We start from the raw sequence: 57,671 nt of genomic DNA, 5'->3' as shown, positions 1-57,671 counted from the left end.
CGGTATTCCGGGCCTCATCTATAGCGTCAGTGCCAAAAATTCGTCAGCAGTAATCAACCCCTTTTTCTCCAGCTGTATCGCCACCGCCCGTTCCGATCGTCCAAACTTCAGGCTCAGTTCATCCAGTGAAACATTTTCCTGAAATTCGGCTTCAAGCTGCATTTTTTCCTCTTCTGTCCATGGGAAGTTGGATTTCGCAGGCCGTCCTTCCGCAATGTTTCTCTGCTGACGCTCCTGTGCCGTGAGCTTGCCCCTTTTCAGCTTTTCAGGCTCTTCTGCCAGCTCGTCGGATAGCGAGAACAGCAGGCGAATCGCATCAGGCTGATTGGCAATGGAGCCTGATGCGATAAACTCACCGGTTTCTGGATTAACGCCGTTAGCCAGTGCTTTGAGTGCTGCGGAAATAGTCATCGTTATTTCTCCTTCAATATTCGATAAACGTGATAGTTTTTCTAATCCTTTTCAGCCTTCAAAAATCATTCAGTCCCCATGTTTTGCGAGTGTATGGATTAGTTAAACTAATAAAATTCACTTTGCCTTAAAAAATCTCAATCGTGATCTGTCGCACAAATCGCTACTCTCCCGCCATCAGTGACGGGGGCAAACATGCTGCTACATATTCTCTATTTAATTGGTATCACCGCCGAAGCGATGACCGGAGCACTTGCCGCCGGACGCCGCAGAATGGACACCTTCGGTGTCATCATCATTGCGACCGCCACCGCATTGGGCGGCGGCTCAGTGCGTGACATCCTGCTGGGCCACTATCCGCTCGGGTGGGTGAAGCATCCGGAGTATGTGGTGATCGTCGCCATCGCGGCCGTAGTCACGACCATTGTTGCGCCGGTAATGCCTCACCTGCGTCGCCTGTTTTTAGTGCTGGATGCCCTTGGCCTGGTGGTGTTCTCCATCATTGGCGCGCAGATTGCTCTGGATATGGGCGAAGGCCCGGTAATCGCCTCCATTGCTGCGGTTGTCACTGGCGTATTTGGGGGCGTCCTGCGCGATATGTTCTGTAAGCGTATCCCGCTGGTCTTCCAGAAAGAGCTGTATGCCGGTGTCTCATTTGCCTCGGCGGTGCTCTATATTGCTTTGCAGCACTACGTCAGCAGCCATGATGTTGTGGTTATTGCCACGCTGCTGTTTGGTTTCACGATGCGCATGCTGGCGTTGCGCCTGAAGCTGGGTCTGCCCGTCTTTCACTATAAACACAGCGCTCACTGAGATTTAAAAGCAGCCACATTTTCCTCAGCTAGCCACTGTGCGAGCGCAATAATCTGTGGCTCGGCCAGCCAGTGTAATACCTGGCTGGTTTTTTCTTTGCCCATGCCTGGCAACCGTTGCCACTCTCGCGTCGGTATTGCTGCCACCTGAGCCCAGTTCTGCACCTCCAGGGCTGCCAGTGTCTTCTGGCTCAGTGGGATAGCTAACGCCAGTAGCCACTGCTTCAAGGGTTGTTGTTTCACCAGATCAAACTTGTGCCAGAGCAAACTCGCCCTTTCTGTTGAAACTCCCGGTGTTTGCCGTAGCTGCGCCTCGCTTAGCGCCAGCCAGGAAAAGAGATGCTGAAATTCATGCGCCTTGCTCAATTGCCGCCAGAGTCCCTCCCCGACCCCTTTCAGTTGCAGCTTTCTACCCGCCCAGACCAGACGAGCAAGAAACTGTGGCTGACACTCTGAAGACGCCCAATAGCATCCTGAAGCATCTGATGAACGCTCGGGCGGCTGGGGTTTCGTTCGCGCGGTACTCCGCCAGGCCACGCTGTCAATTCTCGGAATACCTTGCCCCGCAAGGCTAATGTTCAGAGTGTCGCCGGGCGCGATATCCCACTCCTGCCAGCGCTTCAGCGAGCCAACGTTAACGCGCCGTACCCGCTTATCATCCAGCATGACAGGCTCCAGCACAGCCACGACGGCCACCTTCCCGGTTCGGCCGACGGTAAAATCAATCGACTTCACCTCAGCAATCTGCGTGGCAGGGGGATATTTCCAGGCCGCGACCCAGGAGCCTTCACCCGGCTGCCAGTACTTTCCCTCTGGCTCCTTTGCGGAACGCACGACCACGCCGTCACTGGTAAATGGCAACGGGGAGGTGAACCAGCGCTGTCGCTGTGCCTCCACCTCTGCAGAACTCTTCACCGGTAAGGAGTACTCCGCTACCAAAGGGAAACCTGCTTTCTGCAACAAGGTCAGTTTCTGAGCAAACTGCGCGGGGCCACCCGCCCAGGCCCATATAAAAATAGACAGCCTGGACAGCACCACTGAATTGGTTTTCCGTTGAAGGGCACCCGCGACTTTTGCGCGAGCGTTCATCCCGCCCATTTTCTCCTGAATATGTCCCTCTTGCCGGAGAAACAACTCACCCTGCAATACGCTGTCAGTGAGCAAACCATCGACTTTTTTTGGAACAGCAGGGATCTGCATGACCTTTGCCGTCCAGTCCTCTCCTGAAAGACCGTTTCCCCGGCTGATGGCCTGTGCCAGCTTTCCTGCCCGATAAACCAAAGTGACGGCTACGCCATCCACTTTTGGCTGCACCCACAGATCCGTTTTAGCGGCCATCCACTGTGCCAGAGACTGGCGGTCTTTGAGTTTGCGAACCCCCGTGTGCGCCACGGGATGCAGCATCGCACCTCCAGGCACTGGAATGGGCGACTCGTGAGCCGCTTTGCCAAAGCAGCGCTGCCAGGTTCTTAGCTGCTCGTTTAGCTGATCGAATTTTTCGTCGCTGACGCCACTGTTGCCGGATTGCCAGTACGCCGTATTCCAGGCCTCTATCTGTTTTTGCAACTGAGAAATTTCCTCAGCCGCTCTGGCTTCAGGCCAGGCAGGGCAAACGGCCTGGGCTGCAAACGTCATGCACGTCATCAGCGCACCAAAAATCCCTCTTATCCTTGTCATTTCGCACCTCTCGCTCAATTGCGAACGGTTTTAACGCGAACGCAATCGAGGCACGAGGCCGACTTTACGGGGTTGCGAGCAGCGTTCAGCGAAAAATCTGTTGTTGCTGCAACAGGAGGAAAAATCAGGAAAGCAGTACGCAAAAGGGAAGAAACTGACGCAAAAAGTGTGACAAAGGCTACGTCACACAGCGGCGACGTGTATAATAGGCTCGTATGTAAACATTCTTTCGACTCACATACACAAGACTCTCATGGCTCAAGGCACGCTTTATATTGTTTCTGCCCCTAGTGGCGCGGGTAAATCCAGCCTGATTCAGGCATTGCTGAAAACCCAACCGTTGTATGACACCCAGGTTTCTGTTTCACACACCACGCGCGCGCCGCGTCCGGGTGAGGTGCACGGTGAACACTATTTCTTTGTCGATCGCACTGAATTTAAAACAATGATTGGCCGGGATGCGTTTCTTGAACATGCAGAAGTCTTCGGAAATTATTACGGTACCTCGCGTGAAACTATCGAACAGGTTCTTAAAACTGGCGTAGATGTGTTTCTCGATATCGACTGGCAGGGCGCGCAGCAAATTCGCAAAGCCATGCCGGAATCGCGCAGTATTTTCATTCTGCCGCCGTCAAAAGACGAACTCGATCGCCGTCTGCGCGGCCGTGGGCAGGATAGCGAAGAGGTCATCGCCAAACGTATGGCGCAGGCCGTAGCGGAAATGAGCCACTACGCCGAGTATAATTACCTGATTGTGAACGATGATTTCGATACCGCCCTCGGCGATTTGAAAACCATCATTCGAGCTGAACGTCTGCGCATGAGCCGCCAAATGCAGCGCCATGACGCTTTAATCAGCAAACTATTGGCAGACTGAACCCACATTCAGTATCATGCCCAGTCATTTCGTCACCTGTGGAGCTTTTGAAATATGGCACGCGTAACTGTTCAGGACGCTGTAGAAAAAATTGGTAACCGTTTTGACCTGGTACTGGTCGCCGCGCGTCGCGCTCGTCAGATGCAGGTAGGCGGTAAAGATCCGCTGGTTGCGGAAGAAAACGACAAAACCACCGTTATCGCCCTGCGCGAAATCGAAGAAGGTCTGATCAACAACCAGATCCTCGACGTGCGCGAGCGCCAGGAGCAGCAAGAGCAGGAAGCCGCAGAACTGCAGGCCGTTACCGCTATTGCTGAAGGTCGTCGTTAATTAACCCTGCGGGTCGCCCTTGTATCTGTTTGAGAGCCTGAATCAGCTGATTCAAACTTACCTGCCAGAAGACCAGATCAAGCGTCTTCAGCAGGCCTATCTTGTTGCACGTGATGCTCACGAGGGACAGGCACGTTCAAGCGGTGAACCCTATATCACGCACCCGGTTGCTGTTGCCTGCATTCTGGCCGAGATGAAACTCGACTATGAAACGCTGATGGCAGCGCTTCTGCATGACGTGATTGAAGATACCCCCGCCACCTACCAGGATATGGAACAGCTGTTTGGCAAAAGCGTTGCCGAACTGGTGGAAGGGGTGTCAAAACTTGATAAGCTCAAGTTCCGCGACAAGAAAGAGGCTCAGGCCGAAAACTTCCGCAAGATGATTATGGCGATGGTGCAGGATATCCGTGTCATTCTTATCAAACTTGCTGACCGCACCCACAACATGCGTACGCTGGGCTCACTTCGCCCGGACAAACGCCGCCGCATCGCCCGCGAAACGTTGGAAATCTACAGCCCGCTGGCACACCGCTTAGGTATCCATCACATTAAAACCGAGCTTGAAGAGCTGGGTTTTGAAGCGTTGTATCCAAACCGCTATCGTGTGATTAAAGAAGTGGTGAAAGCGGCGCGTGGCAACCGTAAAGAGATGATTCAAAAAATCCTTTCGGAAATTGACGGGCGCCTGCAGGAAGCGGGAATTCCGTGCCGCGTCAGCGGACGTGAAAAGCATCTCTACTCTATCTATTGCAAAATGGTGCTCAAAGAGCAGCGTTTTCACTCAATCATGGATATTTACGCCTTCCGCGTGATCGTCCATGACTTTGACACCTGCTACCGCGTGCTTGGGCAGATGCACAGCCTGTATAAACCACGTCCTGGACGTGTGAAAGACTACATAGCCATCCCGAAAGCGAACGGCTATCAATCTTTGCACACTTCCATGATTGGCCCGCACGGCGTGCCTGTTGAGGTGCAGATTCGCACCGAAGACATGGACGTAATGGCGGAAATGGGTGTGGCCGCACACTGGGCCTATAAAGAGAACGGTGAGAGCAGCACGACGGCGCAAATCCGCGCCCAGCGCTGGATGCAGAGCCTGCTGGAACTGCAGCAGAGCGCCGGCAGCTCGTTTGAATTTATTGAGAGCGTAAAATCTGATCTCTTCCCGGATGAGATTTATGTTTTCACCCCGGAAGGCCGCATTGTCGAACTTCCTGCGGGCGCAACCCCTGTCGATTTTGCCTACGCCGTGCACACCGATATCGGTCACGCCTGCGTGGGCGCGCGCGTCGACAGACAGCCATATCCCCTGTCGCAGCCGCTCACCAGTGGGCAGACGGTGGAAATTATCACCGCGCCGGGCGCACGCCCGAACGCCGCGTGGCTGAACTTTGTCGTCAGCTCTAAAGCACGTGCCAGAATTCGCCAGCTGTTGAAAAACCTGAAGCGTGATGATTCCGTGAGCCTGGGCCGTCGACTGCTGAACCATGCCCTGGGCGGAAGCCGTAAACTGGCTGAAATTCCTCAGGAAAATATTCACCGCGAACTGGTGCGTATGAAGCTCGCAACGCTCGACGATCTGCTGGCAGAAATCGGTCTTGGCAATGCCATGAGCGTGGTCGTGGCGAAAAATCTTCAGCAGGGTGAGGCCGGGGCCGTACAACAACCTGCTCCGTCGGGTCATGGTCATCTGCCTATCAAAGGTGCGGACGGCGTGCTGATAACCTTTGCCAAGTGTTGCCGCCCAATCCCAGGCGATCCGATCATCGCTCACGTCAGCCCGGGCAAAGGGCTGGTTATCCACCATGAGTCATGCCGAAATATTCGCGGTTATCAGAAAGAGCCCGAAAAATTCATGGCCGTGGAGTGGGATAAAGAAACCGAACAGGAATTTATCACCGAAATTAAGGTGGACATGTTCAACCATCAGGGTGCGCTGGCGAACCTTACCGCTGCGATCAACACCGCCTCGTCCAATATTCAGAGCCTGAACACGGAAGAGAAAGATGGTCGCGTGTACAGCGCCTTTATTCGTCTGACGGCACGCGATCGCGTCCATCTGGCCAACATCATGCGCAAAATTCGTGTCATGCCGGATGTGATTAAAGTCACCCGTAACAGAAACTAGCCATGAATTCACAGCGTTACGCGCGTATCTGTGAGATGCTCGCCAGGCGTCAGCCTGACCTGACGGTCTGCATGGAAGAGGTCCACAAGCCTCACAACGTCTCGGCAATTGTCCGCACGGCTGATGCCGTAGGCGTCCATGAAGTCCACGCCGTCTGGCCAAAAACCCGCATGCGCACCATGGCTGGGGCGGCTGCGGGCAGCAACAGCTGGGTCCAGGTCAAAACTCACCCGACCATTGGCGAGGCGGTTGCGAACCTCAAAAGCCGCGGCATGCAAATTCTCGCTACGCATCTCTCTGATAAAGCAGTCGATTTTCGCGAAATTGATTACACGCGCCCGACCTGCATTCTGATGGGCCAGGAAAAAACCGGCATTACCCAGGAAGCGCTGGACCTGGCAGACCAGGACATCATCATTCCAATGACAGGCATGGTGCAGTCACTGAATGTCTCCGTTGCCTCGGCGCTTATCCTTTACGAAGCCCAGCGCCAGCGGCAGAACGCCGGGATGTACCAGCGTAAAGAGAGCACGCTGCCTGCCGATGAACAGCAGCGCCTGCTGTTTGAGGGGGGCTATCCTGTGCTGGCGCACGTTGCACGGCGTAAACAATTACCTTATCCACATGTCAATGAACGTGGTGAAATCGAAGCCGATGACGCCTGGTGGGCCACCATGCAGGCGGCGAAGTAAGCCATGAAAGGCCGTCTGCTGGATGCCGTACCGCTGAGCGCGCTCACGGGCGTTGGCGCGGCGCAGACCAGCAAACTGGCTAAAATTGGCCTGCATAACGTGCAGGATTTGCTGCTACACCTGCCGCTGCGTTATGAAGATCGCACCCATCTCTACCCTATCAACGACCTTCTGCCGGGCATCTATGCCACCGTGGAAGGGGAAGTCCTGAACAGCAATATCACCTTCGGTGGTCGCCGGATGATGACGTGCCAGATTAGCGATGGCACAGGCATCCTCACCATGCGCTTCTTTAACTTCAACGCGGCGATGAAAAACAGCCTCGCGACGGGCCGTCGTGTGCTGGCCTATGGTGAAGCTAAACGCGGAAAGTATGGCGCGGAGATGATCCACCCGGAATACAGGATTCAGGGCGATATGAGCGAGCCGGAGCTGCAGGAAACGCTGACGCCCGTCTACCCGACAACCGAAGGCGTGCGTCAGGCAACCCTACGCAAGCTGACCGATCAGGCGCTCGATTTGCTCGACACCTGCGCCATCGCCGAACTGCTGCCACCTGAACTGGCACAGGGGTTGATGAGCCTGCCAGAAGCCCTGCGTACCTTGCACCGCCCACCGCCAACGCTGCAACTCGCCGATTTGGACAGTGGTCAGCATCCGGCTCAGCGTCGCCTGATCATGGAAGAACTCCTGGCCCACAACCTCAGCATGCTTGCTCTGCGCGCGGGTGCTCAGCGCTATCATGCCGAGCCGCTTGCCGCGAAAGATGAACTGAAAAATGGCCTGCTGGCAGCGCTGCCGTTCAAACCGACGGGCGCGCAGGCCCGCGTGGTGGCTGAAATCGAAAAAGACATGGCGCAGGACGTCCCGATGATGCGCCTGGTTCAGGGCGACGTGGGTTCCGGGAAAACGCTGGTTGCAGCCCTTGCCGCATTGCGCGCCATTGCGCACGGTAAGCAGGTCGGGCTGATGGCTCCGACGGAGCTGCTGGCCGAACAGCACGCCAATAACTTCCGCAGCTGGTTTGCACCGCTTGGCATTGAAGTGGGCTGGCTTGCCGGGAAGCAGAAAGGAAAAGCGCGCCAGGCCCAGCAGGAAGCCATTGCCAGCGGTCAGGTGCAGATGGTGGTCGGTACGCATGCCATTTTCCAGGAACAGGTACAGTTTAACGGCCTGGCGCTGGTCATCATCGACGAACAGCACCGCTTTGGCGTCCATCAGCGCCTGGCGCTGTGGGAAAAAGGCCAGCAGCAGGGCTTCCACCCGCACCAGCTGATCATGACCGCTACGCCAATCCCCCGAACGCTGGCAATGACCGCGTATGCCGATCTCGACACCTCCGTTATTGATGAGCTGCCGCCGGGAAGAACGCCGGTGACGACAGTTGCTATTGGCGATACGCGGCGCCACGAAATTATCGATCGCGTACGTAACGCCTGCACGCATGAAGGCCGCCAGGCATACTGGGTATGTACGCTGATTGAAGAGTCGGAATTACTGGAAGCGCAGGCGGCAGAAGCCACCTGGGAAGAGCTGAAAATCGCCTTGCCGGAGCTGAATATCGGCCTCGTTCACGGTCGAATGAAGCCCGCTGAAAAGCAGGCGGTCATGCAGGCGTTTAAGCAGGGTGAACTGCATTTGCTTATCGCAACGACGGTGATTGAAGTGGGCGTGGACGTACCAAACGCCAGCCTGATGATCATCGAAAACCCGGAGCGCCTGGGTCTGGCACAGCTGCATCAGCTGCGCGGGCGCGTCGGGCGCGGGGCCGTTGCCTCGCACTGTGTACTACTCTATAAAGCGCCGCTGTCGAAAACGGCACAGAAGCGCCTGCAGGTGCTTCGCGACAGCAACGACGGCTTTGTGATTGCGCAAAAGGATCTGGAAATCCGTGGCCCCGGTGAACTTCTGGGCACCCGCCAGACGGGCGCGGCGGAATTTAAGGTTGCGGATTTGCTGCGCGATCAGGCGATGATCCCGGACGTTCAGCGCATCGCGCGCCATATTCACGACAAATACCCGCAGCAGGCACAGGCGCTTATCGAGCGCTGGATGCCGGAAACCGAACGTTATTCCAACGCGTAGCCCTGCGGCTGCGTGCAATTTTAGCCTCCACAATGAGTACGTTATGAGACGAGAACTTGCCATCGAATTTTCGCGCGTGACCGAGGCCGCAGCACTTGCGGGTTACAAATGGCTGGGCCGCGGTGACAAAAACACCGCCGACGGTGCCGCCGTCAACGCCATGCGCATCATGCTCAACAAGGTCAATATCGACGGCACCATCGTCATTGGCGAAGGCGAAATTGATGAGGCGCCGATGCTGTTTATCGGCGAGCAGGTTGGTACCGGCAACGGTGATGCGGTGGATATTGCCGTGGACCCGATTGAGGGCACCCGTATGACGGCCATGGGGCAGGCGAATGCACTGGCAGTGCTGGCGGTGGGTGACAAAGGTTGCTTCCTGAACGCGCCGGATATGTATATGGAAAAACTGATTGTCGGCCCGGGCGCGAAAGGCGCTATCGACCTCAGCCTGCCACTGGAAGAGAATCTGCGTAACGTGGCAAAGGTGCTGAACAAGCCGCTGGCTGAGCTCACCGTCACCATTCTCGCTAAGCCGCGCCACGACCAGGTCATTGCGGACATGCAAAAGCTTGGCGTGCGCGTGTTCGCCATCCCTGACGGCGACGTAGCGGCCTCTATTCTGACCTGTATGCCAGACAGCGAAGTGGACGTGCTTTACGGCATCGGCGGCGCACCGGAAGGCGTGGTTTCTGCTGCTGTGATCCGCGCGCTGGATGGCGATATGCAGGGCCGCCTGCTGGCTCGTCATGATGTGAAAGGCGACACGCCGGAAAACCGCCGCATTGGCGAAAGCGAGCTGGAACGCTGCGCGGCGATGGGTATCGAAGCCGGTAAAGTGCTGCGTCTGGAAGAGATGGCCAAAAGCGATAACGTGATTTTCTCCGCCACCGGAATCACCAAGGGTGACCTGCTGGACGGCATCACCCGCAAGGGCAATATCGCCACCACCGAAACGCTGATGATCCGCGGCAAGTCACGCACCATTCGCCGTATTCAGTCAATTCATTATCTGGATCGTAAAGACCAGGAAATTCAGCGACACATCCTGTAATTTATTTGTCCACAAGAGCTTTCCGGCCTGCTAAGGGCTGGAAATCTTTCTCTCTCCTGGCGAAGATAGTCATATCAACGCAGCGAGGAGAAGACCATGGCGGATTGGGTTACAGGTAAAGTTACCAAAATCGAGTACTGGACGGATGCCCTGTTCAGCCTCACCGTGCATGCCCCCGTTCATCCTTTTACGGCCGGTCAGTTTACCAAGCTTGGGCTGGAAATTGACGGCGAACGCGTTCAGCGCGCCTATTCTTACGTCAACGCACCCAATAATCCCGATCTTGAGTTCTACCTGGTGACTGTTCCCGAAGGCAAGCTGAGTCCACGCCTGGCAGCTCTGCAGCCTGGTGATGAGGTGCAGCTCGTCAGCGAAGCCGCCGGATTCTTTGTGCTGGATGAAGTGCCGGACTGCGACACGCTGTGGATGCTGGCGACCGGTACCGCACTTGGCCCCTATCTGTCGATTTTGCAGGAAGGCAAAGATCTGGCGCGTTTTAAAAACCTGGTGCTGGTTCACGCCGTGCGCTATACCGCCGATTTGAGCTATCTGCCGCTGATGCTTGAGCTACAGAGGCGTTATGAAGGCAAGCTGCGGGTACAGACCGTCGTCAGCCGCGAAAGCGTGCCGGGCTCATTGACGGGGCGCGTGCCAGCGCTAATTGAAAGCGGTGCGCTCGAGGAGGCCGTTGGCCTGACGATGACCACCGAAAACAGCCACGTGATGCTCTGCGGAAACCCGCAGATGGTGCGCGACACCCAGCAGTTACTGAAAGACTCCCGGCAAATGACCAAACATTTGCGCCGCCGGCCGGGTCACATGACTGCCGAGCACTACTGGTGATCAGCGATATTTGACGTCCAGCGTCTCTTTTCCGTACTTATTTTCGCCCTGGGTGCCAACGAAGGCGCCCAGGTCAATCAGCATCATCACCATGATTAGGGTCGGAATAAATCGCCCCACGCCCCACTGCCAGACACCCGCAAGCATTGACCAGTTTCCGGCCAGCAGCATCCAGGCCAGAATCATCAGCAGTGCCCAGATCCCCGATTTACCGCGGTCATGCAGGCGTTTGACGGTCACAGCCGCCGTGGGCCAGAGCAGGCATACCAACGCAAAGGCGGCGGTTTGCATACCCAGCCAGCCGCTTCCGGCGAGGGTGAACAGCACAATCATGGCCAGCACCCAGATGCCGATCCAAATCCAGAAGTCCCGGCGCCCGATACGCCCGTTAATCGAGAACAGCCATTGCTGCAGGTTCATGGAAAATTCCTTATTGTCTTCATGGCGCGTAGTTTACCCTGAAGTCGTCTCTTTTTGACAAGGGGGGCGATTTACCGTTTTAATCGTCTACAGGTAATGAACTTAGGTGATGGACATGGAAAAATGGTTGACGGTGTGTTTTCTTGGGCTGACCACGCTTGCGATCAGCCCAATTGCGCTGTCGGCTGAAACATCAGAGGCCACCACTGCGCCTTATTTACTGGCCGGTTCACCCACGTTTGATCTTTCCATCAGCCAGTTCCGTGAGAAGTTTAACGCCGATAACCCGACGCTGCCGCTCAACGAATTCCGCTCCATCACGACCAACCGCGACCAGCTGACGCTGACGCGGGCCGCCAGCAAAATCAATGAAAACCTGTACGCTTCCACCGCGCTTGAGCGGGGCACGTTGAAAATCAAATCAATGCAGATCACCTGGCTGCCTTTTCAGGGGCCGGAGCAGAAGGCGGCTAAAGCGAAGGCGCTGGAGTACATGAGTGCAGTGCTGCGCGTGTTCACCCCGGCTATCACCAAAACGCAAAGCCTGCAAAAAATACAGAAGCTGCTGGCGGCAGGCAAAAGTAAAAGCTACTACACAAGCCACGAGGGCGCACTGCGCTATGTGGTGGCAGATAACGGCGAAAAAGGGCTGACCTTCGCTGTTGAACCGATTAAGCTGGCGCTATCTGAGACGCTGGAAAACAACAATAAATGACAAAAAGCAAAGCCTTTCCAGCGCTGAATCTCTATACTGTTTCACAGACCATGCTGCCCTAAAGGGCGGCCATCTTCCTTTATTCGCTTTTCAAAGCGTGGAGAATTCAAATGCGACATCCTTTAGTGATGGGTAACTGGAAACTGAACGGCAGCCGCCACATGGTAAACGAGCTGGTTGCTAACCTGCGTAAAGAGCTGGCTGGCGTGACCGGTTGTGCGGTGTCCATCGCGCCACCAGACATGTACCTGGATCTGGCAAAACACGCCGCTGACGGTAGCCATATTGTCCTGGGTGCGCAGAACGTTGACGTTAACCTGTCCGGCGCATTTACCGGTGAAACCTCTGCAGAGATGCTGAAGGATATCGGCGCGAAGTACATCATCATTGGTCACTCTGAGCGTCGTACCTACCACAAAGAGTCTGACGAGTTCATCGCTAAAAAATTCGCCGTGCTGAAAGAGCAGGGTCTGACTCCGGTACTGTGCATCGGTGAAACCGAAGCTGAAAACGAAGCGGGCAAAACGGAAGAAGTTTGCGCACGTCAGATCGACGCAGTCCTGAAAACTCAGGGCGCAGCAGCCTTCCAGGGCGCGGTAATCGCATACGAGCCAGTATGGGCTATCGGTACCGGCAAATCTGCAACTCCTGCACAGGCACAGGCGGTTCACAAATTCATCCGTGATCACATTGCTAAAGCAGACGCGAAAGTGGCTGAGCAGGTCATCATTCAGTACGGCGGTTCCGTTAATGCGGCAAACGCGGCTGAACTGTTCACCCAGCCGGACATCGACGGCGCGCTGGTTGGTGGTGCATCCCTGAAAGCAGACGCTTTCGCGGTGATCGTTAAAGCTGCAGAAGCCGCTAAACAGGCTTAATTTCTGCTCTTAACGTTGAAGGCCCGGTTCATCGTGACCGGGCTTTTTTTATAGCTTTCCGAGCAGCTGATACCACGCATAGTCCAGCGGTAACAGCAGCAGATAGCTCGCCAGAGCCAGCGCCAGACAAAGTAGCATTCCGGCTCTTGCCGGTACTTTCCCTAACGCCATCGCCACCACAATCGGCGAAGCCTGATACGGCAACAGCGGCGTCGAATAACCCAGCACCTGAATCATAATGACGCTGAGCAGCGGAAACCCTGTCGCATCGGCAAAACTTTGCGCAAAAGTGGTGTAGAGCGCCGGTACGCCGTTAGCGGTCATGATGAAATTCAGCGCGGTGGTGATCCCTGTCAGCGCCAGGAAGCTGGTAAACGGGCGTTCAGGGTCAAGCGGCATCACCCGCAATAGTGCCTGTCCCACCGCATCGCCAATACCGGTTTGCGTCACGGTAATCGCCAGCCCTAAGATCCCTGCCACGTAAATACAGGTGCGAATATTTACCCCGCTGGCAAACTCATCGCCAGTCATAAAACCCACCCTCGGCAGTAACGTCACACAGGCTGCCGCCAAACCTGTCCACGCAGGGCCAATGCCGTGCCAGCTCTCCGTCACCCAAAGCGTTAACACGATCGCCAGTAGCCACGACAGGCGCTTCTCAGCGGCACTCATTGGTGCAGACTGCGCCAGGTCGCGCGGTGGCTGCGGCTTGCCGGGAAAGAGCCAGCAAATCAGCACCACCAGCAGTGCGCCTTTTAACCAGCCAAGCACCGGCGTGTGCAGGAGCAAATAAGGGAGATAATTCAGATGGATGCCATATGAGCCCTCTGCCGCGCCGCTCATCACCAGGTTCGGCACGTTGGCAGGCAGAATAGTGGCGGAAAGCTGAAAGGTCCCGAACCCGACCGCCAGCGCCAGACCATACCAGGCGCGCGTTCCTTCGACGATACCCGCCCGGGATGCCATCGCTGCGACAATCGGCATTAGCAACGCGATACGCCCCATATTCGAGGGCATCACAAACGCCAGCGCGTAGCTCAGCAACACAACGCTTGCGACCATGCGAAACCACGAATACGTTAGCCTCGCTGAGAGCGCTCGCGCCGCGCGGTCAGCAAGGCCCGTTTTGCGAATGGCAATACCGAGCACGAATCCGCTGAAGACAAGCCAGAAAGCAGAGGACGCAAAGCCTCCAAAAATAACCTCGGGAGGCGCAATTTTGGCGGTCATCGCCACGGTAAAAAACAGCAGCGCGGTAATGAACTCGGGCAGCAGAGACGTGGCCCAGAGGAGGATCGTGACCCCGACAACCACAGAGGGAAGAAAAAGAGGATGGGCAAACCAGAGCGACATACCTGTCTCCTGTCGTTTTTTTCAGCAAGTCTACGACGACAGAAGAGACAGGTAAACGCCAGGAAAGAGGAGGTTATTGCAGGATCTCGCAGCGATGATCCTGAATTTCTTCAGCAGAAGCCCGATTTAATGACAGCAGATCGCGCTCTGTCGCCAACAAGACGAAGGTGCCGTCGCTCTGTTGGGCCATCGCCAGTGCGAAGCGGCCCATATGATTGCGTGCTTCCGGTACTTCTTCAGCCAGCATCAGGAACGGACTTTTTTGTGCAAGCTCGCTTTCGGTAACACGCCTGGCCAGGTAGCGATGATTGCGCAGGTCATCCGGCAACGGCAGCCAGCGGCTACTGATCGACGGCATGCTGGCATTGAGTTGCTCACGCACGTCCGGCCGCAGGCAGGAGATGTGGATGTGGAAATGATTCTGCGTACGCCCTGTGCGCGAGTTAATGGTCAGCGACACGGCAGAATCAGGCACCGGAGAGCCGTGACGTGCGCTCATCACCTGTCGATTTTGCCAGGCCTGCCAGAAGAAATTGGGCGTGTGTGGGTTGAGAAGAAGCGGGCTTTCAGTGCCATTGATGCGGTAAGTTGGCATCAGCAGGTATTGCAGCGGCCCATTGCGGTCCTTGAACAGGACATAGCCTCCCCGCAGATTGACTGATTCACAGGGCGCAGGTGACTGATGCTGCAGCTGATTCGGTACACACTGGTCGATAACAAAATGGCGTAGCGCATTCGGGTTACCGGAGTTCAGTACGTACCAGCCTCCTGCGCCCAGTCCTGCCACCACGATAACAGCTGCCAGAATCCAGTATCTTATGCGTTTCATCTCTCGTTCCCTGCGAAAACCTGAAGCGAAAGGGTAGCGCAAAATGATGACCAAATAAAAACGGCCCCGCAGGGCCGCTCTTGTACTGGCATTAACGCTGACTTATCTGGTCGAAGGTGCCACCGTTAGAGAAGTGATCCTTCTGTGCTTTCGTCCAGCCGCCAAACTCCTGGTCGATGGTGAAGAGCTTCAGTTTCGGGAATGCGCTTTCGTATTTCTTCGCAACGTCAGCATCGCGTGGGCGGTAGTAGTTTTTCGCCACGATATCCTGGCCCTGCGGCGAATAGAGATACTTCAGATAGGCTTCCGCGACGGCACGAGTGCCTTTCTTATCAACGACTTTGTCGACCACGGAAACGGTCGGCTCAGCCAGAATCGATTCGCTTGGTGTTACGATCTCAAACTTGTCTTTACCCAGTTCATTCGTAGCCAGCAGCGCTTCGTTTTCCCAGGCAATCAGCACGTCGCCGATACCGCGTTCAACGAAGGTGTTGGTCGAGCCACGCGCGCCGGAGTCCAGCACTTCGACGTTCTTATACAGGGCCTTCACGAAGTCCTGCGCTTTTGCCTGATCGTTGTTGTTGTGGTGCAGGGCGTAGCCCCAGGCCGCCAGATAGTTCCAACGTGCACCGCCAGAGCTTTTCGGGTTTGGTGTGATCACCGACACGCCCGGTTTGACCAGGTCGTTCCAGTCATGAATTTGTTTCGGGTTGCCCTTACGCACCAGGAATACGATGGTTGAAGTGTACGGTGCGGAGTTATCCGGCAAGCGCTTGATCCACTCTTTATTGATGCGGCCGCGCTCGGCTATGGCATCAACATCGTATGCCAGCGCCAGGGTAACGACATCAGCCTCGATACCATTGATGACCGAGGTAGCCTGCTTGCCGGAACCGCCATGCGACTGGCGAACAACCACATTGTCGCCGGTTTGCTGTTTCCAGTAAGCGCTGAACGCTTTGTTGTAGTTATCATAAAGCTCACGTGTAGGATCGTACGACACGTTAAGTAACTGAATATCCTTCGCCAGAACACCGGCGGACGCCAGCAGAAGCGTTAACCCCAGGCCAAACTTGTTCATCGACGGCTCTCTTATAGGTGATGAAGTGATGAGCGTAGCCTGCCAGAAACTGAATCAATGATTAAAGAATAAAAAAAAATTGGATATAACTATATGCAATAACACCCCTGAAAGCTTTCGAGAGAAAAGATGAGTGACCTACTGCTCCCCTTCAGCAAACTTTATACCTGCTCACAGAAAATGAGATTTCTCTTGCCTGAACGGTGCGATGATTCATGAAAATTCACATCACTGCGGCGCCATAGTGAGTGAAAAACCTTTTTTTTAATATAAAAGAGAATGAAAGACCGGCTAATTTCATTACTCAGCTTACTTGATAGAGCTACACCTCATTTAATTCGCTGCTTATTCCTTAGGGAAATTCAAGCGGCAAAGTAAAGTTTCAGAAATTTTAGTGAAAATTAAGATTAAATCATGGCGTAATGTGCACGCCTGCCCTCTATAGAGTCTCAATTCATATCGGAAAATTCACATGACTTTGTATAAATTCAGAATTAATTATGAAGTCATTTAATTGCGATGGTAAATAACACGGCAAGCGTAACAGCTAATTGCCAATAACCGATTTGCAGGTTATTCTAGCCGCGAAAATGGCATTAAACACTTAGCTAGTAATACACAGTATCAATAGTTGTCTAAGATGCCCGAGTCCTGAAAAGCAAAATCTTTTTTTACTTCAATTCCGGTAGAAACAGCACTCATGTAAGCACACTCTCTATGTAACGACAGAATATGATGAAGAAAGATAGAATTAAACAACTCGCAGCAGTATTAATTTCGCTATTGCTAACGGGCTGCACGCTGATTCCTGGCCAGCATCTTAGTACTTCTAAGAAAACATTCAAAGAGACGCCAGAAGATCGTTACGATATTAATAAACTGGTCAGCATTTCTCCTTTGTCACCTCAACTCGTAGAGCAGTTACGCCCGGCTCCCGTTATCTCGCGTCAAAACCCAGGGCTTCAAACACTTATCCAACGCTATGAATACCGCATCGGCGTCGGCGATGTGCTCATGGTAACCGTCTGGGACCATCCGGAGCTGACCACGCCTGCCGGGCAATATCGCAGCGGAAGTGATACCGGGAGCTGGGTAAAATCGGATGGCACAATTTTCTATCCCTACATTGGCAAAATAGGCGTCGCGGGAAAATCACTGGATGAAATTCGTCATCAAATAAGCCGCGGCCTGGATAAGGTCATTGAAAGCCCGCAGGTGGACGTAAGCGTAGCCTCGTTTCGTTCACAAAAAGCGTATATCACCGGTGAAGTATCAAAGTCAGGTCAGCAGGCAATCACGAATGTTCCGCTTACGGTTATGGATGCCATTAATGCCGCAGGAGGGTTAACGGCTGACGCCGACTGGCGCAACGTCGTGCTTACCCACAACGGCACCGACACCCGAATTTCGCTTTACGCACTGCTGCAAAAAGGCGACTTAACGCAAAACCATCTGCTTTATCCCGGAGATATTCTTTTCGTGCCACGCAATGACGATCTCAAAGTCTTTGTTATGGGAGAGGTGGGTAAACAAAGCACGCTGAAAATGGACCGTAGCGGCATGACCCTCGCCGAAGCGCTGGGGAATGCCGAAGGTATTAGCCAGAGCATGGCAGATGCTTCCGGAATATTCGTTATTCGGCAAAAGAGCAAAAAAGAGGACGGTAAAATTGCCAACATTTACCAGCTCAATGCGCAGGATGCCTCCGCCATGGTGCTGAGCACGGAATTCCAGCTTCAGCCCTACGACATTGTCTATGTCACCACCGCGCCGCTTGTAAGGTGGAATCGCGTGGTTTCTCAGCTGGTCCCCACCATCTCTGGCGTTCACGATCTGACCGAGACCGCCCGCTATATCCACACCTGGTAACGCTGATGCCGAGTAAAATTCTGGTGGTTTGTACAGGCAATATTTGCCGCTCTCCAATCGGAGAGCGTTTTCTCCGCGCTCTTTTACCGCATAAGAACGTTGATTCTGCCGGAACGGCGGCACTGATCAATCACGGTGCTGATGAAGACGCTCAACGCATAGCAAAAAAATTCGGCGTCTCCCTCGACGGGCACAAGGGGCGCCAGTTTACACCGGAGCTCAGCGTCAGATATGACCTGATTCTGGTGATGGAAAAAGCGCACTTCAGCCAAATCACCCGTATTGCGCCAGAGGCGAGAAGCAAAAGCCTGCTGCTTGGCCACTGGTTCAACCAAATGGAAATCCCCGATCCCTGGCATAAAAGCGATGAGGCTTTCGAGCATATTTTTCGGCTCATCGACAGGTCATGTCAGGCATGGGCCGGCAAAATCACCGGTAAAATTTAGGAAATCACTCGATGTCTTCTGCATCAACCACACCTCTTCGGCCTCAGGAGAGCGTCCGGGAAATTAACCTGATCGCCCTCTTTGCTGAACTTGTCGATCACTATAAGTGTATTGCTTTTGTCACGGCCGTGTTCACGCTGGTTGCTCTGCTTTTTGCCCTATCCGCAACCCCTCTCTATCAGGCCAATGCGCTCATTCAGATCGAGCAAAAGCAGGGGAATGCACTGTTGAGCAATCTGAGCCAGATGCTACCGAATAGCCAGCCTCAGTCGGCTCCCGAAATTACCCTGTTACAGTCGCGAATGCTGCTTGGCAAAACAGTCGATGCACTCAATCTTCAGACGCAAATCAGGCCCAGGCACATGCCAGTCGTCGGCAAAATTATGTCAAAAATCACTGCTGCGCAGCCGATGGAGATAAACATTGCGGAGCTGCGGCTGCCAATGCCCGGCACAGGGATCGCAACCGCAACCCTGAAGGTCATTTCAAAGCATCAGTACCTGCTTTCAGGTGAGGGGTTCGAGCTTGAAGGCCAAACCGGTAAGCCACTGCAAAAAGAGGGGGTTTCCCTGCTGGTAACGGCCATCAATGCCGAACCTGGAGACCGTTTCACGCTCACCCGGCTCACCCGTCTGAAAGCCATTACGGATATGCAGAAAACCTTTACCGTCCAGGAGCGAGGCAGAGATACGGGCATGCTCGACCTGACGATGGTCGGTGAAGATCCTCAGCTTATTACAACGATTCTCAACAGCATCAGTGAAAACTATCTCGAACAGAACATAGCCCGACAGGCCGCACAGGACGCGAAAAGTCTTGAGTTCCTTGACCGACAATTGCCGAAAATACGCAGCGATCTTGATAGCGCTGAAGACAAGCTCAACGAGTACCGCAAAAAGAAGGATTCCGTTGATTTAAATATGGAAGCCAGGTCCGTGCTCGAACAGATAGTCAATGCCGACAATCAACTCAATGAGCTGACCTTCCGGGAAGCCGAAGTCTCGCAGTTGTACAAAAAGGATCACCCAACCTATCGTGCCCTATTGGAAAAGCGGGAAACGCTGCAAAACGAAAAAGCAAAGCTGAACAAGCGTATCAGCGCCATGCCTGCCACTCAGCAGGAAGTGCTGCGCCTGAGCCGTGATGTCGACTCTGGCCGCGCTGTCTATTTACAGCTCCTGAATCGTCAACAGGAGCTGAACGTTGCCAAATCCAGCGCCATTGGCAACGTCAGGATCATTGATGACGCCATCACGTTGCCCAACCCAGTCAAACCCAAAAAGGCGCTTATCGTTCTGCTCGGTATGATGATGGGGGGCGCAATTTCAGTGGCGGGCATTCTGCTAAAAGCAGCGCTTCATCAGGGGCTGGAGTCTCCTGAACAACTCGAAGAGCGGGGGATCAGCGTTTACGCCTGCGTGCCTTACTCAGAATGGCTGGGTAAACAAAATGTCAGAAGCAAAAAAAGCACAACCGATATTCTGCTCGCCACGCAAAACCCGGCAGACATTGCGATAGAGACTATCAGAGGTTTGCGCACCAGCCTGCACTTCACCATGATGGAAGCAAGCAACAACCTGCTGATGGTTTCCGGTGTAAGTCCGGGCTCCGGGAAAACCTTTATCAGCAGTAACCTGGCCACCGTCGTGGCGCAGACGCAGAAAAGGGTCCTGCTGATTGACGCCGATATGCGAAAAGGCTATCTGCATCATCTCTTCGGCGTGGAGGAAATCCCCGGGCTTTCGGACATTCTCAATGGCAAAGTCACCTTCGCGCAGGCCGTTGTCACTCTTCCGGAAGCTGACATCGACTGCATTACCCGCGGCAAAATACCTCCCAATCCGGCGGAACTACTGATGAGTCCACGCTTTAAAAGTTTGCTCGATGAGGTGTCGCCTTTGTACGATTTGGTCATCATCGACACGCCGCCGGTCATGGCAGTCACAGATGCAACCGTAGTGGGTCGCTACGCCGGCACTGTATTAATGGTCGCTCGCTATGAAGAGAACACAGCCAAAGAGGCTATTGCCAGCATTCGTCAGTTTGAACAGGGTGGAGTAGCGGTCGAAGGGTGGATCCTGAACGGTATCCGAAAGAAAACCAGCGGCTATTACGTGTACGGTTACAGCCCCCATCCGTACGCTTATCACGATAAAAAATGACCGGGCCACAAAACAAAACACCCTTCCGGAGAAGGGTGTTTGAGGAAATCAGACTTCTTCCATGCGGCCCAGCAGCGCCTGTAAACGCTCCTGCCAGCCGTGCTGCTGCTCTTTCAGCTGGTTGTTTTCGCGCTCCAGATCTTCGCGGCTGTGCGCGGCGTTCTGCACTTCCTGAGAGAGGGTGTTGTTCTTCTCTTTCAGCTCTTCGATTTCCATCTGCAGCAGGGTGATGGTATCAATCGCCTGCTGTACTTTAGATTCCAGTTTCTCAAACACTTCTAATGACATCGTCATACCTCTCCTGAATTTGCAAGGCGTTGAACTCGTCCCGGAACCCCGGCGACGCCTTAACGAAAATAAGCGCACTGCTATGAACCCGATTGTATGGAGCCCCGTCCTCCCTGTCCAGCGCCGGGGCGCGCCAATCGCGGTTTGCAACACTTTTCAGCGTAGACCTGGAGCGATCGGTGCAAATCCCCCTAAATTGTTAATCCATTCGTTACATAAATGATTCCGTCGGCAGATTGACAACGGTCAGAATGCGCACTTTTTCGCGCGAAAACGCTCATTTTATTGACGCGGCACACAGAATTTAATTTCGATATTTCTCGTTTTTGTTCGTTAACGATAAATTAACACTATGCCTACAAGGCAGCATGGTTGTCTTCGACCGCCATGTTCACAATAATCATTCATCAGTCTTCAGGATCCGATCATGAGTCAAACATCAACCTTAAAAGGCCAGTGCATTGCCGAGTTCCTTGGTACCGGGTTGTTGATCTTCTTCGGTGTTGGATGCGTGGCCGCGCTGAAAGTTGCAGGCGCGACCTTCGGGCAGTGGGAAATCAGTATTATCTGGGGTCTGGGCGTGGCGATGGCCATCTACCTGACCGCGGGGGTTTCCGGCGCACACCTCAACCCGGCGGTAACCATTGCCCTCTGGCTGTTTGCCTGCTTCGATAGGCGTAAAGTGGTCCCCTTCATCTTTTCGCAATTTGCCGGCGCGTTTTGCGCAGCGGCGTTGGTTTACGGGCTTTATTACAATCTTTTCATCGACTTCGAACAGACGCACAATATGGTGCGTGGCAGCGTTGAAAGCCTGGATTTGGCAGGTATTTTCTCTACGTACCCGAATCCGCATATCAATTTTGTGCAGGCCTTCGCGGTAGAAATGGTCATTACCGCTATCCTGATGGGCGTCATTCTGGCGCTGACGGACGACGGCAATGGCGTGCCGCGTGGCCCAATGGCGCCGCTGCTGATCGGCCTGCTGATTGCCGTCATTGGCGCATCCATGGGGCCACTGACTGGCTTTGCGATGAACCCGGCCCGTGACCTTGGCCCGAAAACCTTCGCCTGGCTTGCTGGCTGGGGCGAAGTGGCCTTCACCGGCGGCAAAGATATTCCTTATTTCCTGGTGCCGCTGTTTGCACCGATTGTTGGCGCATCGCTCGGGGCCTTCGGCTATCGCAAGCTGATTGGCCGCCATTTACCGTGCGATGTCTGCGAGGCGGAAGAGAAAGACGCTATCGCCAACACCACACAACACAAAGCTTCGCTGTAATCTGACTACGGGACTTAGCACTATGACTGACAAAAAATATATCGTTGCGCTCGACCAGGGCACAACCAGCTCCCGCGCCGTTGTCATGGATCACGACGCCAATATCGTCAGCGTTTCACAGCGCGAATTCGAACAAATTTATCCGAAGCCAGGCTGGGTTGAGCACGACCCGATGGAGATCTGGGCTTCGCAAAGCTCCACGCTGATTGAAGTGCTGGCAAAAGCCGACATCAGCTCCGACGAAGTGGCCGCCATCGGCATCACCAACCAGCGTGAAACTGCCATCGTCTGGGATAAAGAAACCGGCAAGCCCATTTACAACGCCATCGTCTGGCAGTGCCGCCGTACCGCCGACATCTGCGAACAGCTCAAGCGCGACGGCATGGAAGAGTACGTCCGCAAAGCGACAGGCCTGGTGATTGACCCGTACTTCTCCGGCACCAAAGTGAAGTGGATCCTCGACCATGTGGAAGGCGCTCGCGAGCGTGCCAAACGCGGCGAGCTGCTGTTCGGCACCGTCGACACCTGGCTTATCTGGCGTATGACCCAGGGTCGCGTGCACGTGACGGATTACACCAACGCCTCGCGCACCATGCTGTTCAACATCCACGATCTCGACTGGGATGACAAAATGCTCGATGCGCTGGACATCCCGCGCGCCATGCTGCCGGAGGTGCGTAAATCCTCCGAAGTCTACGGTCAGACCAACATCGGCGGGAAAGGCGGCACGCGTATTCCTATCGCCGGGATCGCCGGTGACCAGCAGGCGGCACTGTTCGGCCAGCTCTGCGTCAAAGAAGGGATGGCGAAAAACACCTACGGCACCGGCTGCTTTATGCTGATGAATACCGGTGAGAAAGCGGTGAAGTCAGAGAATGGTCTGCTGACCACCATCGCCTGTGGCCCGAGCGGTGAAGTGAACTATGCGCTGGAAGGCGCGGTGTTTATGGCAGGCGCGTCCATTCAGTGGCTGCGCGACGAAATGAAGCTGATTAACGACGCTTTCGATTCCGAATATTTTGCCACCAAAGTGAACGACACCAACGGCGTGTATGTGGTGCCAGCCTTTACCGGCCTCGGCGCGCCGTACTGGGACCCGTACGCACGCGGCGCTATTTTCGGCCTGACGCGCGGCGTGAACTCTAACCACATCATCCGCGCTACGCTGGAATCCATTGCCTATCAGACGCGCGACGTACTGGAAGCGATGCAGGCGGACTCCGGCATTCGTCTGCACGCCCTGCGTGTTGATGGCGGTGCGGTTGCCAACAACTTCCTGATGCAGTTCCAGTCAGACATTCTCGGCACGCGCGTTGAGCGTCCGGAAGTGCGCGAAGTGACAGCGCTGGGCGCGGCGTATCTCGCCGGGCTGGCGGTTGGCTTCTGGCAGAACCTGGATGAGCTGAAGGAGAAAGCGGTGATCGAGCGTGAGTTCCGTCCGGGGATTGAAACCACCGAGCGCAACTACCGTTACAGCGGCTGGAAAAAAGCGGTGAAACGCGCAATGGCGTGGGAAGATCACGAATAACCACGCAGTCACAAAAAAGCCGGGCAATGCCCGGCTTTGTTCATTATGGATTATGGCGACTCGTCAGCCAAACATCGGCAGCATCAGGTAGAGCTTAATCACCAGCGCGTTGACGATATCAATAAAGAACGCACCGACCATCGGCACCACCAGGAACGCCATGTGGGAAGGGCCGAAACGCTCGGTAATCGCCTGCATATTGGCAATCGCCGTTGGCGTCGCCCCGAGGCCAAAGCCGCAGTGCCCTGCCGCCAGAACCGCCGCATCGTAGTTTTTGCCCATCATGCGATAAGTTACAAAGACCGCGTAAAGCGCCATCGCCACCGTCTGCACCGCCAGGATGGCGATCATCGGTAGCGCCAGTGACGCCAGCTCCCACAGTTTCAGGCTCATCAGCGCCATGGCCAGGAACAGCGACAGTGAAACGTTGCCCAGAACGGATACCGCACGTTCAAAGACGCGATAAAAGCCCACCAGCGCCAGGCCGTTGCTCAGGATCACCCCGACGAACAGTACGCAAACGAACGTTGGTAGTTCGAAGGCGGTATCCACCAGCATTTGCGCAACGATTTTTCCGACGGTCAGACAGATAGCGATCAGCGCGATGGTTTCAATCAGCACCAGTGAGGTGATCATGCGGCCCACGTCAGGTTTCTCGAACGCGGTTGGCACTTCCTGATCGTCAGGCTGGCCGTTCGGCGTTGATGAGTGCTTCACCAGGTAGCGCGCCACCGGGCCGCCAATCAGGCCGCCGAGGACCAGGCCAAAGGTGGCGCAGGCCATCGCCACTTCGGTTGCGTTTTCAAAGCCGTAGCGCTCTACGAACAGTTTGCTCCATGCCGCCCCGGTGCCGTGGCCGCCGGAAAGCGTGATGGAACCTGCCAGCAGGCCCATCAGCGGATCGAGCCCCAGTATTTTCGCCATGCCGATACCGATGGCGTTCTGCATCAGCAGCAGGCCGACCACCACAATCAGGAACGTCCCCAGCACTTTACCGCCCGAACGGAGGCTGGCGAGATTGGCATTCAGGCCAATGGTCGCGAAGAAGGCCAGCATCAGCGGATCCTTCAGACTCATATCGAATTCGATTTCCCAGCCCATGCTTTTTTTCAGCACAAGCAGCGCCAGCGCTGCCAGCAGGCCGCCTGCGACCGGTTCGGGGATGGTATATTTTTTGAAGAGGGGAACGGTATGGACCAGTTTGCGCCCTAACAGCAACACCAGCGTTGCCGCAACAAGCGTCGATAAGGTATCGAGATGAAACATAAAAGCTCCTTGTTAGCGCTCAATCCACTATCACGCGACGTGATTTCCTCAGGTGAACATTCTCATCGTTTTTTATCAGGAGCCGGATTTTACGCAAAAGGTAGTCAGAAATGACAGCGGAAAATCCCCAAAGCGGCGAATTTTGCGACAAAACGTGCAAAAACAGAATAAAAAACTGCAATCTTATTCATCCTTATTCTATTGAAAGCAACCGTTTGCTTTTGCCTGGCAGTCCGTTAAAATCCCCCCTTTTCCACCACGGGATTGCCTCTGAATATGTCAGTGAACACCATCGAAGCTGAAAATGCGCAACCGATTGCGCCGAAGAATAACAGCGAGCTTATCTACCGCCTTGAAGACCGCCCCCCGCTGCCACAGACGCTGTTTGCCGCCTTCCAGCACCTGCTGGCCATGTTCGTGGCGGTGATCACCCCGGCGCTGCTGATTTGCCAGGCGCTCGGCTTACCGGCGCAGGACACGCAGCACATCATCAGCATGTCGCTGTTCGCATCGGGCGTGGCATCCATTATTCAGATTAAAGCCTGGGGGCCGGTTGGCTCCGGGCTGCTGTCCATTCAGGGCACCAGTTTTAACTTTGTTGCGCCGTTAATCATGGGTGGTACCGCGCTTAAAACCGGTGGCGCAGATGTGCCAACCATGATGGCCGCGCTGTTCGGCACCCTGATGCTGGCAAGCTTCACCGAGATGGCGCTCTCCCGCGTTCTGCACCTGGCGCGCCGCATCATCACGCCGCTGGTGTCCGGCGTGGTGGTGATGATTATCGGCCTGTCGCTGATTCAGGTGGGCCTCACCTCCATCGGCGGTGGCTATGCTGCCATGGCCGATCACACCTTTGGCGCACCGAAAAACCTGCTGCTGGCGGGCATCGTACTGGCCATCATTATCGTGCTGAACCGCCAGCGTAATCCGTATTTGCGCATTGCTTCGCTGGTGATTGCGATGGCCGCAGGCTATACCGCTGCCTGGCTGATGGGCATGCTGCCGGAATCCGTGCCCACCAACAGCCCGCTCATTATGGTGCCAACGCCGCTGCATTATGGCCTCGGCATCGACTGGAATCTGCTGCTGCCGCTGATGCTGGTGTTTATGATCACCTCGCTGGAAACCATCGGTGATATCACCGCCACCTCAGACGTCTCCGAGCAGCCTGTTTCCGGCCCGCTGTATATGAAGCGCCTGAAGGGCGGCGTGCTGGCGAACGGCCTGAACTCCTGCGTCTCAGCTATTTTCAATACCTTCCCGAACTCCTGCTTCGGTCAGAACAACGGCGTGATCCAGCTGACCGGCGTTGCCAGCCGCTACGTGGGCTTTGTGGTGGCGCTGATGCTGATCGTGCTCGGCCTGTTCCCGGCGGTCAGCGGTTTTGTGCAGCACATTCCTGAACCGGTGCTCGGCGGCGCAACGCTTGTGATGTTCGGTACCATCGCCGCTTCCGGCGTGCGCATCGTTTCCCGCGAGCCGCTGAACCGTCGCGCCATCCTGATTATCGCGCTGTCGCTGGCCGTCGGCCTCGGCGTCTCCCAACAGCCGATGATCCTGCAGTTCGCACCGGACTGGCTGAAAAACCTGCTCTCATCCGGCATCGCCGCGGGCGGTATCACCGCCATCGTACTGAACCTGGTCTTCCCGCCAGAGAAGAACTGATCCTCATCACGGCGGTGCGCACAGGTGCCGCCGTGAAACCTTCTAATACGAATCCTTCCTTGAGGATTGCGCACAGATCGTGCATAACTCCTTTATGTGCCCTTCACTGGATGGAAGACGATGAAATTTATCGGGAAGCTGCTGCTCTGGCTGCTCATCGCCCTGCTGCTGGTTGTGCTGACGTTCTACTTTTTATTGCAAACCCGCTGGGGCGCGCGTGAAGTCAGTAACTGGATCTCCGCCAACACCGATTACCACATCGCCTTCGACGCGATGGATCATCGCTTTTCCTCTCCCTCGCACATCCTGTTGAATAACGTCACCTTTGGTCGGGACGGCAAGCCCGCGACGCTGGTCGCCAAAACCGTGGATATCGGCCTGAGCAGCCGTCAGCTCACCGACCCGCTGCATGCCGACACCATCACCTTGCAGGACGGCACCCTGAACCTGTCGCCGTCCACCGCGCCATTCCCGTTTGAAGCCGATACGCTGCAGCTCAGCAATATGGCGTTCAACAGTCCGGAAACAGGCTGGGAACTGAGCGCGCAGCGCGTGACCGGCGGCGTATCGCCGTGGTTGCCGGAAGCGGGCAATGTGCTCGGCAAGCAAACGCAGATTCAGATGAGCGCGGGATCGATGACCCTGAACGGTATCCCGGCGGAAAACGTGCTTATTCAGGGCAGCATCGACAATGGCGTGGTAACGCTTGGCACCATAGGGGCGGATATCGCCCGTGGCTCGCTCACCGGGAACGCGAAGCGCAACGCCGATGGCAGCTGGCTGGTCGACAGCCTGCGCCTGACCGACATTCGCATGCAGAGCGATAAATCACTGACCGATTTCTTCGCCCCGCTGACCACCGTGCCGTCACTCACCATCGGTAGCCTGGAAGTGACCGATGCGCGCCTGCAGGGGCCGGACTGGGCGATTGCTGATTTGGATCTCAGCCTGCGTAACCTCACCCTCAGCCAGGGCGGCTGGAACAGCGATGGCGGGCGTCTGTCGATGAACGCCGACGAATTTATCTACGGCTCTCTTCATCTGATGGACCCGATTTTAAACGCCGAATTTTCACCGCAGGGCGTGGCGTTGCGCCAGTTCACCTCCCGTTGGGAAGGCGGGATGGTGCGCACGTCCGGCAACTGGTTACGCAACGGCAACGCGCTGGTGCTGGACGACACCGCCATCGCCGGGCTGGAATACACGCTGCCGCAGAACTGGAAACAACTGTGGATGGATCCGCTGCCCGCCTGGCTGCAAAGCATCACCCTGAGCAAATTCACCGCCAGCCGCAACCTGGTTATCGACATCGAACCAAGCTTCCCGTGGCAGATAACCTCGCTGGATGGCTACGGTGATAACCTGCAGATAGCGAAGAACAGCAGCTGGGGCGTATGGAGCGGCAACGCTGCGCTGAACGCCGCCGCCGCTACGTTCAACCGCGTGGACGTGCGCCGCCCTTCACTGAAGCTGGTCGCCAGCCCGTCGCAGGTGAACATCACTGAACTCAGCGCCTTCACAGAGAAAGGTATTCTGGACGCTACGGCAGGCGTGTCACAGCTGCCGCAGCGTGAGGCAGCTATCAGCCTGAACGGTCGCGGCGTGCCGCTGAACATTTTGCAGGAATGGGGTTGGCCAGTGCTGCCGATTAGCGGCGATGGCAATCTTCAGCTGCGCGCCAGAGGGAACGTACAGGCCAGCGCACCGCTAAAACCGAGCGTCAGCGGACAGCTGCATGCCATCAACATGGCGAAGCAGGAAGTGACCCAGACCATGACCAACGGCGAAGTGACTACCGCCGCGCCTGTTGTACCCGCGCCAACGGAAGCTGCGCCGGTTCCAGCGGCTCCGGCACAGTAATTTCCCCCTCACCCTGACCCTCTCCCTCAGGGAGAGGGGATAAACCGAACCCTGCCTCGACTCTTGAATCTCTTCCTTCGGGTGGGGATAAAACCGGTTCTGTCTTCGACTCCTCTCGTCTTTTCCCCCTCGCCCCTGTGGGGAGAGGGGATAGGGCGATCCCTGCCTCGACTCTTGAACCTTTTCCTTCGGGAGGGGATAAAACCGGTTCCGACTTCGACTCCTGTCGTCTTTTCCCCCTCGCCCCTATGGGGAGAGGGCTGGGGTGAGGGGAACAGGCCGCACTTTTCCCTTCTCATTATGCGAGAGTGAGCGCACCGATAGTTGCCAAAACGTTAAATACGTCACAGTTAAAATGTTACACTGCGCAACTTTCCTTCAGAAATAGCCAGGTGACTCATGAGCGAATGTACCGAAACCCTTCCCCGCAGCGAGGCGCTTACCCGGCCTAACTGGTCGGCGGTCTTTGCCGTGGCGTTCTGCGTTGCCTGCCTGATTACCGTCGAATTTCTGCCGGTGAGCCTGCTGACGCCAATGGCGCAGGAGCTTGGCATCACCGAAGGCGTTGCGGGCCAGTCGGTCACCACCACCGCGTTTGTGGCGATGTTCGCGAGCCTGTTTGTCACCCATATTATTGGCCGCACCGACCGCCGTTACGTGGTGATTCTGTTCTCCGTGCTGCTGACGCTCTCCTGCCTGCTGGTGTCGTTCGCCTCAAGCTTCAGCCTGCTTCTGCTGGGTCGCGCCTGCCTGGGCCTGGCGCTTGGCGGCTTCTGGGCGATGTCCGCTTCGCTGACCATGAGGTTGGTGCCCGCGCGTATGGTGCCGAAAGCGCTGTCGGTCATTTTTGGCGCCGTCTCCATAGCGTTGGTGATCGCCGCCCCGCTGGGTAGTTTTTTAGGTGGCATTATCGGCTGGCGCAACGTGTTTAACGGCGCGGCGATAATGGGCCTTCTGTGCGTGGTCTGGGTATGGAAAGCGCTGCCGTCGCTGCCGGGCGAAAGTGGGCAAAAGGCCAATATGTTCGGGCTGCTAAAACGTCCTGGCGTACTGGCTGGCATGACCGCTATCTTTATGGCCTTCGCCGGACAGTTCGCGTTCTTCACCTATATTCGTCCGGTGTTTATGACGCTGGCCGGGTTTGACGTCGACGGCCTGACGCTGGTGCTGCTGAGCTTTGGCATCGCCAGTTTTGTCGGCACCTCGCTCTCCGCGCCAATCCTCAAATACTCGGTGAAAGTGGCGCTGGCCTGCGCGCCGCTGATCCTTGCCATCAGCGCGCTGGTGCTGATTTTGTGGGGAAGTGAGAAAGCTGTGGCGGCCACGGTGGCGATTGTCTGGGGCTTTGCGTTCGCGCTGGTGCCGGTAGGCTGGTCAACGTGGATCACCCGCTCGCTCTCCGATCAGGCGGAAAAAGCAGGGTCGATTCAGGTGGCGGTGATTCAGCTCGCCAACACCTGTGGCGCAGCAATTGGCGGCGTGGTGCTTGACCATTTTGGCCTGCTGTCGCCGCTTATGCTTTCAGGCACGCTGATGTTGCTCACCGCACTGCTGGTGGCAACAAAGGTGCGAATGAAGTAACGCTCGCCCGGATCACATATCCGGGCACTGGATTTGCCCGATGGCATCCCAGTAATTTTTCTGATTACTGCGCTCCAGCGCGATGGTGGCATCCCGGACGTGCAATTTATTCTCTTCGTTGGCGAGAATTTTATTGCCGAAATCCGTGTCGCTCATGTTTTTGCTCGGGGTGCAGGTTTTCTTCACGTCCTTCATCACCTGCTGTTTTTGCTGCTCAAACTGCAGCCCTTTCAACGGGGTGCTTGCCCAGGCTGCTGGCGCGGTCAGGCAGGCCAGCAGACAAAGTAATGGTACAGTTTTCATCACGGAACCCTTCTGTTGCAACGCCATCCTTCAACTATATGTGCTCATGCCCTGACGCGCAAATCTTAGCCTGATAATTTATTTTTAAATCAGGCAATTAGAAAAATTATCGCGCAAAGGCATGATTGACAGTCTCTGCCGTCAGCTCAGTCGCGCATGGCGCCTGGAATCCAGCGAAATCAGGATAACCGAGGAGAGGATCAGCAGGGTGCCGAGCCAGTCCGGAAGCGCAAAGCTGACGCCGAGCAGCAGTACTGACAAAAACGCGCTGCTGAGCGGTTCGGCGCAGCTCAGAATGCTGGCCTTCGGGCCGCCAATCATCTGCGCGCCCTTCAGATAGAGGCTGAACGTCAGCGACGTGCCAATCACCACCAGGTAGAAAAATGCCAGCAGCAGGCTGCCGTTAACCACGAAGTGCGTGCCTTCCCGAGCGTAGAAAGGCAGTAAAAATGCCCCGCCGATCAGCATGCTCCAGCCGACAATGGGCAGCGTACCGTAACGCGCAATCAGCGTGGAAGGATAGGTTGTGTAGAAGGCCGCGGCAAACGCCGAGGCAATGCCCCAGAACACCGCCGCCGGAGAGACGGAAAGCGACGTAGGATCGCCGTGGGTCACCAGCAGGAAGGTGCCAATAAGCGAGGTGAAAATGGCTGCAAACACCAGCCCGCCGGGGCGCGATTTCCGCGCGAGGGCGAACCAGGCCACGATGATCGTCGGCGACAGGAACTGAAGCACGGTCGCGGTGGCGGCGTTCGATTTTTCGATGGTCATCAGGAAGGTGAGCTGCACCGTCAGCGCGCCGACAATGGAGAACAGCAGCAGGCTCAGCGCATCTTTGCGGTGTTTCATAATACGGAAGATGTTATCGCCGTGGACGAAGCCGAGCATCAGCAAAATCAGCCCCGCGAAAATCAGACGCACCATCGTCAGAAACGGCGACGACATCTGACTCTGCTCCATAATGTACTGCGCACAAACGCCCGAACTGCCCCAGAGCACGGCGGCGATCAGCACGTTCAGCATCCCTTTGCGGGTGGCTCCCATCTTGTCCTCAACAACCTGATTATGTTGCGGCGATGATAGCACAGGCTGAAAGCGGGAAGCGGCCGCCTCCCTGATTTAAGGGGTTACTCCATGCCACCGCCGAGGGACTGCCACAGGGTAATGCGGTTCTCCGCATCGGTCTGCTGCAGGGCGATCAGCGATTGCTGCGCCGACCACAGAGAACGCTGCGCGGTCAGCACCGTCAGGTAATCGCCAATTCCACCCTTGTACTGACGCATCGCCACATCGAAAGTCTGCTGTTCCGCCGCCACGTATTCGCGCTGGGCGTCCAGCTGTTCGTTGAGCGTTTCGCGACGTGCAAGGGCGTCGGCTACATCTTTAAACGCACTCTGGATGGTTTTCTCATAAGTGGCGATCAGCCCTTTTTTCTCCGCTTCGGCGTAGCGCAGCTGTGCCAGATTGCTGCCGCCGCTGAACAACGGCAGGGAGATCGACGGCGCGAACGACCACACCTTCAGGCCATGGCTGAACAGCGAGGAGAGCGAATTGCTGCCCACGCCTGCGCTGGCGGTGAGTGAAATGGAGGGGAAGAAGTTGGCGCGCGCCGCACCGATGTTCGCGTTGGCGCTCTTCAGGTTGTGCTCCGCCTCCTGAATGTCCGGGCGACGCAGCAGCACAGTGGAAGACACGCCCGCCGGGATCAGGCGAATGGCATCGTCGTGCAGGCTTTCCAGCGTGCCGGGCAGGAGGCTGTCAGGCACCGTGTCGCCCGCCAGCAGGTTGAGCGCATTCTTATCCTGCATGACGAGGGTCTGATAGCTGGCAACGCTGGCGCGGGCTTGCTGATAAACCGCCATCGCTTCACTGACGTCCGTGACGGCGGCCGTCCCCACTTCCATCTGCCTTTTGACGATTTTCAGCGAGTCGGCGGCGCTGGTCAGCGTCTGCTGCGCGAGGGCCAGGTTGCTGTTATCTGCCGCCAGCGTTACCCAGGCGGTGCTGAGTTCAGCGATCATCGTCAGGCGGGTGTTTTGCGCAGTGTAGACGCTGGCAAGCCAGGTTTCCCGCGCGGCGCGGGTCAGGCTCTGGTTGCGGCCAAACAGATCCAACTCGAAGCTGGACACTGCGCCGTCGGCTTCGGCGCTCGATGTAATCCCGCTCGCCACCGTGCGGCTGCGGGTTGAGCTGAGTTCCGCATCGACAGAAGGCAGAAGCGACGCGCGGGTTTCGCCGTACTGCGCGCGGGCCGCATCGATATCGGCAATCGCCTTCTGTACGTCGCGGTTGCTGCTCAGCGCCATGCTGACAATCTGCTTAAGCCGCGCGTCATTCACCACCTGCTGCCAGTCGCTGGCAACGGCTTTGGCTTCACCCTTCTGCCCCGGCAGCGAGGGCGGAACGGGGGCGGCGGGCGTGGTGTAGTTCGGGTCGAGCGAAACGCAGCCCGTGCTCAGGAGCGCCAATACTAAAACGGAAACACGAAACATCATTTACTCCTGATTCGAACGATGGCGGGTGAACAGGCGTTTCACCAGCACGAAAAACAGCGGCACGAAGAAAATGGCCAGCAGCGTGGCGGTCAGCGTGCCGCCGATAATGCCGGTCCCGATGGCGACGCGGCTGTTGGCCCCGGCCCCGGTTGCGACGGCGAGCGGCGTGACCCCGGCGATAAACGCCAGTGAGGTCATAATGATCGGGCGCAAACGCGTTTGTGCGGCACGCAGCGCCGCGCGGCTGAGGGAATAGCCGTCATCCAGCGCCGCTTCGGCAAACTCCACAATCAGAATGGCGTTCTTTGAAGACAGGCCAATGGTGGTCAGCAGCGCCACCTGGAAGTAGACGTCATTACTCAGGCCCCGCGTCCACGCGGCAAGCGCCGCACCAAGCAGGCCAAGCGGGATGACCAGAATGACCGAGAACGGTACAGACCAGCTTTCATAGAGAGCCGCAAGGCAGAGGAAGACCACCAGGATCGACACCGCATACAGCGCCATGGCCTGGCCGCTGGCGAGTTTTTCCTGAAGCGACAAGCCACTCCAGGCCCAGGTGGTGCCGGACGGCAGCTTGTTCGCCAGCGCTTCCATTTTTGCCATCGCCGTACCGGAGCTGAAGCCGCTGGCGTTCTCCCCCTGAATTTCATACGCCGGGGAGCCGTTGTAGCGGACGAGGCTTTCCGGGCCGTATTCCCAGCGGGTGGTGGCAAAGGCGGAGAACGGGGTCATGCTGCTGTCGCTGCCGCGCACGAACCATTTATTGAGATCGGACGGCACGGCGCGTGAGTCGCTGTCGCCCTGGATGTAGACCTTTTTCACGCGCCCGCGATCGATAAAGTCATTCACGTAGGTACCGCCCCAGGCGCTGGAGAGCGTGCTGGTGACGTCGCTTAGCGCGAGGCCAAGGGACACGGCTTTGTTGCTGTCGATATCCACTTGTAACTGCGGCATTTGCGGTAAATCGTTGGCGCGAACGGCGTGCAGGGCACTGTCCTGATTGGCTTCGCCGATAAGCTGATTGCGCATTTTCAGCAGCGTGTCGCGGTCGGTTGCGCCGTTCGCCAGCAGCTCAAAGGTGAAGCCGTTGCTTTGCCCGAGGCCGTCCACGGCGGGCGGGATCATCGCAAACAGGGTGGCATCCCTGATGGTGCCCAGCTGCTGTGTCGCCCGCAGGGCAATCGCCTGGGCGCTGTTTTCATCCCCTTTACGCTCGGACCAGTTTTTCAGCGACACAAACGCCATCCCGGCGTTCTGCCCGCTGCCGCTAAAGCTGAAGCCGTCGACGGTGAAAATCACGTCGGTGTTGGCTTTCTCTTTGGTGAGGAACCAGTTAATCACCTGATTTCGCACGTCGGTGGTGCGCGCCGCCGTCGCCCCGGCGGGCAGCGTGTACTGAACCATGATTTCGCCCTGGTCCTCTACCGGCAGGAAGCTGCCGGGCAGTTTCCACATAGCCAGGGCCATCGCGCCGCAAAGCACGGCGTATATCGCCATCACGCTGCCGGAACGGCGAAGCACGCGTAGAACACGATGCTGATAACCCTGTTCGGTGCGGCCATAAAAACGGTTAAACGCGCCGAAAAAGCCTTTCTTGTGCGGCGGCTTGTGGCTCAGAATCGAGCCGCACAATGCGGGCGTGAGCGTCAGCGCTACCACCACGGAAAGCGCCATTGCGGAGATGATGGTCACCGAGAACTGGCGGTAAATCACGCCCGTTGAGCCGCCGAAGAACGCCATTGGCAGGAACACGGCGGAGAGCACCAGCGCGATGGCAATCAGCGCGCCTGAGATTTCCCCCATTGATTTTTCAGTGGCCTCGCGGGCGGGCAGCCCTTCGTCGCGCATAATGCGCTCGACGTTCTCCACCACCACGATCGCGTCATCCACCAGCAGGCCTATCGCCAGCACCATCGCAAACAGCGTCAGGGTGTTGATCGAGTAGCCGAACAGCGCCAGTACGCCAAAGGTGCCGAGCAGCACAACCGGCACCGCCAGCGCCGGGATCAGCGTGGCGCGCAGGTTTTGCAGGAACAGATACATCACGCAGACCACCAGAATGATGGCTTCGAACAGCGTCTGCACCACGTCCTCAACGGAAATCTTGATGAAGTCGGTGCTATCTTTCGGGAAGGCGACGTCATAGCCCTGCGGCATGGAGCGCTTAAACTCGGCGATTTTGTCCTTCACAAGCGTTGCGGTATCGAGTGCGTTTGCCCCCGGAGCCAGCATCACCGCCACGCCCGCCGCCGGGTGGCCGTTCAGCTTCGCCGTGGCGGTGTAATCTTCACTGCCCATTTCCACCCGCGCGACGTCGCCGATGCGAACCACGGCGCCGCTGGACTGGCTTTTGATGATGATATTTTTGAACTGATCGACGGTTTGCAGACGTGACTGCGCCCGAACGGTGGCGGTCAGCTGTTGCGTAGCAGGCGAAGGTAACGCGCCAATTTTCCCGGCAGAAACCTGAACGTTTTGCGCCTCAATGGCGCTCTGTACGTCGGACGGCATCAGCGAATAGGAAGCGAGCTTCGCCGGGTCCAGCCAGATGCGCATGGCGTATTCCGCGCCGAACACCTGTAAGCTGCCCACGCCTTCAACGCGCGCCAGCGGGTCCTGCACATTGCTCACCAGCCAGTCGGCGATGTCCGAGCTGTTGGCCCGGTCGGTGGTGTCATACACCGCGGCAATCAGCAGGAAGCTGCTCTGGGATTTCTCCACCGTCACGCCTGCCTGCTGCACTTCGCTCGGCAGGCGGGACTCGGCCTGCTGCACTTTGTTCTGCACCTGGACCTGCGCGGTGTCCGGGTCTGTGCCCTGTTCGAAGGTGACCGTGATGCTGACCGAGCCGTCGGAGCTGCTGGTCGAAGTGAAATAGAGCAGGTTATCCAGCCCGGTGAGCTGCTGCTCTATCACCTGCGTCACGCTGTTTTCGAGGGTCTGCGCGGAGGCTCCGGTGTAAGTGGCGTTAATTTTTACCGACGGCGGCGCAACGTCAGGGTACTGCGCGACGGGCAGGGTGCGGATGGCCAGCGCCCCGGCGAGCATGATCAGAATGGCAATCACCCAGGCGAACACCGGGCGACGCACGAAGAAGCGGGAGAACATCAGGCTTTCCCTCCACTCAGGCTGACTTCATCGGCCTTCACCACCTGGCCGACGGTCACTTTGTCGGTGCCTTCGACGATAAGCTCATCGCCCGCCTTCAGGCCGCTCAGCACAAGCCATTTGTCGCCGTAGGTTTCGCCCGTTTCCAGCGTGCGCTGGGCAACTTTGTGGTCCGTGCCCACAACCAGCGCCGTGGCGTTACCCTTCACATCGCGGGTCACGCCCTGCTGCGGCGCCAGGATCGCGTCATTCATCACGCCTTCATCAATTCGCGCGCGGACAAACATACCCGGCAGCAGCTGTTGATGCGGGTTGGAAAAAACGGCGCGGAGCGTGACCGAGCCCGTAGATTCATCCACCGCCACTTCCGTCAGCGCCAGATGCCCTTTTTCCGCATAGGTGCTGCCGTCTTCCAGGGTCAGCGTGACGCTCAGCGTTTCACTGTTCGTTGCCAGCGATTGTTTACGTAATCGCAGCAAATCGACGCTCGAACGGGTGAGATCGACATACATTTCATCCAGCCCGCGAATGGTCGCCAGGGCGGTGTCCTGCTGCGCCGTCACCAGCGCGCCGGGCGTGACCGACGAAATGCCAATCCGCCCGGCAATCGGTGCGGCAACCGTGGTCCAGTTGAGATTGATGCGGGCGCTGTCGAGGGCGGCATTTTTCGATGCCACGCTGGCTGTGTCCTGCTCGCAGGTGGAGCGGGCATCTTCGGCGTCCTGGCGCGACACGCCGTTGTCCTTCACGAGCTGCGCGTAACGCTTCGCTTTCTGGCAATCGGCGGTGACCAGCGCCTGCGCCTGCTTCAGCGCGGCGGCGGCTTCGTTGTACGCCGCACGGTAGCTCGAGGCGTCAATCTGATACAGCGCCTGCCCGGCCTTCACCGTATCGCCTTCATTAAAAAGCCGTTTCTCAATAATGCCGCCGACCTGTGGACGCACTTCGGCACTTAACGCGGCGGTAGTGCGCCCGGTCAGGTCGCTGACGACGGAAACGGGCTGGCTTTTTAATGTGACGACGCCCACTTCCGGCGTGGTTTGCGGCGGCATCCCGCCCGGCGAATTGTCGCAGCCGCTCAGAAGAAAAAGTGCCGCAAGTGACGTTGTTAATCTTTTCATCATTTTTCCAGGGTGATCGAGGCCCTTCCCGTTAATGAGGTAACAGGAAAAAAAGGCGAGTGAACCTGCATCTCCGTTTTTGCGGAAATGGTAAAAAGGGAAATACTTATTTCCCTGATTAGTTGGTGGAATTAATTACCTGGCGGTAAAGAGCATCGTGGTAATTTCCCGATAGAGTTTCTCCAGCTGTTCCGGCGGCACTTTTTGCGGCGTTAAGCGGCGGTAAAAGGTGCCTTCCATCATCACCGCGACCACTTCCACGCAGCAGCGGATACGTTCATCACTGAGGTGTGGGCAGTCGCGTTTCACATTGGCGCAGGCGTTCTCAAACATGCGCGCATCGGCCTGGGCCAGCATCGCCGCCACTTGCGGGTTGCGCGTGGCTTCTGCCGACATCTCCAGCATCAGCGCGTCGTCGTCTTCGCTCAGCGTGACGCGCCAGGCCAGGATCTGCGGGATGGCGTCCACCTGCGCTTTGCCCGACATTTCGGCGATGCGGTTGTCGATAATTCGGCGGATCATCTCTTCGATAATCGCGTCTTTGTTACTGAAATAACGGTAGATTTGCCCGACGCTGAGCTTCGCCTCGGCGGCAATCTGCGACATGCTGGCAGCGTGAAAACCGTGGGAGCGAAAACAGCGTCGGGCGGCGGTGATGATTTCGTCCTGGCGTGCTTTCTGCCGGGCTTCGAGTTTGCTGCTCATGGCGAATCTCCGTACATTTATTAGTGAGAACGATCGTTCTCATTTCGGCTCATTATACGAGCAGACAATCTTTTCGGAAGTGTTTTTTTAATTACTTATTGAGAAGTCATTTCAGCCAATAAATAATGAAGAGAATGAGGATTTTTTGTGAAATTAACGCGGAGACGGGCGATGAAAATAGAGGTGACGGAAAATATTACTGCTGAAGATCAGGAAGAATTATTAGACGGACTGCGCGCTTTTAATCGTCAGTTTATTGATATCAGCGACTGGTACAGCCTCGGCGTCTATGCCCGCGACGAAAACGGCGTGATGACCGGCGGGCTGATTGGCAAACGCAAAGGCGACTGGCTGTGCATTGATTTTCTGTGGGTCAGCGAAAAAACGCGTGGCACCGGGCTTGGCAGCGAGCTTATCCGCACCGCCGAGGCGCGCATTCGCGAATGGGGCTGCCGCCATATGCTGGTTGATACCGCCAGCTTCCAGGCGCTGCCGTTCTACCAGAAATGCGGCTTCACCCTGCACAACAGCATTCAGGACTTCCCGTACCCGGGCATGCAGCGCCACTACCTGACCAAATCGCTCTAACCGCCGATCCCCTGGCCCATTATCGCCAGTGCATGGCGCACGATGGTGTCGGGGGAGACGGACTTCATTCGCTCATCGGTGCGCAGCCGGGAGAACGGCACCAGCACCAGGCTTATCAATGTCGTGATCAGCAGTTCGGGCGACAGGTCGCGATTCAGTTTTCCGCTTGCCTGCCAGCCGGTAATGGTGCTCAGCATTTTGTGGTATTTGTCATCGCCAAAGCGCGCGTGCATGTGCTGACGCAAAATCGGCATCTCGCCAATCATCTCCTGCATCCACAGCGGCGCGAACCAGTCGTTTTGCTCCGCGAGTTCTGCCAGCACTTTGACCATCAGCGTTAACGAGGTCACCGGATCGCCAGGATGTTCGCTGAACACCAGGCTGATGCGGTTGCGCAGCGGCATAAAACGCTCCTCAAGCAGCCTGTCGACCAGCGCTTCGCGGGAGGTGAAATAGTAGTGCAGCATCGCCGGGGTGACGCCCGCTTCTTTTGCAATCGCGTTCAGCGAAACTCGCGCAATCCCCTGGCGTGCAAACAGCATCAGGGCAATGTCCATCAGCTGTTCCCGGTTGTCGGCCCCGGCTTTTTTGCCACGTGGGCGACCGGGACGGCGTGGATTATCGGATTGTTCTTTGTCTTTCTGTGCTGACATTCGAGGAGGATCCCTTGACCGAATTCATAACTTACATGAATATTAATTGTGTATTTAATTAATTTCAAGTGAGCCCGTTATGGAGTCGCAACCAATGACTCAATCTGAGCACGTTCCGGCCACCGGCGTGAAGTCCATTCGCCTGCTGTTCAGCGCGCTGCTGCTGGTGATGCTGCTTTCGGCGCTGGATCAGACCATTGTCTCGACAGCGCTGCCGACGATTGTTGGCGAACTCGGCGGCCTCGATAAGCTGTCCTGGGTGGTTACGGCCTACATTCTGACCTCCACCATCGTGGTGCCGCTGTACGGCAAATTCGGCGATCTGTTTGGTCGCAAGCGGGTGCTGCAAATCGCCATAGTGCTGTTCCTGGCGGGCTCCGCGTTGTGCGGGCTGGCGCAGAACATGACGCAGCTGGTACTGATGCGTGCGCTGCAAGGCCTGGGCGGCGGCGGCTTGATGGTGATCAGCATGGCGGCTGTGGCGGACGTGATCCCGCCTGCCGAACGCGGACGCTATCAGGGGCTGTTCGGCGGCGTGTTTGGCCTGGCGACGGTCATCGGTCCGCTCATCGGCGGTTTTATCGTGCAGCACACCTCCTGGCGCTGGATCTTCTACATCAACCTGCCGCTCGGCCTGTTTGCGCTGTTGGTCATCGGGGCCGTGTTCCACAGCACCAACAAGCGCAGTGCGCATCAGATTGACTGGCTCGGCGCGCTTTACCTCAGCATGGCACTGCTGTGCATCACGCTGTTTACCACCGAAGGCGGCACGGTGCGTGAGTGGAGCGACCCGCAGCTGTGGTGCATTCTGGCCTTCGGCCTGGTGGGCATCGCCGGGTTTATCTATGAGGAGCGCCTTGCCTATGAGCCGATCATCCCGCTCTCGCTGTTCCGCGACCGCAGCTTTCTGCTGTGCAGCCTGATTGGTTTTATCATCGGCATGTCGCTGTTTGGCTCTGTGACCTTCCTGCCGCTCTATCTGCAGGTGGTGAAAGACGCCACGCCGACCGAAGCCGGGCTACAGCTGATCCCACTGATGGGCGGCCTGCTGGTCACGTCGATTATCAGCGGGCGTATCATCAGCCACACGGGGAAATATCGCCTGTTCCCGATCCTCGGCACGCTGCTTGGTTTCTGCGGCATGGTGCTGCTGACCCGCATCACCATTACCTCACCGACGTGGCATCTGTATCTGTTCACCGGCGTGCTCGGCATGGGGCTTGGGCTGGTTATGCAGGTGCTGGTGTTGGCGGTGCAGAACTCCGTCGCGCCGAATCTGTATGGCGTGGCGACCTCCGGCGTGACGCTGTTCCGCTCGATTGGCGGCTCCATCGGCGTGGCGCTGTTTGGCGCAGTCTTCACCCACGTTTTGCAGTCGAACCTTTCCACGCTCCTGCCCGAGGGCGCAGAAATACCGCGCGGCATGAACCCGGTGGCCGTCCATCAGCTGCCGGACGCCATTCGCGCCGATTATCTGGGTGCCTTCGGCGCGGCCATTCACGCCGCCTTCCTGATGGCCGCCTGCATTATGGTGCTGGCGTTCGTGCTGTCGTGGTTCCTGCGGGAGTCGCCGTTGAAGAAATCGCATCACTAACTCGCCGCCGGGAAGTTTCATCTTCCCGGTTTCGTTTTTTTGCGGTTGTGCCAGGATGAGTGGACCGAATTCGCCGGAGATCCATCATGACCGATCAACGCCCGCCTCTTCCCCCGTTTACCCTTGAGTCTGCCATCCAGAAGGTTCGCGCCGCCGAAGACGGCTGGAACAGCCGCAACCCGGAAAAAGTCTCGCTGGCCTATACGCCGGACAGCAGCTGGCGTAACCGCAGTGAGTTTATTGATGGCCGCGACGCCATTGTCGAGTTCCTCGACAGAAAATGGCGCAAGGAGCTGGAGTATCGCCTGATCAAAGAGCTGTGGGCCTATACTGACAACCACATCGCTGTGCGTTTTGCCTACGAATGGCACGACGAAGACGGCAACTGGTTCCGCTCATACGGCAATGAAAACTGGTCGTTTGACGACAACGGCCTGATGAGTAAGCGCTACGCCTGTATCAACGATATTTCTATTCAGGAAGACGATCGCCTGTTCCACTGGCCACAGGGCCGCCGTCCGGACGATCATCCCGGCCTTAGCGCGCTGGGGCTCTGATGGGTCTAGCGGGGGTTTTTCCCCCGCTGACTGACTACACTCGCCTGCCTGTCCCGCCTAAAGTGATGCCTGACATCTCATAAAACAAAACGATGAAAGGTACGGCTATGCGCAAGATTAACACCTCACTCTGTCTCCTCGCCCTTTGCCTGGGCTTCTCTTTGCAGGCCAGTGCAGCCAGCGAGTGCGGCGTGCCGCAGCTCACCACCTGCCCGTCGCCGGTGGATGCGAAATTACCGGATGTGAAAGACATGCTGACATGGGATCAGCAGCAGCGAGTGATTGGTTTTCGCAACGACTATCGCTCCTATCCGGGCGACGTGTTTAAGGCCAGTAATGCGCAGCCGATTCCGGTGATGATGCGGTCGCTCAGCAGCGCCACTTATCAGTATCAGGGCCAGCGCTACGACCTCCAGGATTACATCAAACGCAATGACGTAACCGGGATGATGGTTATCAAAGATGGCAAAGTGGCGTATCAGTATTACAGCCACGGCAACACGCCGACGACTCTCTGGACATCGCGTTCGGTCGGTAAATCGGTTGTCTCCACGCTGGTGGGCGTGGCGGTGAAAGAGGGCAAAATTGCCTCGCTGGACGATGAAATCGTCAAATATAACCCGGACGTGAAGGGCACCGCGTGGGAACACGTGACCGTGCGTCAGCTGATGCAGCACACCTCCGGCGTAACCTGGAATGAGGACTACACCAACCCGCAGTCTGACTTTGCGAAGCTCACCCAATGTGAAGCGAATAAAGACACCTATAACTGCGTGAATGCGCTGGTAAAAGATCCGAAACGTACCGCTTACGCCAAACCTGGCGTGGCGTGGTCATATTCTTCCGGCGGCGCGTGGCTGCTTGGCGATACGCTGGAAAAAGCCACCGGCAAATCGCTGGCGCAAAACCTACAGGAAAAAATCTGGCAACCGTACGGCATGGTGCATGACGGCGTGTGGCACAGCTATCAGCCCGGCAAGCACGACGTGGGCGCGCACGGCTTCAACGCCACCCTGGAAGACTGGGGCAAATTCGGCCTGTTTATCATGAACAACGGCGTGTTGCCGGATGGCACCAAAATGCTGCCGGATAACTGGGTGAAAGATGCCAGAACCTGGAACACCGCCGAGAAATCCGTTTCCGCCGCGCACCCGGACGGCATGTACGGCTACCAGTGGTGGAACAACAGCGTGCCGGTGAACGCCAAAGACGTCAGCCCGAAAGAGGGCCTGGCAAGCAAGGACACCATGTGGGCGCTCGGCATTTTCGGCCAGGTGATTGTCGTCAATCCGGCGCAAAAACTGGTGATCGTGCAGTGGTCCGCGTGGCCGAAAGCGGAGCCGTCCTTCAGCGCTCAGCCGCTGGAAGCATCGCTGATGTTTAATGCGATTGCGAATACGCTGGCGAAATAATTCCGCCACGCTCAGCCCGGCGGCGCTATGGCTTGCCGGGCCTACATACTGCACCAGGCAATTCCCTCTCCCTTCGGGAGAGGGTTAGGGAGAGGGGACGTACCTCACCTTATTCACCCGTTATCGCGTTTTCGTCTTATTCATTCCTTTTCGTTTTTATCCCCCTCGCGGCAAAGTCGCTATAGTCATTTTTCATTCAGGAACACTTTATTAAACAAGGAACTCCGGCGTGAAACTCTCCCTTCCTCATTTCGGCGCACTGCTGCTGGCGGGCCTGCTGCTCGCGGGCTGCGATCAGAAAAGCGACAGCGCAAAACACATCAAAGTTGGCGTGATTAACGGCGCGGAGCAGGACGTCGCTGAAGTCGCGAAGAAAGTCGCCAAAGAGAAATACGGCCTCGACGTCGAACTGGTCGGTTTCAGCGGCTCGCTGCTGCCGAACGACGCCACCAACGCCGGGGAGCTGGACGCCAACGTGTTCCAGCATCGCCCGTTCCTGGAACAGGACAACAAAGCGCATAACTTCCACCTGGTCGCGATCGGGAATACTTTTGTGTTCCCGATGGCAGGCTACTCGCGCAAGATTAAAACCGTTTCAGAACTGAAAGACGGGGCGACCATCGCCATTCCAAACGATCCGACCAACCTTGGCCGTGCGTTACTGCTGCTGCAAAAAGAGAAGCTGGTAACCCTCAAGCCCGGCAAAGGGCTGCTGCCAACCTCGCTCGACATCAGCGACAACCCGCGCAAGCTGCAAATTATGGAAATGGAAGGCGCACAGCTGCCGCGCGTACTCGACGATCCGAAGGTGGACGTGGCAATCATCAGCACCACCTACATCCAGCAAACGGGCCTGTCGCCGGTGCATGACAGCGTGTTTATCGAAGACAAAAACTCGCCGTACGTGAACATCATCGTCGCCCGTGAAGACAACAAAGACGCGGAGAACGTGAAGGAATTTATGCAGTCGTACCAGTCGCCGGAAGTGGCGAAAGCGGCAGAAAAAATCTTTAACGGCGGGGCCGTGCCCGGCTGGGAATGAGTGAGTCACCTGTAGCGACAAGGGCCAGCGGGATGCTGGCCCGAATTTTTCAACTCTGGCGCGGATATTGCTAATTCAACAAGGTCAATTGTTAAAACCAGAAAGGACCGGACGTTGAATATCACCGAACTTGGCAAGAAATCTGATTACATTGCCAGCAAGCGCCATCAGCTGCATACCCAATGGAAACACTACTCCAACACGCTGACGCAGGGCGTGACGCTCTCGAAGGCGCCCCTGCATCTGACCGTCGGACCCGCGTCCGAAAACGCACTGCGTTTCACGTTGTTTGAATACTACGCCCTTGAGATCCGCCTGGCGCGCGGCTTTCACACGCAGACGGTGCAGTACACGTTTGAGCAGGAAGATGGCGAAACTGTCGTGCTTGGCGAGGCCATGCTCTCAGGCGAAGGGCTTTTAAATGATGATATTCCGCTGCGCGATCGCCAGAGCGTGCTGGAACATTACCTTACGCTTATCGCCCCTGTGTACGACATGCTTTACCGCGCCACGCAGTTGAACATGCCGGAGCCAGCGACTGCACTTTTGGCGGGTGTCGATAAATGTCGAAACGCGTCGAATCTGGCGATGGGATGACGCTTTCGCGTCAATCAGGGCCAGCATCCCGCTGGCCTGATTTTCTGTTTTTACGAACACATGTAATTGTACGGCCCCGGCAGGCAAGGCCGCAGATACGCCCTGACCCGACCCTGCTTAAACGTGTACATCCCGCCTGAGAACGGATCGACAACCAGCCAGCCCGGCACGCCAAAGTAAATGATATTGCCGAAGGTGTACCAGTGGCTGAAGCGCATCCCGAGTGGCTCAAGAGTTGAATGATACCCCTCTGCTTTTACCGCCAGGCTGTACTCAATTTTGCCAAAGTAGCTGCCGTCCGACTTTTTCAGCGTGACCGTCTGCGGCGTGGTGCCCGTCGCCACAATCTGCCCGTGGTTATCGGTAATGGTGAAATACGCGCTGGAAGGCGTGCTCTCAACGGTGACCTGTTCCGTGCTGTTGCCAACCAGCGAGGCGCAGCCAGTCAGCAGCGGTAACAGTAAGACGAGTAATTTTTTCATGTGGGCGCTCCTGCGGTGAATACAGTAAAGAGCGACACACAGCCCGGAAAAAATAAACTCTCGTTGCTCTGTTCCCTCAATCCTTCGCAGGCAGGCCAAAATCAGTACGTTAATGTGACGAATGTCACACAAATATGATCCGATTTTGGTCCCTTAAAGTGTGACTCCCCTCGATCCCCTTTCCCGGGTAATTGCCTAAGATATGCTCAAGGTTGTACATGATTGTCTATAGACAACTCTGAATGTTCAGGTGCGCGCCATGAAAACATTAAGTAAGAGTTCGCAAATCCCTCTCTATCAGCAGGTCGTGGAGTGGATCAGGGAAAGTATTTACAGCGGCGAGCTGGTAGAGGATGACCGCATCCCCTCCGAGTTCCAGATAATGGATATGCTGGAAGTCAGCCGTGGGACGGTGAAAAAGGCGGTCAATCAGCTGGTCCGGGAAGGTGTACTGGTACAGGTTCAGGGCAAAGGCACGTTTGTTAAGAAAGAGAACATTGCCTACCCGCTCGGGGAGGGATTGCTCTCCTTTGCGGAAGCGCTGGAAAGCCAGAAGATTCACTTTACCACCAGCGTGATCACTTCAAGGATTGAACCCGCTAACCGTTACGTTGCGGAAAAGCTGAATATTAAGCCCGGGCAGGACATTTTATTTCTCGAGCGCTTACGCTGTATCGGCGATGAGAAAGTCATGCTGATTGAGAACCGTATTAACATCGAACTTTGTCCGGGTATAACCGAGGTCGATTTTACGCAACAAAATCTTTTCCCGACGATTGAGCGACTGTCGGGAAATAAAATTCGCTATTCCGAAAGCCGCTATGCTGCCCGTTTAATTGGTAATGACCGCGGACATTATCTGGATATCGGTGAAGATGCGCCCGTTTTGCATCTGGAGCAGTTGGTTTTTTTCAGTCGGGGCCTGCCAGTTGAATTTGGTAATGTCTGGCTGAAAGGGAATAAATATTATCTCGGCACGATATTGCAGCGTCGGGATGCCAGTTAATACAACGAGGATAGTATGCAGGATATTTATTTTCGTCGTCATTTTGTCCAGCATCTGCCACAGGGGCTGACTCCGGAAGGACTGATCCCGCTGTTGGCGGCACCGCTTATTGCCGACGGCATGGTGGTTGAGGCGTTTGCTCAACATGTTATTGCCCGCGAAGCCACCTTCCCGACGGGGCTGGCGGTGGAGCCGATTGGCGTGGCGATTCCACACACCGACCACAAGTACGTCCATCGCAATGCGATAAGCGTCGGCATTTTGTCTGAGCCGGTGATGTTTGAGGACATGGGCGGTGAACCGGAGCCCGTGCCGGTCAGGGTGATATTTATGCTGGCGCTGGGCGAAAGCAACAAACAGCTCAACGTGCTGGGGTGGATTATGGATCTCATCCAGGACGCTGACTTTATGCAACAGCTTCTTACCATGGAAGATGAGGAGATATATCAATCAATTCTGGCCAGAATGGCTGAAAGGGGTGAGTTATGAGTCAAACTATCTTATTTGTCTGCGCCACAGGGATTGCCACCTCAACGGCGGTGACAGAAAAAGTGATGGAATATTGCAAAGAACAGGGTTTGCAGGTGAATTATTCGCAAACTAATGTCGCTTCGCTGCCGAATAATACCGATGGCGCAACCCTGGTTGTTTCCACCACCAGGGTGCCCTATGAACTTGATATTCCGGTGGTAAATGGCCTGCCGATTATAACCGGCGTTGGTGAAGAAAAAGTGCTTGAGAAAATAGTCGCTATTCTCAAGGGCCAATAACAAAAATATAAATAAACCCTACAGCTAAGATATCCAGGCGCTCACGCGAGGTCTGGCTATGCCTGAACACGAGGTCTGACATGAACGATTTAGCACATACTCTGTACACCGTCGTGCAATATATTCTGGGCTTCGGCCCGACGGTCTTATTGCCGCTGGTGCTGTTTATCCTGGCTCTGTTTTTTAAAGTTAAACCTGCCAAAGCACTACGCTCGTCCCTGACCGTGGGGATTGGTTTTGTTGGCATCTACGCCATTTTCGACATTCTGACCAGCAACGTCGGCCCGGCAGCACAGGCGATGGTGGAACGCACCGGCATCAACCTGCCGGTGGTGGATCTCGGCTGGCCGCCGCTGTCGGCCATTACCTGGGGCTCGCCGATTGCGCCGTTCGTGATACCGCTGACCATCCTGATTAACGTGGCGATGCTGGCGATGAATAAAACGCGCACCGTCGACGTCGATATGTGGAACTACTGGCACTTTGCGCTGGCCGGAACCCTGGTTTACTACAGCACAGGCAGCTTCGTGCTTGGTCTGCTCGCTGCTGCCGTGGCTGCTATCGTGGTCCTGAAGCTGGCGGACTGGTCCGCGCCGCTGGTCAGCAAATACTTTGGCCTGGAAGGGATTTCTCTGCCGACGCTCTCCTCGGTGGTCTTCTTCCCGATTGGCCTGTTGTTCGACAAAATTATCGACAAAATCCCTGGCCTCAACCGCATTCATATCGACCCGGAAAGCGTGCAGAAAAAGCTCGGCATTTTCGGCGAACCGATGATGGTCGGCACCATTCTGGGCGTGCTGCTGGGGGTGATTGCGGGCTACGATTTCAAACATATCCTGCTGCTTGGCATCAGCATTGGTGGCGTGATGTTTATCCTGCCGCGAATGGTGCGCATCCTGATGGAAGGGCTGCTGCCGCTGTCGGAAGCGATCAAAAAGTACCTGAACGCCAAATATCCGGGGCGTGACGATCTCTTCATCGGTCTGGATATCGCCGTCGCCGTAGGTAATCCGGCGATTATCTCCACGGCGCTGCTGCTGACGCCTATCTCCGTGTTTATCGCCTTTATGCTGCCGGGCAACAAAGTGCTGCCACTCGGCGACCTTGCTAACCTGGCGGTAATGGCCTCGATGATTGTCCTCGCCTGTCGCGGCAACATCTTCCGGGCAGTGATCACCGCCATTCCGGTGATTGTGGCTGACCTGTGGATCGCCACCAAAATCGCGCCGTTTATTACCGGCATGGCGAAGGACGTGAACTTCAAGTTTGCCGAAGGCTCCAGCGGTCAGGTCTCCAGCTTCCTCGACGGCGGTAACCCGTTCCGCTTCTGGCTGCTGGAAATCTTTAACGGCAACGTCATCGCCATTGGCCTTATTCCGGTAGTGGCGCTGGTGCTGTACGGCGTGTTCAGACTGACAAAAGGAACGGTGTATGCCTGAGTTCAGCGCGGCGATCGTCATCGATATGGGAACCACGAACTGCAAAGTGAGCTGCTATGCCTGCCACGATGCGTCACTTCTGGCCGGGCGCAAGTTTGCGACACCGAAGCAGGTTTCTGAGCAAGGAGATGTCGATTTCGATATCGAAGCACTGTGGCAGACGTTACGTCGCGTAATGGCTGAACTGGCGGCGGCATCCCCGCTGCCGGTGAGCCGAATCAGTATCGCCAGCTTCGGTGAATCTGGCGTGTTTGTTGATGAATCAGGCACGATTTTGACGCCGATGCTGGCCTGGTACGATCGCCGTGGTGAAGCGTTTCTCAGCGCGCTTTCTCAGGCAGACCAGCGCGAGCTGTACGCGATCACCGGCCTGCCGTCGCACAGCAACTACTCGGCGTTCAAAATGCGCTGGCTGCTGGACAACTACGGTCTGCGCGAAAGAACGGATATCTGCTGGCTGCACGCCCCCGAAGTGTTGGCCTGGCGGATGACGGGGCGCAAGCGCACGGAGATGTCTCTCGCCAGCCGGACGCAGTGCCTGGACGTCAGCCGTCGCCAGTGGTCGCGTCGGGCGGCGGAGATTCTGGGCATTCCGTTTAGCACTCTTGCCCCACTGCTTTCGCCTGGAAACCTTGTTGGCGCAGTCACGGCTGAGATGCGCGCTGAACTGGGGCTGAAAGGTCAGGTCAGCGTGACGCTTGCCGGACACGACCATATGGTTGGGGCCAGAGCGTTGCAGATGCAGCCGGGGGAAGTGCTCAACTCCACGGGCACGACCGAAGGCATATTGCTGCTAAACCGCACGCCGACGCTGAGTGAACAGGCGCAGAGTGACAAGCTGGCGAACGGCTGTTATTCCGACGGCGAGCTGTACACGCTGTTCGCCTCTCTGCCCATCGGCGGCTACGCGCTGGAGTGGCTGCAAAAAACGTTTCGCCTCACCAGGGAAGAAACGGACGCTGCGCTGGAAAATATCTGGCAGCGCTATCAGCAAGAAAACTGGTCGCCGGATGCCGTACCCGTGTTTATTCCACACCTGCGCGGCTCTGGCTCACCAAATAAAAACCGCAGCACGCGCGGGCTGCTGTATGGGCTTGGCGATGAGCTGAGTACGGAAACGCTGCTCGAAAGCGTATTTCTGGGGCTGGCGATGGAGTACGCCAACTGCTCGGCCTGCTTCAGCCTGCCCGCCGGGCAGACGCTGAAGGTGATTGGCCCGGCGGTTAATAACCCGTTCTGGCTTCAGCTCAAAGCAGACACCCTGCAATGCCCGGTGGAAGCGATAGCGTTTGATGAAGCGGTTTCCGTTGGCGCGTTAATTATGGCCAGCCCCGAATTACCGCTGCCCAAAATAGAGATAGCCGGACGCTATTTGCCTGACCCAAACCGGGCGAGGCAATTACAGAAATATCAAAAACAGTGGCAGGCGTTTTACCACTTTAAATTGCAGCAGGAAGGCATTACGACCTGCGAATAATCGCCAACACATAATCGCTTTTAAAAGAAGAGATGAGGAGTTCACATGCCATTAGTCAACGGTAGGATCCTGCTCGACCGGATTCAGGAAAAACGCGTCCTTGCCGGGGCGTTTAACACCACCAATCTGGAAACAACAATCTCTATTCTGAACGCCATTGAGCGCTCAGGATTGCCGAATTTTATTCAGATAGCGCCGACCAACGCGCAGCTTTCGGGCTACGACTATATCTATGAAATCGTGAAGCGCCACGCCGACAAAATGGATGTGCCAGTCAGCCTGCACCTCGACCACGGCAAAACCCTGGATGACGTGAAACAGGCAGTACGCGCTGGATTCACCTCGGTAATGATCGACGGCGCAGAGCTGCCGTTTGAAGAGAATATTGCCTTCACCCGCGAAGCGGTCGATTTCTGCAAATCCTTCGGCGTGCCGGTGGAAGCGGAGCTGGGGGCGATCCTCGGCAAGGAAGACGATCACGTCAGCGAAGCCGATTGCAAAACCGAGCCTGAGAAGGTACGGCGCTTTGTGGAAGAAACGGGCTGCGACATTCTTGCCGTTTCCGTCGGCAACGTGCACGGTCTGGAAGACATTCCGCGCATCGACATCCCGCTGCTCAGGCAGATTGCGGAGCTTTCCCCGGTGCCGCTGGTGATCCACGGCGGTTCCGGCATCGACGCGGATATCCTGCGCAGCTTCGTCAACTACAACGTGGTGAAAGTGAATATCGCCAGCGACCTGCGCAAGGCGTTTATTACCGCCGTCGGCCAGGCGTGGGTGCGTAACAACAACGAAGCGAACCTCGCGCGGGTGATGGCGAGCGCCAAACACGCGGTGGAAGAGGACGTTTATGCCAAAATTCTGATGATGAACAAAGCCCATCCGGCGTTTCGCCAGGCGTCTTAAGGAGGAGCCATGATCAAGCAATCCGTTCGGGTGGTGAACAGCACCGGCCTGCACGCCAGGCCCGCAGCGACGCTGGCGAAAATCGTCAAAAAATACGAATCCTCTCTGACGCTGATAAACAACGGCAAAGAGATTCATATCAAAGGGATGATGAGTATTTTAGGCGCAGGCGTGAAGGGCAATTCGACTATTGATCTGACCTGCGATGGACAAGACGAACAGGCCTTTATGACGGAGCTGAAGACGGCCTTTGCTGAAGGGTTTGGCGAGGCTTGTTAAGTTTGTCACCTCACCGGGAGTTTTGCTTTCGGTGGGGTTGTTTGGCTGCCTGCCAGTAGGACAATGTAGTTTTCCATAACTTTTACAGTGGCATTCTTTCAATATTAGACCCCACCTCGTGTATCAATCTGCCGTAAATCACCAATTACTGCGAAGAGTGTGCCTTATTTTGTGGGCTATCATTTCAGAATGAACATCTGGGGAGTTTCGATTACTAAATGGCCTGATATAGAATGTTTGACACCATTCAACTCACTGTTGAATGGTGTCAGTTCACCCTGAGTACGACTTCCCTGATGAGTATTACACTGTTAAAAGCTCAGTTTGATGTTGCCGAGATTTCGGAAAAGGTAAATTTGAGTTATTGATTTAGGTGTCTGCCCACTAAAGAAATAAAAAATGGTCAGTTATTGATTTCAATTCGTGTTGCGTGACATCTGTTCCCGCCTGGGAGCACCAAACCGCAAAGCTGACATCGTTGTGGACCAGCAGTCGCAGTTCAACACCACTCAACGGGGGCTGTGGGAGTTCTATTGCCAGATACGTGAGATGCCGTGGGAAAACGGACCCGGTTTACCGGTCATGGATGTGTCGAACATGCCGGCTGAACCGTTGGTCTTCGAGTCGGGTACGCAGAGTGCAGGGCTGGAGCTGGTTGATATATATCTCTGGAGCTTCAAACGCTTTATGGAAGAGAAGGAACTGACCAGACCTCTTGCCCGTCTGGTTTACACCAATCGAAATACCGGCAGCACGGACAGTGTCGCCTTCCAGTCGGTGGCTAAACGATCTAGGGAGTTTCTGGATAAACTGCAGGAGCCAACGGCTGAAATGATACAGAAGGCGAGAGAATACCGGGATCAGGAAGAGGCCTGACGGCTGGCACATCGGGTGCAACCCCTGCAACAACCCTGATCCGGAGGCTTTCGTACGCGCGAAAAAGGGAAAAGCACCTCAGGCCGTTAATCTTCAGGCGGGATCTCCCGGATGCTGTTTAAACCAAGGCGACGTGAACCCCAGACGCCACTCCCTGTGGCAGCACCAGTGCCTGACGAAATGTACGGATGCGCAATACTCTTTCCGGCCTCATTTGTCAGGCCTCCTGATAAGCCGACTTATATGACGGCGATACCATTTAGTGGTTGCATCGCCAGACTCACCACTTGCTGAAGGGTGTCATGAGTCACCCCGTCCCGGACCTGGATCGTGAGTCCGAACAATACCGTCGTAAAATATTCAGCCAGGATCTGCACATTCGCTATCTGAGCGATATCCCCTTCTTGTTGTCCCCGCTGCAGGCGATGCGCAAAAAGCATCGCCGTGCGTCGTCTCTCCTGATTCAGGATTTCTTGCACAGGCAGACTGTCCTGAGAACCACTCAATGCGGCCAGCACCACCAGGCAGCCGTTATGCGACGGGCTGTTGAAAAACTGGTTCAGGGTCTGCTCGAACAAAGCGGTAATACCTTCGCGGGCAGTGGGAGCTGCTGTGAGCGCACGCTCACGATAAGTACCGTATTTGTTCAGATAAAAAGCGACAGCCTCTGCAAATAATTTTTCTTTATTGCCGAAGGCGGCGTAGAGACTCGGGGAGTTGATCCCCATCGCAGCCTTTAAATCCGTGAGGCTGGCAGCCTCATAACCCCGTTGCCAGAAGGTTTCCATCGCTTTTTCAAGTACCGCGTCACGGTCAAAATCTCTCGGTCTGCCGCGTCTGACAGATGTATTCATACAGTCTCTCTCTTTGTTTATGTATCGAGCGATACAAAATTATGTTGACTCTGCTTCAGTTAATTTTATACCATTCAGTACAGAAATCATATGGTGAGTGAAAATCTTGTGAATTTACCGTTGAAAGTGCAGCTGATCTGCCCGAATGTCGGGGAATTCAGCAGGAAAGCGGTAATCACCTGGTTTCACGTCACGGTGTCTTTTGCATTGTGGAACGATGTATCTGACCTGCGCGATTTCGCGTAGCGGTCTTGTCTGAATAAAGGAACTGAAATGATGAAATTTAAAGTTGCCCTGCTGTCATCCCTGCTGTTATCCGCATCCGGTGTGGCCGTGGCGGAATACGATCCGGCGTTACAGTCCATCGATACCCCGGCAGCAGAATCCCAGCAACAGTTTAACGCGGTGAAAAGCGAGCAGCGCGGCCAGTATGCCAATGCTCAAGGGCTCACAAGCAAGTTTATTGAGGTGAACGGCGTGCGCTTACACTATGTTGAAGGCGGAGAGACGGGCACTCCGATTGTTTTCCTTCATGGTTTTGGTTCTACCTGGAAAATGTGGGAACCGGTCATGGAAAAATTCAAAGCAAATCATAAAGTGATTGCGATTGATTTACCGGGATTAGGCCAATCCGCGGCCATTCCTGATGGTGATTATTCCGCCAAAAATGTCTCTGATATTCTGCTAAAAGCAATGAAACAGGTTGCGGGCACAAAGCCGGTCTACTTTGTCAGCCACGACCTCGGTAACTCTGCGTCATACCCCCTGGTGGCTGAAAATCAAGACTACATTAAAAAAGTGGTCTTTATGGATTCGCCAATCCCTGATAACGCCATGTTTGCCTATCCTGGCTACACCCCGGGTGGCCCGGGTCTGGGATGGCACTTCGGATATTTCAGTTTCGGTGATATTGCGGAGAAACAGATTGCACAGGATCCAGCCCTGTTCTTCTCCTACTTTATTAAGACTTATGCCGGTAAAAAAGCATTGTTCACGCCTGAACTCCTGAGTGAATTAATCGAGCCGTATTCAACGCGCGAAAAATTAAAAGCGGCATTCGGATATTACAAATCCCATGCTGACTCTATCAAACAAAATGAATCCTTACTGGCTGCAGGCAAAAAAATCTCGATCCCATCCATGGCGCTGACCGGACAGAAGGGAGTAAACGATGTGCTGGTAAACGAAATGCGCAGCCGTTTCGTCACCGATAAGCAACAGTTTAAAGGTGTCATTTTGCCTGAAACCGGCCACTGGATGGTCGAGGAAAATGCCCCTGGCGTCATCAAAGAGCTCGAAACCTTCCTGTTTCGCTAACAGCAAGGCGACGCCAGTTATGTGTCATGTCAGTTCAGTTAAGGACAATGTATGTCAGCCTCACTTTTAACACCCGTGGCCGTTGGGAATAGCGGTCTGAATAATCGCGTCGTAATGGCCCCCATGACCCGGTCACGCTCGCTTCAACCGGGTGACGTTCCGGGCCCCCTGAACGCAACCTATTATGCTCAGCGAGCCAGCGCGGGATTGATCATCACGGAAGGGACACAGGTGTCCCCATCAGGAAAAGGCTATGCATTTACGCCGGGTATTTATTCCCCGGCGCAGATTGAGGGCTGGAAAACGGTCACCGATGCGGTGCATCGTGCGGGGGGACGAATTGCCGCGCAGCTATGGCACGTCGGGCGATTATCGCATCGTTCGCTTCAGCCTGAAGGTGCATTACCCCTGGCTCCCTCCGCCGTTCAGGCGCAGGCCAGCGTCTTTATTGTGGATGACCATGGACAGGGACTCATGGCGCCAGCGGATACGCCGGTGGCGATGACGCTGGCCGATATCAAGGCCGTTCAGGCTCAGTTTGTTGAGGCGGCCAGGAATGCCCGTCAGGCTGGCTTTGATTTTGTCGAGGTACATGCGGCGAATGGCTATTTGTTCGATCAGTTTTTAGCGCAGGATGTGAATCAACGTAGCGATCGGTACGGCGGCTCACTGGAGAACCGGGCGCGTTTTTTACTCGAGACGCTGGATGCCCTGAAAGAGGAAGTGGGAGAGGACTTTATTGGCGTCCGCCTGTCCCCGTGGTGCACGATCAACGGGATGCAGCAGGAGCCTGGAGAAGCGATGACTCTGTATCTGGCAGAGGCCTTCCAGCAACGCAATCTGGCCTGGCTGCATGTGGCGGAGTGGGGGCATGCCGGCGGGCAGCCGCTTAATGACGCTTTCCGCAATGCCCTGCGTACGCGTTTTCGTAACACCCTGATCGTCTGCGGGGGTTATGATGCGAACAGTGCAGAACAGAGACTGCAGCAGGGTACCGCTGACATGGTGGCATTCGGCCGCCCATTCATTGCCAACCCAGATTTAGTGGCGCGCATGCGCAGAGGAACCCCGCTTGCTGAGGCCGACAGCGCGACGTTTTACGGGGGCGATGCTAAAGGCTATACGGACTATCCAACCGCGGTGTAATACGCAGGGGCGGGAACACCGGATGTTCCCGCCATTCAATGCCGTTACGAAGCGTTTTCCTGCACCTGAAACGTGAACCTATAAATTGACGGTGATGCCTATAATTTGTTGAATTTGATGTGTAATTCTCAAGTTTGAGGTTTTTTCATGGCCAGCGTTAATGTTCATTGCACCCGTTGCAACTCTGCTCAGGTTTACCGCCATGGGCAAAACCCTAAAGGGCATGACAGCTTTAGCTGCCGTGACTGCCATCGGGTCTTTCAGCTCACTTGCGCGTACGAAGCACGTAAGCCCGGTGTGAAAGAGCTGATAATCGAAATGGCTTTTAACGGGGCCTGGGTTTGTGATATCGCCCGGACGCTGAAAATCGGTATCAACACCGTAATTCGTACTTTAAAAAACTCTCGCCACGACGGGTAACCACATCTCCGGTTGCTCATGCTGATGTAGCGCTCATTTGCGAACTTGATTAGCAATGGAGATTTGTCGGCAGTAAAGCCCGTCAACACTGGTTCTGGTACGCATATAACACCAAAAACGGTGGTGTGCTGGCCTACACCTTTGGTCCCCGCACCGATGAAACCTGCCGTGAACTCCTGTCAATGTTGACCCCTTTCACTGTCGGGATGGTAACCAGCGACGACTGGGGCAGTTATGCCAGAGAGGTCCCGAAAGATAAGCATCTGACGGGCAAGATTTTTACGCAGCGCATTGAGCGTAATAACCTGACACTGCGCACTCGCATTAAGCGTCTGGCACGTAAAACAATCTGCTTTTCCCGAGCTGTGGAAGTCCATGAAAAAGTTATTGGCAGTTATATTGAGAAATACATGTTCTACTAATTGGAGTCGCTACCACTTTGTCTGACTGTTAGCTTCATTGGGGGCATCTCAAAATAAGACTATAAATCCTGCCCCCAGAATGCACTTGATGCTGGTAGAGACAGTAGGCCTTGGGAGAACATAATCAGCTTTAATGGCGGGTATTTTAGGGGATTTACTTGAGACAGCGGAGTTCGGTAGAGGCTAATTGGCGGAAGATCACAGGAGTCGAACCTGCCCGGGGCCGCTGGCGGTCCCATCTGGATTTGAAGTCCAGCCGCCTCACCGGAGACGACGACCTTCCGCGCCTCGATTGCTACATGGAGGCGCGCGCATTATAGCTACTTTCAGGCAGTTACCACACTCTTTGATGTAAATATTTCGTCTATCTGTGTACCAAAGCATCACCCGTGACATAAACCCCCACAAAATCCGCAAGTTACATTTTCACACATTCTTCTTCGCAACCTCGATCACAGAAAACAAGAATCGTAATCCGCTAACGAGATATCGGAATTCCATCGTTGCAACCAATGAATTACAAACATGGAACCGGTTACCGATGTTCGATGACGCTGTGAAGGACTGAGAAATGACGCGTGAAGTGTTGTCCGTGAAGGAGAAGATTGGCTACGGCATGGGAGACGCCGCCAGCCATATCATTTTTGATAACGTCATGTTGTACATGATGTTTTTCTATACCGATATCTTTGGTATTCCCGCAGGCTTCGTCGGCACCATGTTCCTGCTCGCCCGCGCGCTGGATGCCATCTCCGACCCGTGCATGGGCCTGCTTGCCGACCGCACCCGCAGCCGCTGGGGCAAGTTCCGTCCGTGGATTTTGTTCGGTGCCATTCCGTTCGGTATCGTCTGCGTGCTGGCCTACAGCTCGCCGGACCTCTCGCACAACGGCAAACTGATTTACGCGGCGGTCACCTACACCCTTCTCACGCTGCTCTACACCGTCGTGAACATTCCTTATTGCGCACTCGGCGGCGTCATCACCGACGACCCGACGCAGCGCATCTCCCTGCAATCCTGGCGCTTCGTGCTGGCCACGGCAGGCGGCATGCTCTCCACGGTGCTGATGATGCCGCTGGTGAACCTGATTGGCGGCGATGATAAAGCAGTCGGCTTCCAGGGTGGGATTGCAGTTCTGTCGGTGGTGGCGTTCCTGATGCTGGCGTTCTGCTTCTTCACCACCAAAGAGCGCATTCAGGTGCCGCCGAGCACCACCTCCGCTCGCGAAGACCTGCGAGACATCTGGCAAAACGACCAGTGGCGCATCGTCGGCCTGCTGACCATCCTCAACATCCTCGCCGTCTGCGTGCGCGGCGGCGCGATGATGTATTACGCCACCTGGATTATGGGCTCCGCCGGGCTGTTCACCGCCTTCCTCTGCACCTACTGCGTCGGCAACCTGATTGGCTCGGCGCTGGCGAAACCGCTCACCGACTGGAAATGCAAAGTCAGCGTCTTCTGGTGGACCAACGCCGCGCTGACGGTGCTGAGCGTGGCAATGTTCTTCGTACCCATGCAGGCAAGCGTCATGATGTTTGGCTTCATTTTCGTGATTGGCGTGCTGCACCAGCTGGTGACGCCCATCCAGTGGGTGATGATGTCCGACACCGTCGACTACGGCGAGTGGTGCAACGGCAAACGCCTGACGGGCATCAGCTTCGCGGGCACGCTGTTCGTGCTGAAACTCGGCCTGGCGCTGGGCGGTGCAATGATCGGCTGGATGCTGGCCGCAGGCGGCTACGATGCTGCGGCGAAAACCCAGAACAGCGACACCATCAGCATCATCATCGCCCTGTTTACCCTGGTACCGGCGGCCTGCTATCTGCTAAGCGCCGTCATTGCCAAACGCTACTACACGCTGAATACCCCAATGCTGAAAAAAATCATGGCCGATATCGCCCAGGGCGCGCGCCGCAATCAGCAGGCGTTTGAACAGGCTCCGGTCAGCAAAGAATTACCGAACTAAGAGG

General features: G+C 55.9%; 51 protein-coding genes, 1 tRNA gene and 2 pseudogenes. 36 read left to right on the top strand and 18 right to left on the bottom strand.

All coding sequences use genetic code 11. The annotated features are described in order from the left end of the window. Window positions 1-18 precede the first annotated feature (18 nt). Window positions 19-411 carry a hypothetical protein gene (locus CRO87_RS08030; protein WP_097162411.1) on the bottom strand — a complete coding sequence of 131 codons (393 nt, stop codon included), beginning with the start codon at window positions 409-411 and terminating at the stop codon, window positions 19-21. 195 nt (window positions 412-606) lie between these two features. Between CRO87_RS08030 and CRO87_RS08025 the strand changes: the two genes are divergently transcribed. After that, complete coding sequence (locus tag CRO87_RS08025; RefSeq protein WP_097162410.1) at window positions 607-1,224, top strand: trimeric intracellular cation channel family protein; 618 nt, start codon at window positions 607-609, stop codon at window positions 1,222-1,224. Here the strand turns inward: CRO87_RS08025 and ligB are convergent. Beyond that, the gene (gene ligB / locus CRO87_RS08020; RefSeq protein ID WP_097162409.1) at window positions 1,218-2,900 is read right to left on the bottom strand and encodes an NAD-dependent DNA ligase LigB; all 1,683 of its coding nucleotides are present in this window, start codon (window positions 2,898-2,900) and stop codon (window positions 1,218-1,220) included. The genes CRO87_RS08025 and ligB overlap by 7 nt on opposite strands. Window positions 2,901-3,153: 253 nt before the next feature. Here ligB and gmk point away from each other — a divergent pair, with 253 nt between their 5' ends. The 7 genes from gmk (at window position 3,154) to fpr (ending at window position 10,915) form a co-directional block, all read left to right on the top strand. Next, a complete protein-coding gene (gmk, locus tag CRO87_RS08015) occupies window positions 3,154-3,777 on the top strand; it encodes a guanylate kinase (protein WP_097162408.1) in 624 nt (207 codons plus the stop codon). 54 nt (window positions 3,778-3,831) lie between these two features. Beyond that, window positions 3,832-4,107, top strand: coding sequence for a DNA-directed RNA polymerase subunit omega (rpoZ, locus tag CRO87_RS08010; protein WP_031523238.1), 276 nt, complete (start codon window positions 3,832-3,834; stop codon window positions 4,105-4,107). Window positions 4,108-4,126: 19 nt separating this feature from the next. Beyond that, on the top strand, window positions 4,127-6,241 hold the full coding sequence (spoT, locus tag CRO87_RS08005; RefSeq protein ID WP_097162407.1) for a bifunctional GTP diphosphokinase/guanosine-3',5'-bis pyrophosphate 3'-pyrophosphohydrolase: 2,115 nt from the start codon (window positions 4,127-4,129) through the stop codon (window positions 6,239-6,241). Window positions 6,242-6,243: 2 nt separating this feature from the next. Next, window positions 6,244-6,933 (top strand): tRNA (guanosine(18)-2'-O)-methyltransferase TrmH, encoded by a 690-nt coding sequence (gene trmH, locus CRO87_RS08000; RefSeq protein ID WP_097162406.1) that lies wholly within the window; start codon window positions 6,244-6,246, stop codon window positions 6,931-6,933. 3 nt (window positions 6,934-6,936) lie between these two features. Continuing rightward, complete coding sequence (gene recG, locus CRO87_RS07995) at window positions 6,937-9,018, top strand: ATP-dependent DNA helicase RecG (RefSeq protein WP_097162405.1); 2,082 nt, start codon at window positions 6,937-6,939, stop codon at window positions 9,016-9,018. Window positions 9,019-9,061: 43 nt separating this feature from the next. Further along, a complete protein-coding gene (gene glpX, locus CRO87_RS07990; RefSeq protein ID WP_097162404.1) occupies window positions 9,062-10,072 on the top strand; it encodes a class II fructose-bisphosphatase in 1,011 nt (336 codons plus the stop codon). Between the two features lie 96 nt (window positions 10,073-10,168). Further along, a complete protein-coding gene (gene fpr, locus CRO87_RS07985; protein ID WP_097162403.1) occupies window positions 10,169-10,915 on the top strand; it encodes a ferredoxin--NADP(+) reductase in 747 nt (248 codons plus the stop codon). On the opposite strand, the gene CRO87_RS07980 is transcribed toward fpr, so the two are convergent. After that, complete coding sequence (locus tag CRO87_RS07980) at window positions 10,916-11,335, bottom strand: DUF805 domain-containing protein (RefSeq protein ID WP_097162402.1); 420 nt, start codon at window positions 11,333-11,335, stop codon at window positions 10,916-10,918. A 115-nt stretch (window positions 11,336-11,450) separates the two neighbouring features. Between CRO87_RS07980 and CRO87_RS07975 the strand changes: the two genes are divergently transcribed. Together CRO87_RS07975 and tpiA are read left to right on the top strand one after the other, a co-directional pair. Continuing rightward, window positions 11,451-12,050: a DUF1454 family protein gene (locus tag CRO87_RS07975; protein WP_097162511.1), complete on the top strand. Its 600-nt coding sequence runs from the start codon at window positions 11,451-11,453 to the stop codon at window positions 12,048-12,050. Window positions 12,051-12,160: 110 nt separating this feature from the next. Next, a complete protein-coding gene (gene tpiA, locus CRO87_RS07970; protein WP_097162401.1) occupies window positions 12,161-12,928 on the top strand; it encodes a triose-phosphate isomerase in 768 nt (255 codons plus the stop codon). Window positions 12,929-12,976: 48 nt separating this feature from the next. Here tpiA and CRO87_RS07965 read toward each other — a convergent pair whose 3' ends face one another. The 3 genes from CRO87_RS07965 to CRO87_RS07955 form a co-directional block, all read right to left on the bottom strand. Then, window positions 12,977-14,281 (bottom strand): SLC13 family permease, encoded by a 1,305-nt coding sequence (locus tag CRO87_RS07965; RefSeq protein ID WP_097162400.1) that lies wholly within the window; start codon window positions 14,279-14,281, stop codon window positions 12,977-12,979. A 73-nt stretch (window positions 14,282-14,354) separates the two neighbouring features. After that, window positions 14,355-15,110 carry a CDP-diacylglycerol diphosphatase gene (locus tag CRO87_RS07960; RefSeq protein ID WP_097162399.1) on the bottom strand — a complete coding sequence of 252 codons (756 nt, stop codon included), beginning with the start codon at window positions 15,108-15,110 and terminating at the stop codon, window positions 14,355-14,357. 91 nt (window positions 15,111-15,201) lie between these two features. Continuing rightward, a complete protein-coding gene (locus tag CRO87_RS07955) occupies window positions 15,202-16,191 on the bottom strand; it encodes a sulfate ABC transporter substrate-binding protein (protein WP_097162398.1) in 990 nt (329 codons plus the stop codon). Between the two features lie 735 nt (window positions 16,192-16,926). Between CRO87_RS07955 and CRO87_RS07950 the strand changes: the two genes are divergently transcribed. The 3 genes from CRO87_RS07950 to CRO87_RS07940 are packed head-to-tail and all read left to right on the top strand — an operon-like array spanning window position 16,927 to window position 20,668. After that, complete coding sequence (locus CRO87_RS07950; RefSeq protein WP_097162397.1) at window positions 16,927-18,060, top strand: polysaccharide export protein; 1,134 nt, start codon at window positions 16,927-16,929, stop codon at window positions 18,058-18,060. A gap of 5 nt (window positions 18,061-18,065) precedes the next feature. Continuing rightward, window positions 18,066-18,506, top strand: coding sequence for a protein tyrosine phosphatase (locus tag CRO87_RS07945; RefSeq protein ID WP_097162396.1), 441 nt, complete (start codon window positions 18,066-18,068; stop codon window positions 18,504-18,506). A gap of 11 nt (window positions 18,507-18,517) precedes the next feature. Next, window positions 18,518-20,668, top strand: a complete 2,151-nt coding sequence (locus CRO87_RS07940) for a polysaccharide biosynthesis tyrosine autokinase (RefSeq protein ID WP_097162395.1) — start codon at window positions 18,518-18,520, stop codon at window positions 20,666-20,668. 48 nt (window positions 20,669-20,716) lie between these two features. On the opposite strand, the gene zapB is transcribed toward CRO87_RS07940, so the two are convergent. Further along, a complete protein-coding gene (zapB, locus tag CRO87_RS07935; protein ID WP_097162394.1) occupies window positions 20,717-20,962 on the bottom strand; it encodes a septal ring assembly protein ZapB in 246 nt (81 codons plus the stop codon). 421 nt (window positions 20,963-21,383) lie between these two features. On the opposite strand from zapB, the gene CRO87_RS07930 reads away from it, so the two are divergent. Continuing rightward, on the top strand, window positions 21,384-22,232 hold the full coding sequence (locus CRO87_RS07930) for an MIP/aquaporin family protein (protein WP_097162393.1): 849 nt from the start codon (window positions 21,384-21,386) through the stop codon (window positions 22,230-22,232). A 22-nt stretch (window positions 22,233-22,254) separates the two neighbouring features. Continuing rightward, a complete protein-coding gene (gene glpK / locus CRO87_RS07925) occupies window positions 22,255-23,760 on the top strand; it encodes a glycerol kinase GlpK (RefSeq protein WP_097162392.1) in 1,506 nt (501 codons plus the stop codon). A gap of 63 nt (window positions 23,761-23,823) precedes the next feature. On the opposite strand, the gene gltS is transcribed toward glpK, so the two are convergent. Continuing rightward, window positions 23,824-25,026: a sodium/glutamate symporter gene (gene gltS, locus CRO87_RS07920; protein ID WP_097162391.1), complete on the bottom strand. Its 1,203-nt coding sequence runs from the start codon at window positions 25,024-25,026 to the stop codon at window positions 23,824-23,826. A 276-nt stretch (window positions 25,027-25,302) separates the two neighbouring features. On the opposite strand from gltS, the gene CRO87_RS07915 reads away from it, so the two are divergent. The 3 genes from CRO87_RS07915 to nepI all read left to right on the top strand — a co-directional run bounded on the left by CRO87_RS07915 (window position 25,303) and on the right by nepI (window position 30,132). Next, window positions 25,303-26,691, top strand: coding sequence for an NCS2 family protein (locus CRO87_RS07915; protein ID WP_097162390.1), 1,389 nt, complete (start codon window positions 25,303-25,305; stop codon window positions 26,689-26,691). A gap of 120 nt (window positions 26,692-26,811) precedes the next feature. Continuing rightward, window positions 26,812-28,551 (top strand): AsmA family protein, encoded by a 1,740-nt coding sequence (locus tag CRO87_RS07910; RefSeq protein WP_097162389.1) that lies wholly within the window; start codon window positions 26,812-26,814, stop codon window positions 28,549-28,551. 399 nt (window positions 28,552-28,950) lie between these two features. Beyond that, window positions 28,951-30,132 carry a purine ribonucleoside efflux pump NepI gene (nepI, locus tag CRO87_RS07905; RefSeq protein WP_097162388.1) on the top strand — a complete coding sequence of 394 codons (1,182 nt, stop codon included), beginning with the start codon at window positions 28,951-28,953 and terminating at the stop codon, window positions 30,130-30,132. A 12-nt stretch (window positions 30,133-30,144) separates the two neighbouring features. Here the strand turns inward: nepI and CRO87_RS07900 are convergent, their stop codons facing one another. The 6 genes from CRO87_RS07900 to CRO87_RS07875 all read right to left on the bottom strand — a co-directional run bounded on the left by CRO87_RS07900 (window position 30,145) and on the right by CRO87_RS07875 (window position 37,864). After that, window positions 30,145-30,435: a YicS family protein gene (locus CRO87_RS07900; protein WP_097162387.1), complete on the bottom strand. Its 291-nt coding sequence runs from the start codon at window positions 30,433-30,435 to the stop codon at window positions 30,145-30,147. Window positions 30,436-30,576: 141 nt separating this feature from the next. After that, window positions 30,577-31,479: a DMT family transporter gene (locus CRO87_RS07895; protein ID WP_097162386.1), complete on the bottom strand. Its 903-nt coding sequence runs from the start codon at window positions 31,477-31,479 to the stop codon at window positions 30,577-30,579. Window positions 31,480-31,562: 83 nt separating this feature from the next. Next, entirely contained in the window at window positions 31,563-32,927 is a 1,365-nt protein-coding gene (locus CRO87_RS07890) for an efflux transporter outer membrane subunit (RefSeq protein ID WP_097162510.1), read from the bottom strand. 3 nt (window positions 32,928-32,930) lie between these two features. Continuing rightward, window positions 32,931-36,038 (bottom strand): efflux RND transporter permease subunit, encoded by a 3,108-nt coding sequence (locus tag CRO87_RS07885; protein WP_097162385.1) that lies wholly within the window; start codon window positions 36,036-36,038, stop codon window positions 32,931-32,933. Beyond that, window positions 36,038-37,159 (bottom strand): efflux RND transporter periplasmic adaptor subunit, encoded by a 1,122-nt coding sequence (locus tag CRO87_RS07880; protein WP_097162384.1) that lies wholly within the window; start codon window positions 37,157-37,159, stop codon window positions 36,038-36,040. The genes CRO87_RS07885 and CRO87_RS07880 overlap by 1 nt, the downstream gene beginning before the upstream one ends. Before the next feature lie 135 nt (window positions 37,160-37,294). Continuing rightward, a complete protein-coding gene (locus tag CRO87_RS07875) occupies window positions 37,295-37,864 on the bottom strand; it encodes a TetR/AcrR family transcriptional regulator (RefSeq protein WP_097162383.1) in 570 nt (189 codons plus the stop codon). Window positions 37,865-38,035: 171 nt separating this feature from the next. Here CRO87_RS07875 and CRO87_RS07870 point away from each other — a divergent pair, with 171 nt between their 5' ends. After that, window positions 38,036-38,452 carry a GNAT family N-acetyltransferase gene (locus CRO87_RS07870; protein ID WP_097162382.1) on the top strand — a complete coding sequence of 139 codons (417 nt, stop codon included), beginning with the start codon at window positions 38,036-38,038 and terminating at the stop codon, window positions 38,450-38,452. Here the strand turns inward: CRO87_RS07870 and CRO87_RS07865 are convergent. Then, window positions 38,449-39,105, bottom strand: a complete 657-nt coding sequence (locus CRO87_RS07865) for a TetR/AcrR family transcriptional regulator (RefSeq protein ID WP_097162381.1) — start codon at window positions 39,103-39,105, stop codon at window positions 38,449-38,451. The genes CRO87_RS07870 and CRO87_RS07865 overlap by 4 nt on opposite strands. 79 nt (window positions 39,106-39,184) lie before the next feature. Here CRO87_RS07865 and CRO87_RS07860 point away from each other — a divergent pair, with 79 nt between their 5' ends. The 5 genes from CRO87_RS07860 (at window position 39,185) to CRO87_RS07840 (ending at window position 44,307) form a co-directional block, all read left to right on the top strand. Further along, complete coding sequence (locus tag CRO87_RS07860) at window positions 39,185-40,699, top strand: MDR family MFS transporter (protein ID WP_176504281.1); 1,515 nt, start codon at window positions 39,185-39,187, stop codon at window positions 40,697-40,699. Between the two features lie 86 nt (window positions 40,700-40,785). After that, a complete protein-coding gene (locus tag CRO87_RS07855; RefSeq protein WP_097162379.1) occupies window positions 40,786-41,256 on the top strand; it encodes a nuclear transport factor 2 family protein in 471 nt (156 codons plus the stop codon). A gap of 107 nt (window positions 41,257-41,363) precedes the next feature. Further along, window positions 41,364-42,668, top strand: a complete 1,305-nt coding sequence (locus CRO87_RS07850; RefSeq protein WP_097162378.1) for a serine hydrolase — start codon at window positions 41,364-41,366, stop codon at window positions 42,666-42,668. A 229-nt stretch (window positions 42,669-42,897) separates the two neighbouring features. Continuing rightward, the gene (nlpA, locus tag CRO87_RS07845) at window positions 42,898-43,710 is read left to right on the top strand and encodes a lipoprotein NlpA (protein ID WP_097162377.1); all 813 of its coding nucleotides are present in this window, start codon (window positions 42,898-42,900) and stop codon (window positions 43,708-43,710) included. A 114-nt stretch (window positions 43,711-43,824) separates the two neighbouring features. Continuing rightward, window positions 43,825-44,307 carry a transcriptional regulator gene (locus CRO87_RS07840; protein WP_176504280.1) on the top strand — a complete coding sequence of 161 codons (483 nt, stop codon included), beginning with the start codon at window positions 43,825-43,827 and terminating at the stop codon, window positions 44,305-44,307. A 50-nt stretch (window positions 44,308-44,357) separates the two neighbouring features. Here CRO87_RS07840 and CRO87_RS07835 read toward each other — a convergent pair whose 3' ends face one another. Next, window positions 44,358-44,789, bottom strand: coding sequence for a cadherin-like beta sandwich domain-containing protein (locus CRO87_RS07835; RefSeq protein ID WP_097162375.1), 432 nt, complete (start codon window positions 44,787-44,789; stop codon window positions 44,358-44,360). Window positions 44,790-45,048: 259 nt separating this feature from the next. Between CRO87_RS07835 and CRO87_RS07830 the strand changes: the two genes are divergently transcribed. From CRO87_RS07830 to CRO87_RS07795, 8 genes and pseudogenes are all read left to right on the top strand, one after another. Then, window positions 45,049-45,795 (top strand): GntR family transcriptional regulator, encoded by a 747-nt coding sequence (locus CRO87_RS07830; protein ID WP_097162374.1) that lies wholly within the window; start codon window positions 45,049-45,051, stop codon window positions 45,793-45,795. Window positions 45,796-45,810: 15 nt separating this feature from the next. Then, window positions 45,811-46,284 (top strand): PTS sugar transporter subunit IIA, encoded by a 474-nt coding sequence (locus tag CRO87_RS07825; protein ID WP_097162373.1) that lies wholly within the window; start codon window positions 45,811-45,813, stop codon window positions 46,282-46,284. Beyond that, window positions 46,281-46,565: a PTS sugar transporter subunit IIB gene (locus CRO87_RS07820; protein WP_097162372.1), complete on the top strand. Its 285-nt coding sequence runs from the start codon at window positions 46,281-46,283 to the stop codon at window positions 46,563-46,565. Before CRO87_RS07825 ends, CRO87_RS07820 begins: the two co-directional genes overlap by 4 nt. Window positions 46,566-46,645: 80 nt before the next feature. After that, window positions 46,646-48,004, top strand: a complete 1,359-nt coding sequence (locus CRO87_RS07815; RefSeq protein WP_097162371.1) for a PTS galactitol transporter subunit IIC — start codon at window positions 46,646-46,648, stop codon at window positions 48,002-48,004. Beyond that, window positions 47,997-49,481 (top strand): L-fuculokinase, encoded by a 1,485-nt coding sequence (locus tag CRO87_RS07810; RefSeq protein ID WP_097162370.1) that lies wholly within the window; start codon window positions 47,997-47,999, stop codon window positions 49,479-49,481. The genes CRO87_RS07815 and CRO87_RS07810 overlap by 8 nt, the downstream gene beginning before the upstream one ends. Window positions 49,482-49,526: 45 nt before the next feature. Then, window positions 49,527-50,387, top strand: a complete 861-nt coding sequence (locus CRO87_RS07805; protein WP_097162369.1) for a class II aldolase — start codon at window positions 49,527-49,529, stop codon at window positions 50,385-50,387. A 9-nt stretch (window positions 50,388-50,396) separates the two neighbouring features. After that, on the top strand, window positions 50,397-50,666 hold the full coding sequence (locus CRO87_RS07800) for an HPr family phosphocarrier protein (protein ID WP_097162368.1): 270 nt from the start codon (window positions 50,397-50,399) through the stop codon (window positions 50,664-50,666). A gap of 414 nt (window positions 50,667-51,080) precedes the next feature. Beyond that, a pseudogene (locus CRO87_RS07795) lies at window positions 51,081-51,542 on the top strand (hypothetical protein); the annotation flags it as partial. 239 nt (window positions 51,543-51,781) lie between these two features. Here CRO87_RS07795 and CRO87_RS07790 read toward each other — a convergent pair. Continuing rightward, window positions 51,782-52,396, bottom strand: a complete 615-nt coding sequence (locus CRO87_RS07790) for a TetR/AcrR family transcriptional regulator (protein ID WP_097162367.1) — start codon at window positions 52,394-52,396, stop codon at window positions 51,782-51,784. 273 nt (window positions 52,397-52,669) lie between these two features. On the opposite strand from CRO87_RS07790, the gene CRO87_RS07785 reads away from it, so the two are divergent. The 3 genes and pseudogenes from CRO87_RS07785 (at window position 52,670) to CRO87_RS07775 (ending at window position 55,701) form a co-directional block, all read left to right on the top strand. Then, window positions 52,670-53,713: an alpha/beta fold hydrolase gene (locus CRO87_RS07785; protein ID WP_097162366.1), complete on the top strand. Its 1,044-nt coding sequence runs from the start codon at window positions 52,670-52,672 to the stop codon at window positions 53,711-53,713. Window positions 53,714-53,764: 51 nt separating this feature from the next. Then, on the top strand, window positions 53,765-54,859 hold the full coding sequence (locus CRO87_RS07780) for an alkene reductase (RefSeq protein ID WP_097162365.1): 1,095 nt from the start codon (window positions 53,765-53,767) through the stop codon (window positions 54,857-54,859). A gap of 147 nt (window positions 54,860-55,006) precedes the next feature. Beyond that, window positions 55,007-55,701, top strand: a pseudogene (locus CRO87_RS07775) (IS1 family transposase). Window positions 55,702-55,889: 188 nt separating this feature from the next. Here CRO87_RS07775 and CRO87_RS22700 read toward each other — a convergent pair. After that, a tRNA-Sec gene (locus tag CRO87_RS22700) sits at window positions 55,890-55,984 on the bottom strand. A 288-nt stretch (window positions 55,985-56,272) separates the two neighbouring features. Here CRO87_RS22700 and CRO87_RS07770 point away from each other — a divergent pair. Beyond that, entirely contained in the window at window positions 56,273-57,667 is a 1,395-nt protein-coding gene (locus tag CRO87_RS07770) for a glycoside-pentoside-hexuronide family transporter (protein ID WP_097162364.1), read from the top strand. The last annotated feature ends 4 nt before the right edge of the window (window positions 57,668-57,671 follow it).

The organism is Enterobacter sp. CC120223-11 (assembly GCF_900215375.1).
Lineage (GTDB): Bacteria > Pseudomonadota > Gammaproteobacteria > Enterobacterales > Enterobacteriaceae > Scandinavium.
This window is presented reverse-complemented; position numbering and strand designations above follow the sequence as displayed.

Coding starts and splice junctions, on each gene's coding strand:
- CRO87_RS08030 (WP_097162411.1), bottom strand. CDS start 411: ATGACTATTTCCGCAGCACTCAAAGCACTGGCTAACGGCGTTAATCCA.
- CRO87_RS08025 (WP_097162410.1), top strand. CDS start 607: ATGCTGCTACATATTCTCTATTTAATTGGTATCACCGCCGAAGCGATG.
- ligB (WP_097162409.1), bottom strand. CDS start 2,900: ATGACAAGGATAAGAGGGATTTTTGGTGCGCTGATGACGTGCATGACG.
- gmk (WP_097162408.1), top strand. CDS start 3,154: ATGGCTCAAGGCACGCTTTATATTGTTTCTGCCCCTAGTGGCGCGGGT.
- rpoZ (WP_031523238.1), top strand. CDS start 3,832: ATGGCACGCGTAACTGTTCAGGACGCTGTAGAAAAAATTGGTAACCGT.
- trmH (WP_097162406.1), top strand. CDS start 6,244: ATGAATTCACAGCGTTACGCGCGTATCTGTGAGATGCTCGCCAGGCGT.
- recG (WP_097162405.1), top strand. CDS start 6,937: ATGAAAGGCCGTCTGCTGGATGCCGTACCGCTGAGCGCGCTCACGGGC.
- glpX (WP_097162404.1), top strand. CDS start 9,062: ATGAGACGAGAACTTGCCATCGAATTTTCGCGCGTGACCGAGGCCGCA.
- fpr (WP_097162403.1), top strand. CDS start 10,169: ATGGCGGATTGGGTTACAGGTAAAGTTACCAAAATCGAGTACTGGACG.
- CRO87_RS07980 (WP_097162402.1), bottom strand. CDS start 11,335: ATGAACCTGCAGCAATGGCTGTTCTCGATTAACGGGCGTATCGGGCGC.
- CRO87_RS07975 (WP_097162511.1), top strand. CDS start 11,451: ATGGAAAAATGGTTGACGGTGTGTTTTCTTGGGCTGACCACGCTTGCG.
- tpiA (WP_097162401.1), top strand. CDS start 12,161: ATGCGACATCCTTTAGTGATGGGTAACTGGAAACTGAACGGCAGCCGC.
- CRO87_RS07965 (WP_097162400.1), bottom strand. CDS start 14,281: ATGTCGCTCTGGTTTGCCCATCCTCTTTTTCTTCCCTCTGTGGTTGTC.
- CRO87_RS07960 (WP_097162399.1), bottom strand. CDS start 15,110: ATGAAACGCATAAGATACTGGATTCTGGCAGCTGTTATCGTGGTGGCA.
- CRO87_RS07955 (WP_097162398.1), bottom strand. CDS start 16,191: ATGAACAAGTTTGGCCTGGGGTTAACGCTTCTGCTGGCGTCCGCCGGT.
- CRO87_RS07950 (WP_097162397.1), top strand. CDS start 16,927: ATGAAGAAAGATAGAATTAAACAACTCGCAGCAGTATTAATTTCGCTA.
- CRO87_RS07945 (WP_097162396.1), top strand. CDS start 18,066: ATGCCGAGTAAAATTCTGGTGGTTTGTACAGGCAATATTTGCCGCTCT.
- CRO87_RS07940 (WP_097162395.1), top strand. CDS start 18,518: ATGTCTTCTGCATCAACCACACCTCTTCGGCCTCAGGAGAGCGTCCGG.
- zapB (WP_097162394.1), bottom strand. CDS start 20,962: ATGACGATGTCATTAGAAGTGTTTGAGAAACTGGAATCTAAAGTACAG.
- CRO87_RS07930 (WP_097162393.1), top strand. CDS start 21,384: ATGAGTCAAACATCAACCTTAAAAGGCCAGTGCATTGCCGAGTTCCTT.
- glpK (WP_097162392.1), top strand. CDS start 22,255: ATGACTGACAAAAAATATATCGTTGCGCTCGACCAGGGCACAACCAGC.
- gltS (WP_097162391.1), bottom strand. CDS start 25,026: ATGTTTCATCTCGATACCTTATCGACGCTTGTTGCGGCAACGCTGGTG.
- CRO87_RS07915 (WP_097162390.1), top strand. CDS start 25,303: ATGTCAGTGAACACCATCGAAGCTGAAAATGCGCAACCGATTGCGCCG.
- CRO87_RS07910 (WP_097162389.1), top strand. CDS start 26,812: ATGAAATTTATCGGGAAGCTGCTGCTCTGGCTGCTCATCGCCCTGCTG.
- nepI (WP_097162388.1), top strand. CDS start 28,951: ATGAGCGAATGTACCGAAACCCTTCCCCGCAGCGAGGCGCTTACCCGG.
- CRO87_RS07900 (WP_097162387.1), bottom strand. CDS start 30,435: ATGAAAACTGTACCATTACTTTGTCTGCTGGCCTGCCTGACCGCGCCA.
- CRO87_RS07895 (WP_097162386.1), bottom strand. CDS start 31,479: ATGGGAGCCACCCGCAAAGGGATGCTGAACGTGCTGATCGCCGCCGTG.
- CRO87_RS07890 (WP_097162510.1), bottom strand. CDS start 32,927: ATGTTTCGTGTTTCCGTTTTAGTATTGGCGCTCCTGAGCACGGGCTGC.
- CRO87_RS07885 (WP_097162385.1), bottom strand. CDS start 36,038: ATGTTCTCCCGCTTCTTCGTGCGTCGCCCGGTGTTCGCCTGGGTGATT.
- CRO87_RS07880 (WP_097162384.1), bottom strand. CDS start 37,159: ATGAAAAGATTAACAACGTCACTTGCGGCACTTTTTCTTCTGAGCGGC.
- CRO87_RS07875 (WP_097162383.1), bottom strand. CDS start 37,864: ATGAGCAGCAAACTCGAAGCCCGGCAGAAAGCACGCCAGGACGAAATC.
- CRO87_RS07870 (WP_097162382.1), top strand. CDS start 38,036: ATGAAAATAGAGGTGACGGAAAATATTACTGCTGAAGATCAGGAAGAA.
- CRO87_RS07865 (WP_097162381.1), bottom strand. CDS start 39,105: ATGTCAGCACAGAAAGACAAAGAACAATCCGATAATCCACGCCGTCCC.
- CRO87_RS07860 (WP_176504281.1), top strand. CDS start 39,185: ATGGAGTCGCAACCAATGACTCAATCTGAGCACGTTCCGGCCACCGGC.
- CRO87_RS07855 (WP_097162379.1), top strand. CDS start 40,786: ATGACCGATCAACGCCCGCCTCTTCCCCCGTTTACCCTTGAGTCTGCC.
- CRO87_RS07850 (WP_097162378.1), top strand. CDS start 41,364: ATGCGCAAGATTAACACCTCACTCTGTCTCCTCGCCCTTTGCCTGGGC.
- CRO87_RS07835 (WP_097162375.1), bottom strand. CDS start 44,789: ATGAAAAAATTACTCGTCTTACTGTTACCGCTGCTGACTGGCTGCGCC.
- CRO87_RS07830 (WP_097162374.1), top strand. CDS start 45,049: ATGAAAACATTAAGTAAGAGTTCGCAAATCCCTCTCTATCAGCAGGTC.
- CRO87_RS07825 (WP_097162373.1), top strand. CDS start 45,811: ATGCAGGATATTTATTTTCGTCGTCATTTTGTCCAGCATCTGCCACAG.
- CRO87_RS07820 (WP_097162372.1), top strand. CDS start 46,281: ATGAGTCAAACTATCTTATTTGTCTGCGCCACAGGGATTGCCACCTCA.
- CRO87_RS07815 (WP_097162371.1), top strand. CDS start 46,646: ATGAACGATTTAGCACATACTCTGTACACCGTCGTGCAATATATTCTG.
- CRO87_RS07810 (WP_097162370.1), top strand. CDS start 47,997: ATGCCTGAGTTCAGCGCGGCGATCGTCATCGATATGGGAACCACGAAC.
- CRO87_RS07805 (WP_097162369.1), top strand. CDS start 49,527: ATGCCATTAGTCAACGGTAGGATCCTGCTCGACCGGATTCAGGAAAAA.
- CRO87_RS07800 (WP_097162368.1), top strand. CDS start 50,397: ATGATCAAGCAATCCGTTCGGGTGGTGAACAGCACCGGCCTGCACGCC.
- CRO87_RS07790 (WP_097162367.1), bottom strand. CDS start 52,396: ATGAATACATCTGTCAGACGCGGCAGACCGAGAGATTTTGACCGTGAC.
- CRO87_RS07785 (WP_097162366.1), top strand. CDS start 52,670: ATGATGAAATTTAAAGTTGCCCTGCTGTCATCCCTGCTGTTATCCGCA.
- CRO87_RS07780 (WP_097162365.1), top strand. CDS start 53,765: ATGTCAGCCTCACTTTTAACACCCGTGGCCGTTGGGAATAGCGGTCTG.
- CRO87_RS07770 (WP_097162364.1), top strand. CDS start 56,273: ATGACGCGTGAAGTGTTGTCCGTGAAGGAGAAGATTGGCTACGGCATG.